The sequence below is a fragment of the Lentzea nigeriaca genome, from assembly GCF_016907955.1.
GTDB classification, from domain to species: Bacteria; Actinomycetota; Actinomycetes; order Mycobacteriales; family Pseudonocardiaceae; genus Lentzea; species Lentzea nigeriaca.
Genome location: NZ_JAFBCX010000002.1, coordinates 903927 through 955219, shown reverse-complemented (window position 1 = coordinate 955219; position 51293 = coordinate 903927). Strand labels below are relative to the sequence as shown.

Below are 51293 nucleotides of genomic sequence, written 5' to 3'. Positions count from 1 at the left end.
TGGTCGACGTCATCTGGGCACTGCTGCGTGACGGCCGGGAGTTTCATCGCTCACCACTCACAGCCCAGATCACTTGACCTGATCATTGAAACTCCCGGATGATGCGGCCCAGTTCCTGTTGCGCTGCTTCGGCTTGCTCGGCTGTCACGTCCTCGTGCCCGAAGCGCGCTCGCTGGTAGAGGTTCCTGAGCACCGTCGCGTCGACGCCGAGCTTCTCGGTGAACTCGGTGGGCGTCTGGTGCGGCTCGCGCGGCTCGGCCTCCTCGAGCGCGAGCCAGGCGGCGATCACGGCGTCCCGCGGTGGCCGTTGCGGGTGGTTCGTGAACTCCTGCAACGCCTTCTCGACGCGCTGGATCGCCGGCACGGACGCACCGATTTCGAAGTCCTCGATCTCCACACCGCGCACGCCGCGGCGGCGGCGCCAGTGGGGCAGCCGAAGCGCGAGGACGAGTCCTACGAGTCCGAACAGGACCAGGCCGGTGAGGAGCAGCAGGTACACCGTGAACGGCGCGGCGATCAGCGCCGGCAGCTCCTGCGGGATCGGCACTTCCAGCGTCTGCTGGCCGTGCTGCGGCGGCGGCCGGTCCTCCAGGCGGTTGACGAGCGTGACCGGCGACGAACCGCTGGCCGCGACGACGACGATCAGCAACGCCGCCACCGCCACCCCGGCCCGCAACCACCTCATGCGGATCAGCCTTACACGGTTCGGCACCGTTCGGATGATCCTTTGGCCAACTCGCGCGGGTGTGGCCCTGACGCGTCACACCTCCGGCCGCTTCGGGTTGCGGTCGACCTCCGTGCTCGCGTCCCAGGCGCGCCTGAGCACCTCCTGCAGCATCTCCTGGGTGAGCTTTCCGGTAAAGGTGTTCTGCTGCGAAACGTGGTAGCAGCCGAAGATCCGCAGCCCGCCGATCTCGACCTCCACCCCGTGCCCGAACTTGGGACGCTCGGGCCCCAGCAACGGCAGGAAGGCCTGCCACCCGAACGCCCCGAGCACGACCACGGACCGCAGCGACTTCATCAGCCCGAGCTCCTCGCGCAGGAACGGCGAGCACCGATCCCGTTCCTCGGGCGTCGGTTTGTTCTGAGGCGGCGCGCAGCGCACCGGCGAGGCGATCCGGACGCCGTACAGCTCCAAGCCGTCGTCGATCGCCCACGCTTCGGGTTGTGAAGCCAGGCCGACCTCGTACAACGCGCGGTAGAGGAAGTCGCCGGACCTGTCGCCGGTGAACATCCGTCCCGTCCGGTTGGCGCCGTGCGCGGCGGGTGCGAGGCCCACGATGAGCAGCGAGGCGTCGATCGGGCCGAAGCTCGGGACCGGCTTGCCCCAGTAGGTCTGGTCGCGGAACGCGGCGCGTTTCACCGCGGCGACGGACTCGCGCCACGCGACCAGGCGGGGGCACGCTCGGCAGGCCGTAATTCGATCGTCGAGTTCCGTAGTGTTGCTCCTATGTCCGAGGAGAAGACCGAAGAGAAGCCCGAGTCTCCTGCTGATGACCTGGTCACCACCCAGCACAGCATCACCGTCAAGGGCCGCGAGCTGAACTACACCGCCACCGCCGGGCGTGTCGTGCTCAGGGAAGAAGTGCTCAAGGACGGCGTGTTCGAGGGCCACAAGCCCAAGGCAGAGGTGTTCCTGACCGCGTACACGCTCGACGGCGCGGACCCGTTGAAGAGGCCGGTGACGTTCGCGTTCAACGGCGGGCCCGGATCCGCGAGCCTCTGGCTGCACATGGGGCTCCTCGGGCCTCGCCGGGTGCTGAGCGGTGACGTCGGCAACCTGACCCCGCCGCCGTACGGCATCGCGGACAACGAGGAGTCGCTGCTCGCGGAGAGCGACCTCGTGTTCATCGACCCGGTGTCGACCGGCTTCTCCAGGGCCGCGCAGGGCGAGAAGCCCGGCAGTTACCACGGCTACCAGCCAGACATCGACTCCGTCGCCGAGATCATCCGGCTGTGGACGTCGCGCAACGGCAGGTGGATGTCGCCGAAGTTCATCTGCGGTGAGTCGTACGGCACGCTGCGCGCGGCGGGCCTCGCCGAGCACCTGCAGAAGAAGTACGGCATGTACCTCAACGGCCTCATGCTGATCTCCTCGGTGCTGGACTTCGCGACGCTCGAGTTCAACGAGGGCCACGACCTCGGCTACACGCTCTTCCTGCCCACCTACGCGGCCATCGCGCACTACCACGGCCTGCACGGCGACCGCCCGTTGAAGGAGGTCCTGGCCGAGGCGGAGGAGTTCGCGGTCCGCGACTACCCGTACGCCCTGGCACGCGGCAACAGGCTGAGCGACGTGGAACGCGCCGCGACGATCGAGAAGCTGGCGCGGCTCACGGGTCTGTCCGAGGAGTACGTGGACGCGGTCGACCTGCGCATCGAGCACATCCGGTTCTTCACCGAGCTGCTGCGCCGCGACCGCAGGACCGTCGGCCGCATCGACGGCCGCTTCACGGGCTGGGACAAGGACTACGGCCGCGAGGAGATCTCGGCGGACCCGTCCATCGACGCGATCCTCGGCCCGTACTCGGCGACCATGAACCACTACCTGCACGCCGAGCTCGGCTACTCCAACGACCTGCCGTACGAGATCCTCTCGCGCGCCATCGAACAGTGGTCGTACAAGGAGTTCGAGGGCCGCCACGTCACCACCGCGGGCAAGCTCTCGGCGGCGATGCGCGCGAACCCGCACCTGAAGGTCCACGTCGCGTTCGGCTGGTACGACGGCGCCACGCCGTACTTCGCGGCCGAGCACCTCCTCGCGCACCTGCAGATCCCGAAGGAGCTCACCGCGAACATCGAGTCGGCCTACTACCCGGCAGGCCACATGATGTACGTGCACGAGCCCAGCAGGATCCAGCAGTCCGAGGACCTCGCGGCCTTCGTGCGGAACTCGTCCAACACGTGATCCTCGACCTGTCCGACGACACCGTCCTGCACGAGCTGTGGACGGTGCAGCGGCTGGCCTATGCCGTCGAGGCCGAGATCATCGGCTTCGACGGCATCCCGCCGTTGCACGAGTCGCTGCAAGAACTCCGGTCGTGCGGTGAGACGTTCATCGGGCTGCACGACGAGGAAGGCCTTGCCGGCGCGGTGTCCTACCGGCTCGATGGGTCCACTGTGGACATCTGCCGGCTGGTCGTGCACCCGCGGGCGCACCGGCGGGGCATCGCCTCGCGACTGCTCGACGCGCTGCCCGGCGGCCCGCAGACCGTCAGCACGGGTACGAAGAACGAGCCGGCGCTGCGCCTGTACCGCAAGCGCGGGTTCGTGGAGGTCGGCGAACGCGAGGTGGCGCCCGGCGTGTCGCTCACGGACCTCACCAGGGCGCACGGTTGATCATCTTTCTCAACGGGACGTCCAGCTCCAGGCAAGTCACGCATCGCCTCGGAACTGCCGTGGGTGCTGGACACGCCGTTGGGTTCCACCGGGCGGTGGCCGGGATGGCGCAGGCGGTCAGGCCAGTTCCCGGGCCGGGCACCGGCGCGGCGGGCGTTCGACGAGCTGCGGTGGCGCTGAGACTGTCGGACCCTGCCTCTACGGTCGGATCATGACCCCAGAGATGTGGGACCGATTAGGCCCTTTCCGCGACGAGGCGACCGCGCGGGGCATCCCGGCGGAGGACGTCGAGCGCTGGCTCGCCACCGCGCGTCCCTGCGCGACGCTGACACCCGACGGCGACGGGCCGGTCGTGGGCCGGTTCGGCGGTCCGCTCCTGCTTCCGGCCGACGTCCCGGACCCGGCCCACCCCTACGTCGCCACCATCGACTTCGCGGCGCTTCCCGGCGGCATGACGGACCTGCCCCTGCCCTCCGACGGGCACCTGCTGCTCTTCGCCTTCCCCGAGATCGACTACACGGGCGTGGGCAGTGCGGTGTACGTCCCGGCCGGCTCGGCCGTGGTGGAGCGGGACAAGCTCGCCTGGGACGACGTGGGCTGGGAGGAGAACGAGCGGATGATGGAGGCGTTTCCGCAAGGGCCGGTGCGGGCGAGGGCCGATGTGTCGCTGCCCTTCCACAAGTACGTCGAACTGCCCGGTGAGCCGTGGGGCGATGCGTTTCCGGAGCACCCTCGTTCCGAGGAGCTCGTCGAGGTCTGGGAGGACACCCGCGACCAGATCGCTCCCGCGGGGTCGCTGCAGCTCGGCGGATACGCCGACGAGGTGGACATCGAGAACGACCCCGTCGCCTCCGCCGTGAAGTGCGCGGTGGAAGCCGGGTGGGGCGGATCGGGCGACGCCGCGGACTGGGTGCTCCTGGCCGACTGGCAGATGGGCGTGGACGACTACGAGTCCGCCACCGTCCACTGGGTGATCCAGCGCGACGACCTGGCCGCGCGCCGCTTCGACCGCGTGTTCGCCAGCTTCAACGAGAACCCCTGACACGAAGAAAGGGGCCGCACCCCAGCAGGTGCGGCCCCCGACGAACACGATCAGACGACCGCGCGCTCCTCGGCGAAGTGGCACGCCGCGGGGTGGCTCCCGCCCCGCGCCACGAGCTCCGGCACCTCGGTCGCGCAGATGTCCTGCGCCTTCCAGCACCGCGTGCGGAACCGGCAGCCCGACGGCGGGTCGATCGGTGACGGCACGTCGCCCGTCAGGCGGATGACGTCACGCCGGCCGCGCTGGGTCGGGTCCGGCACCGGCACGGCGGACAACAGCGCCTGCGTGTACGGGTGCATCGGGCGCTCGTAGATGTCGTCCTCGGTGCCGATCTCCACGATCTTGCCGAGGTACATCACCGCGACGCGGTTCGACAGGTGCCGCACCACCGACAGGTCGTGGGCGATGAACAGGTAGGACAGGCCCAACTCGGACTGCAGCTCGCCCAGCAGGTTCATCACCTGCGCCTGGATCGACACGTCCAGAGCGGACACCGGCTCGTCGCACACGATCACCTTGGGCTTCAACGCCAACGCACGCGCGATGCCGATGCGCTGGCGCTGACCGCCGGAGAACTGGTGCGGGTACCGGTTGATGTGCTCCGGGTTGAGACCCACGATCTCCAGGAGCTCCTGGACCTTCCGCTGGCGGTCGCCCTTCGGCGCCACCTCGGTGTGGATCTCGTACGGCTCGCCGACGATGTCGCCGACCGTCATGCGCGGGTTCAGCGACGTGTACGGGTCCTGCAGCACGATCTGGATGTCGCGGCGCAGCTTGCGCAGCTCCGCGCCCTTCATGCCGAAGATGTCGCGGCCCTCGAAGCGGGCGACGCCGGACGTCGGCGGCTCCAGGCGCATCAGCACCTGGGCCAGGGTCGACTTGCCGCAGCCGGACTCGCCCACGACGCCGAGGGTCTCGCCCTTGTTCAGGCTGAAAGACACCCCGTCGACGGCCTTGACGTGGCCCACGGTGCGCTTGAACAGCACGCCGACGCGGACCGGGAAGTGCTTGACGAGGTTCTCGACCTCGAGGATTGCCTCAGCCACGAGCGACAACCTCCTCCGCGATGTGGCACCGGCTGGTGCGGCCCATGCCGAGGTTGTGCACGGCAGGGACCTCGGAGACGCACCGGTCGAACGCGCGCGGGCAGCGCGGGTTGAACGGGCAGCCGGGTGGGATGTTGGTCAGCGACGGTGGCAGACCCTTGATCGTCTTGAGCTCCTGGCCCTTGAGGTCCAGGCGCGGCAACGACTCCAGCAACGACTCGGTGTACGGGTGGCCCGGCGCGCGGAACAGCTCGTACACGTCGGCGTGCTCGACGATGCGGCCCGCGTACATGACCGAGATCCGGTCCGCGACGTCGGCGACGACGCCGAGGTCGTGGGTGATCAGGATCATTCCCATTTCGCGTTCCTTCTGGATCTCCGCGAGCAGGTCCATGATCTGGGCCTGCACGGTGACGTCCAGCGCGGTGGTGGGTTCGTCCGCGATCAGCAGCTCCGGGTCGAGCGCCAGCGACATCGCGATCATCGCGCGCTGCCGCATACCGCCGGAGAACTGGTGCGGGTAGTCGGAAACCCGGCCCTTCGCGTTCGGGATCTTGACCTGGTCGAGCAGCTCGATCGCGCGCTTGCGGGCGTCCGCTTTGGACATTCCGCGGCGGACCTTGAGCTGCTCCTCGATCTGGAACCCGACGGTGAACACGGGGTTCAGCGCGGACAACGCGTCCTGGAAGATCATGGCGATGCCCTCGCCACGAACCTGACGCCGCTCCTCCGCCGACCTGGTCAGCAGGTCCTCACCGCGGAACTTGATGGAGCCCTTGGTGATGAACGCGGGCGGCATGTCCAGGATGCCCATGATCGTCTGCGCGGTCACGGACTTGCCGGAGCCGGATTCACCCAGCACCGCAAGGGTTTCGCCCGCCGAGACGTGGTACGAAACGCCGTTGAGCACCTTCGCGACACCGTCGCGGGTGCGGAATTCCACGTGGAGATCCTCGACCTCCAGCAATGGCTGAGTCACGAGATCTCCCTATCGGGACTTGGGGTCGAGTGCGTCACGCACGGCATCGCCGAGCATGACGAAGGCCAGCACGGTGACGGTCACGAAGCCCGCGGGGAACAGCAGCATGTGCGGTGCCGACTGGAAGTAGTCGCGGGACTCCGAGATCATCACGCCCCACGACACGACCGGCGGACGCAGGCCGATGCCGAGGAACGCGAGCGTCGCCTCGGCACCGATGAAGGCGCCCAGTGCGATCGTCGCGTAGACCATCACCGGCGCGATCGTGTTGGGCAGCAGGTGCCGGAACACGATCCGCATCGGGGAGGCGCCGAGACCGCGCGCGGCCTTGACGTAGTCCTGCTGCTTCGCGACCAGCGTCGCGGACCGCATGATGCGCATCGCGACCGGCCACGACAGCACCGCGATCGAGAGCACCACCTGCGTGACGATCCGGACAACGCCGGGGTTCTCCGTCGGCGCGTTGAGCGTGGTCAGGATGACGATCGCGCCGAGCACGAACGGGATGCCGGCGAAGATGTCGGCGAACCGGGACAGCAGGCTGTCGAGCCACGTCTTCGCGTAGCCCGCGACGATGCCGACGATCGAGCCGATCAGCACGGTCAGGACCGTGGCGAAGATGCCCACCAGCAGCGACGCGCGGGCGCCGTGCATCGCGCGGGCGTAGACGTCGTAGCCCTGCAGGTCGTAGCCGAACCACGCGTCACCCGACGGCGGCTGCAGCGACTTGTCGAGGTCGGCGTGGCGCGGGTCGACCGACGTGAACAGCGTCGGCCAGACCGCCATCAGCACGATGACCGCGATGATCACCAGCGACACGATGAACGTGGGCTTGCGACGCAGCTCACCCCACGCGTCGCTCCAGAGCGACCGCGGCTTGCGCTGCTTCTGCGACGAGTCGTCGACGTGGCTGAGCTGGTCGACACCGGCCGCCGCGGCCGCTTCGAGTCCGGAACCGCCGGACACGGATCCTGGGTCACTCATAGCGAATCCTCGGGTCGAGAACGGCGTACAGGAGGTCGACGAGCAGGCTCGCCAGCAGGTAGACCAGCACCAGCAGGGTCACGATGCCCGTGACCATGACGCCTTCCTTCTCCTGGATGCCGCGGAAGATCAGGCCACCGATGCCGTTGATGTTGAACACGCCCTCGGTGACGATGGCACCACCCATGAGGCTACCGAGGTCGGTGCCGAGGAAGGTGATCACCGGGATCAACGAGTTGCGCAGCAGGTGGATGCCGACGACGCGGGTCTGCGGCTGTCCCTTCGCGATGGCCGTGCGCACGTAGTCGGAGCGCCGGTTCTCGACGATGCTCGTGCGGGTCAGACGCGCCACGTAGGCCATGGAGAGGCTGCCGAGCACGAAGCCGGGCAGGATCAGCTCGCCGATCGTCGGATCGGAGCTCACCGAGGTGTCCATGAAGTCGAAGCCCTGCGGGCCGAGGTAGAGCCGCAGCACGAAACCGGTGACGAACACCGGCAGCGAGATCAGGAACAGGGTCGAGACCAGGACCAGGTTGTCCAGGAAGCCCTGCTTGCGCAGACCGGTGAGGATGCCGGCGGTGATGCCGATGATGGCCTCGATGACAAGGGCGATGATGCCCAGCTTGAGGGTGATCGGCCACGACGTGCCGATCTGCTCACCGACGGACACGCCGTTGAAGGTGGTGCCGAAGTCCCCGGTGAGCAGGTTGCCGAGGTACTTGAAGTACTGGATCAGCAACGGGTCGTTGAGGTTGAGCTTCTGGCTCATCTCGGCGATGTACGCCGGGTCGCACGGCCGCTGGCCGCACTTGCCCGAGAAGGGGTCCTGGGGGATCGCCCAGACCAGGGCGTAGATCAGAAAAGTGGTCCCGAGGAAGACCGGTATCAGCTGCAGCAGACGGCGCAGCACATAGCGACCCATGAGGTCGGCTCCTTGCGTGGTGGGGGGCGCCCGATCCTGAAAACCGCTCCGGCCCCACGCCCGTGAACGCTCGACGGACGCAGGGCCGGACGGTCAATCAGAACTCAGGTTGTGCGGCTGTCAGGCCTTGACACGGAACGACTCGAGCACGGCCTGGCGCTTGAACGACATCTTGGCAGCGGTCAGGTTCTTCGAACGACCGCCGATGCCCTTCTCGTTCCAGGTCGGCATGGACGGCAGGTCCTTGGCGATGAGGTCCTCGGCCTGCTGGTAGAGCTTGATCGCCTCGTCCTCGTTCGCGGTCTCGTCCGCCTTCTTCAGCAGCTTGTCGACCTCGGGGTTCGAGTAGTCCGAGTCGTTGGACGACCCACCCGTGCGGTACAGCGGGTTGAGGAAGTTCTCGATCGACGGGTAGTCGGCCGACCAGTCCGAACGGCTCATGCCGGTCAGCTGCTTGCCGTCGACGATCTGCCGGAACGCACCGAAGTTGGTGGCGCCGACGAACTCGCACTCGATGCCCAGGGCCTGCTTGATGCTGTTGCACGCGGCCTCGAGCGGCTCCTTGCGGCCACCGTCCTGGTTGGACTGGATGGTGAGCTTGCCGGTGAAGCCGGACTCCTTCAGCAGCTCCTTGGCCTTCTCCGGGTTGTACTTGCAGTACTCACCGCAGGTGTCGGGGCGGTAGCCCTTGATGCCGGGCGAGACGAAGCTGGTGGACGGCACGTACGAGCCGGCCAGCACGGTCTTGGTGATCTGCTCCCGGTTGATGGCCATCGAGACGGCCTGGCGCAGCTTCAGGTTCTTGAACGCCGGGATGTACTGGGGGAACGCGATCGCGCTCTGGCCCAGCAGGTTCGCGGTCACGACCTGCTCGCCCAGGTCGGCCTTGTACTTCTCGCCGACCTTGGCCGACGGGGGCAGGGCCTCCATGAAGTCCAGCTTGCCCGCGACCAGGTCCTGGTACGCGGTCTCCTGGGAGGAGTAGATCTTGTAGTCCAGGGTCTTGAAGTGGACCTTGTCCTCGCCCTTGTAGTCGTCGAAGCGCTCCATCTTGATCAGCGCGTTCGGCGTGCGGGAGACGAACTTGAGCGGGCCGTTGCCGATCGGCTTGGCCTCGGCCGCCTTCGGGTCAGCGAAGAACGAGTCGGCCATCGGCGAGAACGGCGTGTAGCCGATCATCGTGGTGAAGACCGAGGTCGGGCCGTTCAGGGTGACCTTGAACTCGTAGTCGCTGACGACCTCGAGGCCGGACATCTTGTCCTTGGCCGGCTTGGCCTTCTCGTCCTCCGGGTGGACGTCCGAGAAGCCCTCGATCACGGAGAAGAACGAGGCAGCCTGCTGGGCGTTCGGCGCGTACGCGGCCCAGTTCCAGGCGTCGACGAAGTTCTTCGCCTTCACCTCGGTGCCGTCGTGGAACTTCCAGCCCTGCTTGATCTTGATGTTGTAGACCTTGGCGTCGGTCGTCTTGATCGACTCGGCCATCAAGTTGTAGGGCGCGCCGTCTTCCGCCTTGTAGCCGACCAGACGCGAGAACAGGGAGTCGGTGACCTTGCCACCGCCCGCCTCGGTCGTGTTGGCCGGGAACAGCGTGCTCTTGGGCTCGGTGCCGTAGATGGACACCGTGCCGTCCGGGTTCTCCTTGCCACCGGCAGTGGAACCACCACCACCGCCGCCGCATGCGCTAAGCGTCATGGCCAGCGCGACTGGCAGAGCCACCCACGCAACCCGTGATCGCGACATCAGTCTCTCCCGCCTTTCCCCGGCGTCGCCGCAGTTATTGCGTGCGCACGCCTCCCCGGGAGGTCTCGTCCACCTCCCAAAACGTGAGAGGACGTTAACCGGGGTGTCCAGGAGTACGCGCATCGAAAGCGGTCACAAACTCGTCACGATCACCTCAAGTCGACCTTAATTCGGCCCTAGACCAGGGCAAACGCGATGCCGTCGAGGATGTCGTGCTCGCTGCACACGAGCGTGCGAATACCCGCGCGATTCGAGAGCTCCTCGGCAATCGCACGTAGAACGATGGCTCCACCGCAGATCACGTCCACCCGCCCCGGATGCATGGGGCCGAGCGAGGCGCGCTCATCATGAGTCATCGACAGGATACGGTCGGTGATTTCTCGTACATTGTCAAGTGTGATCCTGCTGAGGTGAATAACGTCGCTGTTGTACACCTCCAGCCCTTGGACCAGGGCTGACAACGTTGTGACGGTCCCGGCGACCCCAATCCACGTCTTCGCCTTCTCGACAGGCACGACTTCGAACGCTTCTTTGACGGCCGCGCGCGCAAACGCATCCGCTTCCGCGATTTCGCTCTTACCGGGCGGATCGGAGTGGATGAACCGCTCGGTCAGTCGCACGCATCCGATGTCCATCGACCGCGCGGCCTCGACCTCCAGCCCGCCGCCGAGGACGAACTCGGTCGAACCTCCACCCAAATCGGTGACGAGGAAGGGTCCCTCGTCCGGGTCAAGATCGGCCACCGCACCGAGGTAGGAGAGCCTCGCCTCCTCGTCCCCGGTGATCACCTCCGCCGGCGCGCCGAGGATCTCCTCGGTCATGCCGAAGAACTCGTCGCGGTTGCTCGCGTCACGCGTGGCGCTCGTGGCGACCATGCGGGCCACTTCGACGCCCTTGCGCTGCATCGTGCGCGCGTAGTCGAGGAGCGCTTGTTTCGTCCGTTCGATCGCGTCGGGGTGCAGCCGCCCGGTCGCGTCCACGCCCTGCCCGAGCCGGACGATCTTCATCTCGCGGTGCACGTCCCGCAGCCACGCGGTGCCGTCGTCGCGCTTCGTCACGTCCGCGACGAGCAGTCGGATCGAGTTGGTCCCGCAGTCGATCGCCGCAACCCGCGACATGATCACCCCTACTTCAGCGTCCGATACTCCTCGGCAAGCATGGCGTACACGTAGAGGTCGCCCCACTCCCCCTTCAAGATCCCGAAGTCCCTGAAGTGGGCTTCCCGGCGCATGCCCAGGCGTTCCATCAGCCGCCACGACGGCTCGTTGCGCGGGTCACACTGGGCGATGATCCGGTGCAGGCCGAGTCGTTCGAAGCCGAGCTTCAGCATCGCGCCGGCGGCCTCGGTGGCAAGGCCCTTGCCCTGGAACTCGGGGTTGAAGCCGTAGCCGATCTCGCCCTGGCGGTCGGTCTCGCTCAGCCACTTGAGGACGACGTCCCCGACGACCCTGCGCGCCCGCGGCCAGTAGACGGCGAGCGCCAGCCGTTGTCCCTCCTCGGTCAGCTCGTCCTCGGTCATGCGCCTGGCGAGCAGCTCCTGGCACGCCGCCCGGTCGGGGACCTCGGTGAAGAGGTAGCGCTGGACGTCCGGGCGGACGCGGTAGTCGAAGAAGTCGTCCAGGTCGCGCTCTTCGAAGGGACGGAGAAGGAGGCGGTCGGTCTTCAGCGGGTAGTCGGGACGCACGCACACACTCCGATTCCTCGCCTTCGCCGAGATACGTGGCCATCACGCCCAGCACCAGGTTCTCCAGTTCCTCGTCGCCCTCGGCGAACGACGCCAGGAAGTCGCCGACGAGGTAGATCACGCGTGCTCGTCGATGCCGAGGAAGAACCTGCCGCGGTCGAGCTCACCGAGCGCGCGACGCGCCGCACAGCGGTGTCGACCGTCCTGCCGGGGTACCGGCCCGCGCTTCGGAGCGCTTTTGGCGTGAATCGCGCGGTCACGGCGCTTTCACGAGGTGAAGGAACGCCGTCCACGCCTGCTCCGACACGGGAAGGTGGGTGGCGGGAGCCTTGCTGTCGCGGATGCCGATGCCGTGGCCGACCTCGACGCAATCGCTCGCTTCAGGGCTGTAGCTGCTCTTACGCCACGCGGACATACGGCACGCCTCCTCAGGCAAGCATGGTGGTGATCAGCCTCCTCGATTCTTCCGCATCCAAGGCATCCCGATCCAACGACTTCAGCACTTCGGCGTAGCTCGCGAGCGATCCCTTGTCCTCAAGGAAGAGTCCGGAGTTCTGGCTCTCGATGAAGACGACCGGCTCGTACTTCTCATAACTGAGCTGCGTGAACGAGCCCGACATTCCTGCGTGCGCGCCGATCGCGATCGGAACGATCCGGAAGGTGATGTAGCGGCGCATCAACATCAGCTGGATATGGTTCAGCTGCGACCGCATCACGTCCGGACCACCGACAGGCAACCGAAGCGCCTGCTCGTGCACGAAGAAGACGAACTCACGGCCAGGCGCCAGAATCGACTGCCGATCCAGCTTCGTCCGGATCAACGCATCGATGTCCGCGGGCTTGATCTTGGCCGACTTCTCGCTGGCCGCGCGGATGTATCCGGCGATCTGCAGGTGGCCTGGCACGAGGTTCATCGACCACACGGTGATTTTGCTGGCGAGGCGTTCCTGACTGATCAGCGAGTGCACCTGGTCTGGTACTCCGTCCTCCGGGAACAGCAGCCAGCCCTTCTCCCGCGACTCGCGGAACAAGGCGACCAGCCGCTCGACTTCGGCAGCGGGCGTGCGGCAGTACGACAGCAGCCGCACGAGATCCAGCTCGGTGACGCCGCCCTTGCCCTGCACCAGATCGGAGACCTTGGCTTCCTGCCAGTCCAACAGCTCGGCCAGCGCCCGCTGGGTCAGACCGCTTTGCTCGATGGCGTTCCGGACTCCGTTGCCGAACTCCCGGCCCACCACGCTTGAGTTGCGCTTCGGCATGGAAAGGAAGCTAGGAGACGAAAGCCCTTTGGCTCCAACGTTTCTGCTCGAATCGCCCCGAACGAAGTACGACTTGGAAACGTTCCAACGCGACACGCCGGACTAGCTCGGCGTACTCGTTACCAGGCTGCTGCTCGGCGTGGAGCTGCTCGACGCCGGCTTCGCCGAGCTGGTGGTGCCGGCCGTGGACGACGACTTCTCGGTCGACGAGGTGGACGACGACTGCGAGGTGCCGGACGACGTCTGCTGCGGCGGTGTGGACGGGTCGGTCTGCGGCGGGTTCGACGGCCCGGACGAGGGCGGCGTCGACGGGGGCGTCGAAGGCGGGCAGGACGTCGACGGGGTCGACGACGAAGGCGCGGTGGACGACGAAGGCGGCGTCGACGAGGTCGAGGTCGGCGTCGGGCAGTTCGGCGTCGAGGACGGCGGGGTCGAGGACGGCGGCGTGGAGGACGCGGGCGGGTTCGACGTGCCCGAGTTGTCCGGGGGCCTCGTGGCGGGCTCGGTGCCGGGGAGGGTCGGCTTCGGGTTCTGCACGTTGTTGCCGTTGTCCGGCAGCGTGGGCAGGGTGTCGACGTTCTCGCTGTACTGCTTGGCCCACTTGAGGACCGTCTCCACGTACGTCGTGGAGTTGTTGTAGCGGAAGACGGCCGCGGCGCGGTCGCGCTGCTTGGTCATGTCGCCGCCGCCCGCGCAGAGGTAGCGGCCGGCGCCTAGGGCGGCGTCGTAGACGTTGTTCGGGTTGACGTTGCCGTCGTCGTTGCCGTCGGCGCCGTAGCTCGCCCAGGTGCCGGGGATGAACTGCATCGGGCCCACCGCGCGGTCCCAGGCGCTGTCGCCGTCGAGGCGGCCGGCGTCGGTGTCGCGGATGGCCGCCACGCCGGGGGCGCCGTTCAGGACGGGGCCGAGGATCTTCGGGTTGGCGTCGCCGACGGCGTTCACGCGGCCGTTGTTGGCGTGGTTGGACTCGACCTTGCCGATGCCCGCGAGCAGCGCCCAGTCGAGCTTGCAGCCTGGGACGAGATCGCCCATCTTGTCCGCGGCGCGGAAGTAGGCCTCCAGCACGACGCCGGGGATGCCGTAGTCGCCGGGGAAGTCGTCGATCACGCCGGGGTCGTTGTCGACGGGGTCGTCGAGCTTGCCGTCCTCGAGGTCGGCGAGCAGGGCCGCGCTCAGCTCCTCGGAGAGCGGCAGGCGGCCGGACGCGCCGAGGTCGGCCGAGGCGTAGCGCAGGGCTCCGTAGACGTCGGCCGGGCCGAGCGCGACAGCGAGGTCGTTGTGCTTCGACAGGTTGACCCAGTCGACGAGCTTCGTGCCGACGATCAAGGCGGGAGCGAGCATCGCAGCCAGCGCGGCAACGGCGAAACCCCTTTTCCTGGGGGTCAACGCCACCGGACCGCGCAGTTTGGCCATTGCCACGAATACTCACCTCTCGTGCGTCATCGCGGCGCGCCGTCCGGAAGTTACGGCGAGCGCCCCCTCGCTGACCCGTTCCACCCTGCCCGAACTCCAGGCCCAGGTGTACCCAAGACGGAGTGAAGCCTACGTTCGGTTCCTTTGACTGTTAACCGACGCAGTCACCAGTTGGCCAGAGCTCCTGCTCCTTCAAGATTGCCAAAGCCTCGTCCCCCATGGGATTGACCCCAGGGCCCTTCGCGAGGGCATGAGCGACGTGCACGTGAAGGCACTTGACCCTGCCCGGCATGCCGCCCGCGGTGACTTGAGTGCCCAGCGACTCGATGGCGTCGCGCTCCGCGAGGTACGACTCGTGCGCGCGCAGGTAGGCCGCCGCGAGCTCCTCGTCGGTCTCCAGGCGCTCGGTCTGCTCCTTCATCAACCCGCCGCTCTCCAGCGTGCTGACAAGGGAGTTCAGCTTCGGGCAGGTCAGGTAGTAGAGCGTCGGGAACGGCGTCCCGTCGGGCAGCCGCGGGGCCGTCTGGACGACGTTCGGGTGCCCGCTGGGGCACCGCGAGGCGATCGCACGTGTCCCGCGCGGCGTGCGGCCGAGCTGCTTGGCGACCATTTCCAGGTCAGCAGCACTTACTTGTGCGTCACCGATTCCCACAGTTCCTCGTACCAAGCCCTTTGTGCCGCGGGCTTGCCCGACGGCCTCTCCGATTCCGTGTTGCGGTTCTCGTCGCCCGGCAGCTGCACGATGTAGGGCGTCTCGCCCGGCCGCACCCAGTGCAGCCGTTTTCGTGCCTCGATCTCCACGTACGCCGGGTCGTTCAACTGCGCCTTGCGCTGCTCCAGCGCCGCGACCTGCTCGCGCAGCTTCTGCTGAGCGGCACCCACGTCGCGCAACTCGTCACGCTGCGAGAGATAGGTGCGCAGCGGAACCGCGATGCTCAACGCCAGCGCGCACAGCACCATCGCGAACATCGCGGCCCGCCGCGTACCGGTCATGCCGAACGCGCCACCCGTGCCGTCACTGCGCCGCGAAGGCGCCTTGGGACGCGGTGGCTTTCGAGCGCGCGCGGGCCGCGCCTCCCGCTCTTCGCGGGGGCGGCGGGGACGACGCGCGCGCTCGGCCATGCCCGAAGCCTCTCAGCTCTCCGGCGTGTAGCGCGGGAACGCCAGCTCACCGGCGTAGCGCGCCGCCTCACCGAGCGACTCCTCGATGCGCAGCAGCTGGTTGTACTTCGCGGTGCGCTCACCACGGGCCGGGGCACCGGTCTTGATCTGGCCGGCACCGGTCGCGACGGCGAGGTCGGCGATGGTCGTGTCCTCGGTCTCGCCGGAACGGTGCGACATCATCGACTTGTAGCCGTAGGAGGTGGCCAGCGAGACCGCGTCCAGCGTCTCGGAGAGCGTGCCGATCTGGTTGACCTTCACCAGCAGCGCGTTGGCGGCGCGGCGGGAGATGCCCTCCTCCAGGCGCTCCGGGTTGGTGACGAACAGGTCGTCGCCGACGATCTGGACCTTCTCGCCCAGCTCGGCGGTCATCTGCACCCAGCCGTCCCAGTCGTCCTCGGACAGCGGGTCCTCGATCGACACCAGCGGGTAGTCGCGCACCAGCTCGGAGTAGTAGCCGATCATCTGCTCGGCGGAGCGCTTCGACTTCTCGAAGGTGTAGGCACCGTCGTCGAAGAACTCGGTGGCGGCCACGTCGAGCGCGAGCGCGACGTCGCGGCCGGCCCGGTAGCCTGCCTTCTCGATGGCCTCGAGGATCAGGTCGAGCGCGTCGCGGTTGCTGGACAGGGACGGCGCGAAGCCACCCTCGTCGCCCAGGCCGGTCGCGAGGCCCTTGCTCTTCAGCACGGACTTGAGCGCGTGGTAGACCTCCGCGCCCCAGCGCAGACCCTCGCGGAACGTCTCCGCGCCGATCGGCGCGATCATGAACTCCTGGATGTCCACGTCGGTGTCGGCGTGCGCGCCACCGTTGAGGATGTTCAGCATCGGAACCGGCAGCACGTGCGCGTTCGGACCACCGACGTACCGGAACAGCTCCAGCCCGCTGCTCGTCGCCGCCGCCTTCGCCACCGCGAGGCTGACGCCGAGGATCGCGTTGGCACCCAGGCGGGACTTGTCCGGCGTGCCGTCCAGGTCGACGAGCTTCTGGTCCACCACGCGCTGCTCGACGGCCTCGATGCCGACCAGCTCGGGCCCGATCTCGTCGAGCACGGCGGTGACCGCACGCTCGACGCCCTTGCCCAGGTACCGCTTGGCGTCGCCGTCCCGCAGCTCCACCGCCTCGTGCTCACCGGTCGACGCGCCCGACGGAACGGCCGCGCGCTCCAGCGTGCCGTCGTCCAGTGCCACCTCGACCTCGACGGTGGGGTTGCCGCGCGAGTCCAGGATCTCGCGTGCTCCGACCTGCTCGATGACCGCCACTTGCGCTCCCTGTTTCTCCTGCGTCTCGTCTCGCGACGAGCCTACTTGGGCCAGGTGACCGGCTGGGGCTCGACACCTGAGGATCACAGCGGGGCCGCCGGCGCCGGTCGTCTGAATCGTGCCAGACGGCTTCGGCGCACCACATACCCGATCGGTCAGCGTCACGGTCACGTACTCCAGCGTTCCTTCGACCGGCCGCATAGCCGCCCTCAATGCGTGCGGAGCGGCAGGTGCTTCACGCCGTTCTGGAAGTTGGACCGCAGGCGGCTGGCCTCACCGTCGAGCCGAAGCATGCCCGGCAGGTCCAGGACAGCGTCGAAAATCGCGCGCATCTGGGTCCTCGCCAGCTGCGCACCGAGACAGAAGTGCGGCCCGTGCCCGAAGCTCAGATGATCAGCCTCGCGCCTGCCGACGTCGAACTTCATCGGTTCTGTGAAGACGAGCTCATCCCGGTTGGCGGACGAGAACCAGACGACGACCTTGTCCCCTGCCTTGATCGGCTGCCCGGAAAGTTCGGTGTCCTGAACGGCCGTGCGCCGGAAGTGCATCACCGGCGTCCACCACCGCAGCATCTCCTCGACGGCGGTCGGCAGCAGCGAGCGGTCGTTCCGCAACCGCTCGTACTGGTCGGGATGGTCGAGCAGCGCGATCATGCCGCCGGGAATGCCGTTGCGCAGGGTCTCGTTGCCCGCCACCGAGAACAACCAGAAGAGGTTCTCGAACTCCTCGATCGAGATGTCCTCCTGCATGAGGTTGCTCAGCACGTCGTCGCCAGGGTGCGCGCGCTTGTACGAACCCAACGCGTGCGCATACGCGTAGAGGTCGGGCATGCCGTCCCGAGCGCGTGGATCGCGGCCGTCGTCAGGCCGAAGTTGGAGCGCCTCCAAGGCCATGTCGGTCATGCCTGCCGTCGAACTGGACGACAGCGCGTACTCCGCGTCCTGGAAACCGATCACGCGGTTGCTCCAGTCGTAGAGCAACGCGCGGTCCTGCCGCGGCACCCCGAAGACATCGGCCAACGTCAGCAACGGCAGGTCTGCGACGTCGGCGGCGAAGTCGCCGGACAGGTTGGCGACGATCTCGCGGGCGTTCGCGCGGATCCCCTCTTCCAGCCGAGCTACCGCGCGGGGCGTGAAAGCCCTGGTCAGCATGCGGCGCAACCGGGTGTGCTCAGGCGGGTCCTGGTTGAGCATCATGCGTCGGACGTACTTGAGGTCGTCTGGCGCGGGGTCGCGGATCTGCGTGGCGCCGCGGTGGGACGAGAACACGCCGGGCGAACGCAACACGGTCCGGACGTCCTCGTACCGGAAGACCGCCCAGAATGATCCGGCACAGAGGTCGTCGATGCGCACGACGTTCTTTTCGCGCAGCCGGGTGAGTGCGTCGTGCGGGACACCCGAGGTATACGTGTCCGGGTCGACGATCAGCTCGGCATCGGCTACATGTCCTTCTGGCCGCATAGAACGGGATTCTGACGTGCTTCATGTCGAACGTGGTGGAAACGGGCCGCTGCTCGTGTTGCTGCACGGCCTCGGCGCGACCGGCGAGGTGTGGAAGGACGTCGTCGACGGCTGGCCCGGCAGCTGGCTCGTGCCGGATCTGCCTGGTCACGGCCGGTCGGCCCCGATCGAGCGCTACTCGTTCGGCTCGTTCGCGGCCGCCGTCGCCGAGGTCATCCCGCGCGAGACGGTCACGATCGTCGGGCACTCGCTGGGTGGCGTCGTCGGGCTGGCGCTGGCGAGCGGGTGGTTCGGCGTCGACGTGACCAGGTGCATCGGTGTGGGCATCAAGGTCCAGTGGACCGACGAGGAGCTCGCGAAGACCGCGGCGCTCGCCGCGAAACCGGGCAAGGTCTTCGCCACCAAGGAAGAAGCCGTCGAGCGGGCGTCGAAGATGGCGGGCGTGCCGCTGGAGCACGGCGTGTCCGAAGTGGACGGCGGCTGGACTCCGAGCCTGGACATGAAGGCCTTCGGCGTCGGCAGGCCTGACATGCCCGGCCTGATCATGGCGTCGCAGGCGCAGATCGTGCTGGCAGCGGGAGAGAACGACCCGATGAGCCCTCAGGAGCACCTGAAGGAGCTGGTGCCCGAGCCGGTGGTGTTCCCAGGCGCGGGCCACAACGTGCACGTCGAGTCGCCCTCGTCCCTCTCCCCGCTGCTGGCTCAGGTCGCGACGTAACCACCGTCGGCGTGGAGCACCGCGCCGGTGACGTAGCTGGACTTGTCGGAGGCGAGGAACAGCACGGCCTCCGCGATCTCCTCCGGCTCGCCGGCGCGGCCGAGCGGTGTGCTGTTGCTGAACCCGTCGAACATCTCGCCCACCGAGGTGACGGCCATCTCCGTGCGGATCGGGCCGGGTGCGACGGAGTTGACGCGGATGCCTGCCGCGCCGAACTCCACCGCCCACGAACGGGTCAGCGCGTCCATCGCGGCCTTGGAGGCGTTGTAGACGGAGCCAACCGGGGTGCCGACGACCGCGGCGATCGACGAGACGTTGACGATCGAGCCCTTGCCCTTGGCCACCATCGCCGGGGCGAGGGCCGCGGTGAGGAAGTAGGTGCCGCGCACGTTGACGTCGAACACCCGCTCGTAGTCCTCGAGCGACTGCTCAGGCGTCGTCGAGAACGGGAAGATGCCCGCGTTGTTCACGAGCACGTCCACGTCGCCGACCTCCGCGGCGAGCCTGCGGACGTCGTCGATGCTCGCGATGTCCGAGACGATGAAGTGGCCCGTTCCGCCGGCCTTCTCGATGAGCTCGACGGTCTCCTTGCCGAGCTCGGCGCGACGGCCGGTGAAGTAGACCGTCGCGCCTTCCTCGGCGAGCTTCACCGCGATCGCGCGGCCGATTCCCGACGTGGCACCGGTGACGAGCGCCTTCTTGTTCTCCAAAGTTCGCATGCCTACGAATCTGGCCCCGCCAGATCATTTCGGCATAAATTCCAGATATATGCCCAGTTCAGGTCGCGATGGCACCGCCGTCCGCGGTCACGATCGACCCGGTGAGGAAGCTCGACCGGGGCGAGGCCAGGAACAGCACGGCCTCCGCGATCTCCTCCGGCTCGGCCGCGCGGCCGAGCGGGGTCGGCGCCACGATGCGCTCGATGGCGTCGCCGAGATTCTCCTCGACCTTCTCCGTGCGGGTGAGGCCGGGCGCGACGGAGTTGACCCGGATGCCGTTGCCACCGAACTCGACGGCCCAGCTCAGCGTCAACGAGTCCAGCGCGGCCTTCGACGCGCCGTAGACAGACATGATCGGCGTGCCCGTCCGCGCGGTCACGGACGAGATGTTGATGATGCTGCCGCCGCCCTTCGCGATCATCTTCGGCAGCAGCGCGGCGGTGAGCAAGTACGGCCCGCGCACGTTGACGTTGAAGACCTGCTCGTAGGTCTCGACGTCCTGCTCGAGCGTCGGCCCGAACGGGAAGATGCCCGCGTTGTTGACCAGCACGTCGACCTCGCCGACCTCGTCGGCGAGCCTGCGTACGTCGTCGAGGTCGCCGAGGTCCGCGACGATGTGCTGCGTGCCGCCGACCGCGCGCCGCCCCGTGGTGATGACGGTCGCGCCCGCCTCGGTCAGTTTCCGAGCCACCGCACGGCCGATGCCGGAGGTAGCGCCGGTGACGAGTGCTCGTTGTCCCTGCAGTTCCATGGCCATGACGGTTCCGCCGACCCGTCGTCAGACCGTAAACGCGGAGTGAATCAGCTGGTCAGCACCGGTGAGCGGATGCCGAAGTAGATGCGCACGAACTGCGGCAGCCGATAGCGGCCGAGCACGAGCGGTTCGATCAGGTGAACGTCCGCGAGCGACTCCAGCACCATCTCGATCGCACCGGGTTCGGCCCCCGACATCTCCGCGGCCTCGTGGATGTCGATCACGTCGGTGTCCCGCCGGGCGAAGCACGCGAGCACGTGGCGTTCGTCGTCGGACAGGTCCTGCTCCGCCCTGATCAACGGGGCGAGCGTCGCGGCGCAGTCGACGGGGACCGCGTTGCCGAGCCTGGTCTCCCGCTCCATCTGCTCCAGCAGCATCCCGATCGTCCAGTGCTGCCGCGCGCGGAGCTTGCCGCCGATCACGCGGATGGGGTTCGGCAGCCGCGAAACACGCCCGAGCAGCACCTCGGCGTTCTCGGGTTCCGCGTCGAACCGCTCCGCCCCGAGGACCTTGCGGAAGAACTCCCGCGCCGCCTGCTCGGTCAGCCCGGCGATCTTCACCCACGTCACCCCCGGCAGCTCGTTCAACTGCCGGACGCTCGTGAGGACCAGCGCCGAACCGGGCGTGACGAGATCCTTGACCGACGCCGCGTCCCGCACGTCGTCGATGACGATCAGGAACCGCTTGCCGCGCGCCTTCTCCCGCCAGAGCGCGGCCTTGTCGCCGCTGGGGTTCTCGACGCCGACCGCGCGCAGCAGTTCGTTGGCGACGTCCTGGGAGCGCACGAAGATCTGGCCGTCCGGAAACCGCTTCTTCGCCAGGTGCCCGATCCTCGTGGCCAGCGCGGTCTTGCCGCTGCCGCGCATCCCGGTGATGCCCACCGTGCCGGGCAGCACGTCGAGAATCCGCGCGATCTCGGCGTCACGGCCGGTGAAGTCGGCGAGGTCCGGCGGCAGCTGCTCGGGCCGGTGAGGCAGGCGGAGGTCGCCCTTGAGGATCTGCGCGTGCACCTTGCGCAGCTCGGGCCCCGGTTCGATGCCGAGCTCCTCGTTCAGCAGAGCGCGCGCCTGATGGAAGTGGTCCAACGCCTCCGCCTGCCTGCCCTCCCGGAAGAGCGCGTACATCAACAGCGCCCGAGGCCGCTCGCGAAGTGGATACGCCGCAACGTGTTTCTGCAACTCCAGGACGTTCAGCTCCCGTTCCAGCCAGTCCTCGCGAGCCTTGAGCCGGTACTCGCCGAGCCGCACCCGATGCGCGTCGAAGTACGAACCTTGGAGCCCCTCCAAGGGCTCGCCGCGGCAGTCGTCGACGATCTCGGCCCTGACCGTGTACCCGCCGTCCTTGGACTTGAGGTCCAGCTCCGGCAGGGCCTTGCGAATCTTGTACATGTAAGTCCTGAGCGCCATGACCGCACTCGGCGTCGGGTCGTCCCAGACCATGCCGATCAGCTGCTCGTTGCTCAGCCGGATGCCGTTGTTCAGCAGCAACGCCGCCAGCACCGCGCGTTGCTGGCGCGGCCCCAGTTCGATCTCCTCGTCGTCTCGCCAGGCTCGTACCGGACCCATCAGTGAGAAGCGCAGGCTCATGCAACAGCACAACGCCCGCGAGCATTCCCCGCTTCCCGCGATGAAGAGCCCCTTCATCCACTCCAGGTGCAGGGTCCCGGCAAAGTCGGCAGGTGACCGCCGGGCCTGCACTGATGGCGTTTGCAAGTACCACCAACTCAAGATCAACCTGCGTCTTTCTACTACCAACCGGCCCGCGGGGCGCCGTACGGCCGCGCCAGCGACCAAGCCGATTCGCAGGACATCGAACCAGTTGGGTGCAGTCAGCGGCGATTTGATCAAGAGTTGGTGGTACTTGCAGGCGCCCTGCCAGGCAGGACGACTTTGCCGGAGCCCTGGACCTGTGGTGGATGAAGGTTCCGTTCATCCACCACAGGGCTGCGCATGCGTTGACACAGGAGGCGGCCGACCTCGTCCGCGAAGCAACGGGCGCCTCGGTGCAGAAGTACGAATTCGCCTCGACCCCGCCGGACTCGAGTGGCGGTCGCAGCTGGCACACCAGACCCGTGAACTTCCCGAGCCGCAACGATGCCTGGACGCGGTCCGAACTGCGTACGGCGAGGTTCTCGGCTGGTAGGCCCGTCGCGTCACGGCTGCGTCGGCAACGGCCGTGGCTCGATCACCTGCTTCATCACGATCGTCGACGTCAGCCCGCGCACCCCAGGCAGCTTCGCCAACGTCTCCTCGTACAACCGCTGGTACGACGCCAGATCAGCGGTGACCACCCGCAGCAGGTAGTCGGGGCTGCCGAACAACCGCTGCGCCTCCACCACGTTCGGCACCTCGGCCAGCGCGCGGTCGAAGTCGGCCATCGTGTCCAGCCTCAGCTTGGCGAAGACCAGCGCCTCGAACCCGAACCCGAGTGCGGCGGCGTCCACGACAGCGCGGTAGCCGCGGATCACGCCCGCCCGTTCCAGGTCGCGCAACCGGCGCTGGCAGCGGGAGATGCTCAGCTGCACCCGGTCGGCCAGCTCGGTGATGGTCAGCCGGCCGTCCGCCTGCACCTCGGCAAGAATTTTGCGGTCCAGAGCGTCCATGCCTGGATTCTCGCGCTCCGACGGCCTCCGAGCAGCAAAGAAGGCAAACACTTTCTCCGCCGACTCTCCTAGCTTTGCGGGTATGAACCCGTTACGTCAGCTCACCCTGGATCAGCTGAGGCGACGCACGAGCATGAAGTGGCGGTACTACCCCGAGGACGTGCTGCCGGTGTGGGTCGCCGAGATGGACGTCCCGCTCGCCGAACCGGTCGCGCGGGCCATCACCGACGCGGTGGCGATCGGCGACACCGGCTACCCCAGCGGAACGGCCTACGCGGAGGCGCTCGCCGAGTTCGCCACCAAGCGCTGGGACTGGACACCGGCGGTGGAACGCACCGCGATCGTGCCGGACGTGATGCTCGGCGTCGTCGAGATGTTCCGCCTGGTCTCACACCGGGACGCGCCCGTCGTGGTCAACTGCCCGGTGTATCCGCCCTTCTACCAGTTCATCGAGTCGCTGGGGCGGACCGTCGTCGAGGCGCCGCTCAGCGAGACCTGGCGGATCGACTTCGAGGCGTTGCGACAGGCGTTCACGAGGGCCGGTGAGGGCGCGGTCTACCTGCTGTGCAGCCCGCACAACCCGACCGGCACCGTGCACACCGAGGCTGAGCTCGCGGAAGTCGCAGCACTCGCACGCCAGCACGGTGTGCGGGTGGTGGCCGACGAGATCCACGCGCCGCTCACGACCGCGGAGTTCGTGCCGTACCTGAGCGTTGCGGACGACGGGCTGTCGTTGATGTCGGCCTCGAAGGCCTGGAACCTCGCCGGGCTCAAGGCCGCGCTGGCGATCGCCGGGCCCGCGGCCGCCGACGATCTCGCGCGACTGCCGGAGGAGGTGAGCCACGGGCCCAGCCATGTCGGCATCCTCGCCCACACCGCGGCGTACCGGGACTGCGGCGACTGGCTGGACGCGTTGCTCAACGGGCTCGACGAGAACCGGCGGCTGCTCGCGGATCTGCTGGCCGAGCACCTCCCGGCTGTTCGGTACGCGCCTGCTCAGGGCACCTACCTCGCCTGGCTGGACTGCCGTGAACTGGGTCTCGGCGACGATCCCGGCAAGGTCTTCCTACAGCGGGGCAGGGTCGCGCTCAACTCCGGGATTCCGTTCGGCACCGGCGGCGAGGGGTTCGTGCGGATGAACCTCGCCACCTCGCCGGAGATCATCACCGAGGCGGTCCGCAGGATGGCGTCGGTGCTGTAGAGCGGAACGAGACCTCGTGCCGCGCGGCACCGGCTGGTAGTGCTGGTGCCGTGCGGATCAAACCCGGCTTCGCGGCGGGCACTGTGCTGGTGTGGGCCTCCGGTTATCCGGTCGGCGCGCTCGCCGTGGCCGTGGCTCCGCCGTTCCTGATGACGACCATCCGCTTCGCCCTCGCGGCAACGCTCATGGCTCTCGTGGCGCTGGTGACGAGCGCAAACTGGCCTCGTGGCCGGGCGCTCGCGCACACGTGCGTGGCTGGGTTGCTGGTGCAGGCGTGCCAGTTCTCCGGCGTCTACCTCGGGCTGCGGCTGGGGGTGCCGGCGTCGGTCACGGCGTTGGTGATCTCGTGCACGCCGGTGCTCACGGCCGTCGTGGCTGCTTACGTCTTCCGTGTCCGAATTGGACTGAAGCAGGTCGCGGGCCTGGGGCTCGGGGTCGCCGCCGTGCTGGCCGCGTTGTGGGACCGGCTGGGATCGTTCGGATCCGGCGCGGTGTTCACCGTGCTGGGCATGCTGGGGTTCGTCGCGGGTGGCGTCTACCAGCAGAAGTTCTGCCGGGACACGGACTTCCGCAGCGGCAACGCCGTGCAGCACGCCGTGTCGGTGCCCGTGGTCGGGCTGCTGGCGCTGACCGAGAGCGCCGGGGTCACGGACTGGCGGCAGTTCTGGCTGACCGTCACGTTCCTGGTGCTGGTGAACTCGATGGGCGGGGCGTCACTGTTCCTGGTCGGCGTGCGCAACGGGGGTGCGGCGGCGATGACGACGCTGTCCTCTGTGGTGCCATCGGTCACGGCGTTGATCGCCTGGCCGTTGCTGGGGCAGGTACCGACGGCCGGGGTGATGGCCGGGCTGGTGCTCGGGTTCGGGGCCTGCTGGCTCGGGACGGCCACCCCAAAGAGTTCTGTCGCCCGGACGGCAGTCGAAGAACGCACGATCGGTGGGTAACGTTGATCGAATGACGGACAGCACCTTCGAAGCGTTCCGGAAGGCGGAGGCGTTGCTCGCACAGCGTCGGCCTCTCGACGCGCTGCGCGAACTACAGCAGGTGCTGGACGAGGCCGGGGAGGCGCCGTCCGTGCAGCTGCTCGCCGGCCGGGCCTATCTCGGATCCGCGCAGCTGGGCCGGGCTGAGACGGCGTTTCGGAAGGTGCTCGACCTGGATCCGAGCGACCACTACGCGCGGTTCGCGCTCGGCAAGACGCTGCAGCGGCTCGGGCGCCTCGCCGAGGCGCTCGCCCAGTTGCGGATGGCGGTCGCGATGAACCCGTCACCTGAATACCAGGAAGCGCTCGGCGAGGTCAAAGCCCGGATGGCTCTGGGGAACTGATCACCGGAAGAGGGTGTCGCCCCAGAACCCTCCCTCCTTCACTCCCGGCGGCACCGCGAAGTGCCCAGAGCTCGTGTGCTCGACGTACTCCATCATCTCGTCCTTAGTGGACAGAGCCTGCTGCATCGGCACGTACTGCTTGCGCGAGTCGCGGTTGAACGCCACGAAGAACAGGCCCGCGTCGAGGTGGCCGAGGCCGTCGGAGCCGTCGGTGAAGTTGTAGCCGCGGCGCAGGATCCTCGCCCCGTTCAACGACTCCGGCGACGCGAGCCGGATGTGCGAGACCTCGCCGATCAGCGGAACCCCACCGGCGCCCCTGACGTGCAGGTCGGGCTCGTCGAACTCCTTCTGCTGCCCGAGCGGCGCGCCCTCGCCCTTGGTGCGGCCGATGATCTGCTCCTGCTCGGAGAGCGACGTGCGGTCCCAGATCTCGATGTGCATGCGGATCCGGCGCGTCACCAGGTACGTGCCGCCGACGAGCCAGTCCGGCCCGTCCTCCTTCGTGACCCAGACGTGCTCCTTGAGCAGCTCGGTGTCCTCGGCCTTGATGTTACGCGTGCCGTCCTTGAACCCGAACATGTTGCGCGGCGTCGCCTGCGAGCGCGTGGTCGACGACGTTCGGCCGAACCCGAGCTGCGACCAGCGGACCGCGACCCGGCCGAAGCCGATGCGGACCAGGTTGCGGATCGCGTGCACGGCGACCTGCGGGTCGTTCGCGCAGGCCTGGATGCAGATGTCGCCGTTGCTGCGCGCGGGATCCAGGTCGTCCTGCGGGAAGCGCGGCAGGTCGATCAGCCCGGCCGGCCGCTTGTCCTTCAGTCCGAACCTGTCGTCGAACAACGACGGCCCGAAGCCGATCGTGATCGTCAGCGCGGACGCGGGCAGGTCGAGCGCCTCGCCGGTGTCCTTGGGCGGCGCCTCGGCGTTGCCACCGACCGCACCGTTCTCCGCGGCTTCCTGACCTGCGGTCATCCGTTCCGCGGCCACCGTCCACTGCTTGAGCAGGTCGATCAGCTCGTCCCGGCTGGTCGTCTTCACGTCCAGCGCCACGAAGTGCATGTGGTCCTGCGCGGGCGTGATGATGCCCGCCTGCACGTCACCCCGGAACGGCACCTTGGCCGCGGCGACGTTCTCGACCTCGGGAGACTCCTTGGTCGCGAGCACCCCTGCCGTGGCGCCGGCACCCGCGAGCGCCACTCCCGCCCCCGCGTAGCCCAGCAGCCTCCGCCGCGAAAACCCGCTCACTTGGCCGACACCACTTCCGCGACCTTGCTGACCGGCTCGCCGAGCGCGTCGACGGCCTCTGCCAGCGCCTTGACCTCGTCCTTCGACAGCTCGGTGTAGAGCTTGAAGCCGTCGCCCTTGCGGTGCTTCTCGAGCGCCTCGTCGAGCGCCTTGAACTTCACGTCCAAAGTGGACGCGAGAGCCTTGTCCTTCTGCTCCACCACCGGCCGGAGCGCGGCGATCGCGGCCTGCGAACCGTCCACATTGGCCCGGAAGTCCCACAGGTCGGTGTGCGAGTAGCGGTCCTCCTCACCGGTGATCTTGCCGGTGGCGACCTCGTCGAGCAGCTCCTTGGCGCCGTTGGCCAGCTGCACCGGCGTCAGCTCGACCGCCTTCGCCTTGGCGACGATCTCCTTGACGTCGACGAGGAGCTGGTCCGCGATCTTCTCGGAGTCGGCCTGCAGCCCGGACTCCCACAGGTCCTTCTCGAGGCGGTGGTAACCGGTGAACGCCATGCCCTCCGCGATGACGTCCTCACGGCCGTCGATCTTGGGGTCGAGGTCGCCGAAGCTCTCCGCGACAGGCTCGATGCGCTCCCAGTAGATCCGCGACACGGGGAAGAGCGCCTTGGCGTCGTCGACCTTCTTGGCCTTGACGGCGTTGACGAACTCCTCGGTCTTCACCAGCAGCTGGTCGGCCTGCGAGTTGACGTAGCGCTGGTAGCTCTTGGTCGCCTCGGCCAGCAAGGCGTCGCCCTCGGTCGACTTCTTGCTGTCGCCCTTGACCGTGAAGTCGCCGCGGATGCCGTCACCCTTCATGCCGGGCTTGCAGGCGGTCTGGAACTTGCCGGCCTCCGTCACCTCGACGATCAGCTTGCGGCTGAGCCCAGGCCCGATGTTCTCGACCTCGCCGAGGATCCGGTCCCCCTCCGCGTAGAGGTAGAACTCGGTCACCTTGGTGCCCTTGTTGGCCACCTCGAACGTGACGGTGCCGGTGCTCGCCTCGGTCTTGGCGACCTTGCACGCGTCGTCGCTCGCCTCTACCGGGATGGCACCACTCGCAGTGTTCGTGGTGTTGCCGCTACACGCCGCCAGCACCGCGAGCGAGCCGAGAATCACTACTGCCTTGCGCACGGTCACTACTCCATTGATCAGTTGGGAACGGCGGCGCGGCGGCGCGGCCGGACGAGGAACACGGACAGGACAACCCCCACGTAGGCGACCCACGCGATGGCCTGCAGCACCGACGTGCGCTGCGAGTAGTTGAAGAACCCCTTGAGCAGCGCGCCGTACCAGGAGTCCTCCGGCACGGTGTCGCTGATGTCGAACGCGAGCGTGTCGAGCCCCGGCAGGATGGCGGCCTCCTGCAGGTCGTGAATGCCGTAGCTGAGCACCCCGGCCGCCACGAACACGAGCAGCGCACCCGTGACCGTGAAGAACTTCCCGAGGTCGAACCGGATCGCCCCCTGGTACAGCAGCGCCGCGATCACCACGGCCACCGCGATCCCGGCCAGGAACCCGAGCAGCGGCTCCGTGGTCCCCCCACCGGCAGCCTGCACGCTGGAATAGAAGAAGACGGCGGTCTCGAGCCCCTCCCGCCCAACGGACAAAAGGGACACAACGATGATCGCGAGCGGCCCGATCTTGAGCGCCTCGTCCATTTTCCCGCGCAGGTCGGCCGCGATCGTCTTGGCCGCCTTGCGCATCCAGAAGATCATTCCGGTGACGAACGCGACGGCGATGATCGACATGGTCCCGCCGAACGCTTCCTGCTGCTCGAACGACATCCCGGCAGCACTGAAGGTGATGATCGCCCCAGCCGCTACGGAGAGTGCCACGGCGGTCGCAACGCCGACCCAAACCCACTTGAGCGCGTACCTTCTGTCCGTTTTCACGAGGAATGCGATCAGGATGCTCACCACGAGCGCGGCCTCGAGGCCTTCCCGCAGCCCGATCAAGCCATTGCTGAACAACATCCCCACGCCTCCGTGAATTAGGTCGGCCTTATTTAAGGTAAGCCTCACCTGAATGTCCAGCCGCCATCGGTGCCGGTTTCATCACTTGTTCACCCGTTCGCCGCCTCCGCGAAGCACGTAGCCTGGGTTCCGTGGTCCCGCCACCGCCGACGAAGGCCCCAGCCCGCCGCCCCAACTACGGCAACATCTTCGGCCGCTTGGTCCTGGTGCTGCTGCTGATCGTCGTAGTGGCCGCAGCCGCGTGGGGCCTGGGCGCCCTGAACCGCCGCGACGCGGCCCCACTGGGCCCACCCCCGTTCCTGGTCCCGATCCAGGAGGTGGAACCAGGCGCCGCCGCCCCCGGCACCGCCTCGACCCCGGGCAACACGGACAACACAGCCGCCAACCCGCTGACCGAGTGGGCAACCCGCGTGGCGTCGAAAACCGACATCCCGGTCCGCGCCCTACAGGCCTACGCCGCCGCCGACCTGGCCATGCAACGCGAGGCCCCCGCCTGCCGCATCTCGTGGTCGACCCTGGCCGGCATCGGCCGAGTCGAATCCCGCCACGGCAGCATCAACGGCTCCCGCCTCCAGGAAAACGGCCTCCCGACCCGCCCGATCATCGGCGTCCCCCTCGACGGCTCCCCAGGAGTCCGAGCCGTCCGCGACACCGACGGCGGCCGCCTGGACGGCGACACGTCCTGGGACCGAGCCGTGGGCCCGATGCAGTTCATCCCAGGCACCTGGAACCGCTGGGCGAAGCGCGCAGCAGCCGACGGCCTCCCCCCAGACCCGCAGAACATCGACGACGCGGCCCTCACCGCCGCGCGCTACCTCTGCGCAGGCGGCTCCCGGGACCTGGGCACGGGCCAGGGCTGGTGGGCAGCGGTGATGGCCTACAACAACTCCGTGGAGTACGGCCAAAGCGTGTTCAGCGGCGCCGACGCCTACGCACGGGCAAGCGTCACCCAGTAGCCGCCACCCCCAGCCCCTTGCACATGTTGGCGGTAGTTAGCGACGTCTCGATCATGCGTTGGTAGTACTTGCACACGCCATCAAGCCCCTGCCGAAGGCGCGGAGGACGTGGACAAGACCTCAGCAGGGGAAGCCGGCAACTCCAGACTCACCACAACGACCCGATCACCAGCCCGCTGAGACCCCTCAGACCGCCCATGCGGCCCAGACTCCCCCTTCTCACAGGGAGGCTGAACAGGCGGCGTAACAACAGGCGGCAGAGGGTCCTCAGACCGAGGCGTGGAGCTGGGCGGAGCCTGCCCAGAAGAACTAGCAGGCGAAGAACTCCCAGTAGCCGTGGCAACAGGCGGCGCAGGAGGCTCGGCCACCGAAGTCGACGTGGTAACCACCGGCGGCGCGGAAGTGTCCGAAGTGGACCCGCCACCACCAGGATCCGCGGGCACCTCATTCCGAGCATCAACAGCACGCTTCGCACCACCAGCCCGAACGGTCTCGGTGACAGTGGACACCGCAACCCGAGTCAGCGTGGCCGGCCGAGCAGCCCGAGCCTCCCGAGCAGCCCCCTCCACCACCACGGTCTCGGTGACGGTGGACAACGAGGTCGCAGTCTCGAACGGCTCTGTCCACCACTGCGACGTGGGCCGGGACGGCGGCGGCACGGCGAGCGGCGCCTCGTCCGGCGACCCGGTCAGCGCGATCAACGCGAACATGCCGCCGAGTGCCAGGAACGGCACGACGACCACGGCTCCGATGCATCCGCGACCGCTGCGCGGCTCTTGACGGTGACTCATCTGGGGCACCCCCGAACGGTGACAACTGTTCCACGTGGTTGATCGTCCACATGGAACAGTCCGTCACAGTTCTTTAGTCACACGATGGGGTGTTCAAGCCAGCGGCGGCAACTCCGGAGCGTGAGCAGCTGGCGAAGACGAGAGGCTTTCCAGGGCCAGCGAAACGGCCTTCTCCAGCTGCGGGTCGCGCCCGGAAACGCGGTCGGACGGCGTCATGACCACCTCGATGTCCGGGTCGACGCCGTAGTTCTCCACGGCCCATCCGTGACCCTTGAACCACGATGCATACCTCGGTTGGGTGACCATGGTGCCGTCGACGAGCGTGTAGAGCATGTCGATGCCGATGACGCCGCCCCACGTCCGGACGCCGACGACCGGTCCGATGCCGAGCTCCTTGATGGCCACGTTGACGATGTCGCCGTCGGAACCCGCGTACTCGTCGGCCACCGCCACGACCGGGCCGCGCGGCGCGTCCTGCGGGTATGGCTCGGACGCCGTGTAGCCGCGCGCGACCGACCAGCCGATGACCTTGCGGCCCAGCTTCTCGATCACCAGCTGCGAGGTGTGGCCACCGCCGTTCTCGCGGACGTCCAGCACGAGGGCCTCGCGCGCAAGCTCCACGCGCAGGTCGCGGTGCAGCTGAGCCCAGCCGGCGCCCATCATGTCCGGCACGTGCAGGTAGCCCACGCGGCCGCCGGACAGCGCGTGTGTGAACGCACGGCGGTTCGCCACCCAGTCGTGATAGCGCAGTGGCTCCTCATCGGCCAACGGCACGACCACGACCCGACGCAGCTCGCCACCACCAGCAGGGCGCACGGTCAGCTCCACGGGCTTACCGGCGGTCCCCACCAACAACGCGCCGGGCCCGGCGATACCGACCGGACGGCCGTCCACGGCCACGATGGCGTCACCCGCGCGCACGGCCACGCCAGGCGCGGCCAGCGGTGAACGGGCGTGCGGGTCGGACGTCTCGCCGGGGATCACGCGCGCGACGGTCCAGGAACCGTCGACCAGAGCGAGGTCGGCCCCGAGCAGGCCCTGGCGGCGGGACGCGGGCACGCGCGGCGACTCGCCCCAGACGTAGGCGTGCGAGGTGCCGAGCTCTCCCTGCACCTCCCACAGCAGGTCGACCAGGTCGTCGTGGCTGCCCACCTGGGCCACCAGCGGCCGGTAGCGGTCGAGCTCGCCCTGCCAGTCGACGCCGCCCATGTCGGTGCGCCAGAAGTGGTCGCGCATGAGCCTGCCGTTCTCGGCGTACATCTGCGCCCACTCGGCGGCCGGGTCGATCACGACCCGCACGCGCGCCAGGTCGATGTCGACGTAGTCGGGCGAGTCCTCGTCGACCTTGCTGTCGGACGGCACGACCCGCAGGTCGCCGCGGTCCTCGATGACCATCCGCTTGCCGTCGCCGGACACCGCAAACGCTTCCGCGCTGTCCGCCAGGCACTCCGCCTTCTGCTTCGTGAAGTCGAACCGCTCCAGCACCGTGCGCGGCGGCCGCGCTTCCGGCGAGGCCAGGTTGTCGCCGAGCACCCCGAGCAACGGCCGACGCAGCCACAGCAACCCGCCGCGGGCGGCCTTCAGCGAGACGTAGTCGGCGGCCGCGACGGGCACCGGCACCACGCGGTCGGCGAGGCCTTCGAGGTCGACCTTCGTGGTCGACGGCTTCTCGTCCTCGTCGTCGGAGTCCTTGTCCTCGTCGCCGACCGGACGCCCGCCATGCATCGGGTGGAACGGCGACGGCGTGGTGGCGGCCAACGGCACGAGGTGCGGCCGGCAGCCCGTGGGGAACGACAGGTCGAACACGTGCGCGTCGTACACCGGGTCGAACGTGCGGACCGACAGGAACGCCAGGTACTTGCCGTCCTCGGTGAACGACGGCGCGAAGTCGGAGAACCGCAGCGGCGTCACGTCCACAACGGACAGATCCGAGGCGTTCGCCATCCTGATGTGCCGCAACGGGGTCGGCCCTGGATGCGACCACGCGAGCCACGACGAGTCCGGCGAGAACGCGAGGTGCGTGACGTGCGCGTTGGCACCGGAGACGACCTCGCGCACCTCACCGGAAGCGATGTCCACCAACAACAACCGGCCGTCGTGCGTCGCCACGGCAACGCGCGAGCCGTCCGGCGCGGCGGCCAGCGACATGACGCGGCCGAGCTGCCCGGAGGCGATCCGGCGAGCCGTGTTGCCCGGCTCGACGCCGCCGACGGGCGCGATCTCGAGGGCTTCCTCGCCCTCGACGTCGGTCACCCACACCACGTGGTTGGTCTCGCCGAGCACCTTCGGCAGTCGCGCGCGAACGTCCGAGCGGTCGGACAGCGCGCGCACTGGACCGTCGCGATGCGTCACCCAGTGCACGGAACCGCGCACCTCGACGGCCGAGGCGCGGCCGGTGTGGTCGACGCTGAACGACTCGACGTTGCCGGAAGCCTTGACGTGGTGCCGTTGCAGGCCGGTGCGCGGGCCGCCCAGCTTGATGTCGAGCTTGCGCAGGTCCGACAGGCCTTCGAGCAGCCACAGCTCGCCTGCCTGGTGGAAGATCACCCGCGAGCCGTCGGTGGAAGCGTTGCGCGCGTAGAACTCCCCGGCCGAGTGGCGGCGCAGGTCGGTGCCGTCCGGCAGCACGGAGTACACGCTGCCGACACCGTCGTGGTCGGACAGGAACGCGATCCGCCCGTCGACCCACATCGGGTTCGTCAGCGACGACTTCAGGTCGCCGAGGATCCGGGAGAACTCACCGGTGCCCTCGAGGTCCACCCACAGCTTGCCGGCGGTGCCACCGCGGTACCGCTTCCACCACGCCGGTTCCTGCATGTAGCTGGACGACGTGACGACCTGGCCGTCCGGGCCGAACGAGACGTCGTTGACCCACCCGTACGGCAGCAGCTCCGGCGGTCCGCCGTCCAGCGGAACCGCGAGCGCCTGCTTGCGGTGGCGCGACATCTGGCCGGTGGTCGACACGGCGAGCACCCGCCCGTCCGGCAGCCAGCCGGACACGGCCGTACGGGCCACGCCCCAGTGCGTCAACCGGCGTGCGGGTCCACCGTCCACAGGCGCCACCCGGACCTCCGGTGCGCCGTCGATCCAGCTGGCCCAGGCCAACTGTGTGCCGTCGGGGGAAAACCGGGGTGTACGGGCGGGCACCTGATCGGCGGACGCCCGCCAGGCCCTTCCTCCGTCGACGGGCGCGAGCCACACGTCGTCCTCGGCCACGAACGTCACCAAGTCACCGCGCAGGTGCGGGTACCGCAGGTAAGTCACGAGATCGACGTTAGCCCACGTTCACCGTTTCAGGCTGGCCAAAATCGCCGCCAGTCCTCTGCCGTGAGCGAATCCAGACCTTCGGCCCGTGCCTTGGCCTCCGCCTCGCGGACGTTCGCGGCGAAACGGCGGCACACCTGGCGAAGCTCCGTCTCCGGATCCTCACCCGCGAGCTTCGCCAGCGCGGTCACGGCGAACAACGCCGTGCCCGTGTCGTCGCCCTCCGGCAGCAGGTCGACGGGGAAGCCCGCGCGTTTGGTGCGCTGCACCAGTTTCGCGGCCAGCGCGACCGCGGGCTGACCGAGCGCGACACCGTCCACACTGGACTCACGCCGCTTCTCGACCTGCTTCAGCTCCTCCCACCGGTGCTCCTGCGAGGTCGCGTCGTGCACGGCCGGATCGTGGCCCTCGAAGACGTGCGGGTGCCGGCCGACGAGCTTCGCCACCAGGTCGGACGCGACCGCGTCGATGTCGAACGGGTCACCTGGGTCCTCGGCCGCGACCCGCGAATGGAACAGCACCTGGAGCAGCACATCGCCGAGCTCCTCGCGCATCGCCGCGCGGTCGCCGTCCTCGATGGCCTCCAGCAGCTCGAAGGTCTCCTCGAGCAGGTACTGGCGCAACGACAGGTGGTCCTGCTCGGCGTCCCACGGACAGCCGCCGGGAGAACGCAGCCGGTGCATGACGGCGGCCGCGTCGAGCAGCGCGGCTCCCATCGGCTCCGGCGTCGTGATCACGTGGGCGTCCGGGCGCAGAGACAGTTCTGCCGGCTCGGTCGTGATCACCACTGCGCCGTCGGGGACCTCGGCGGGCGCGGGCCCGTCGACACCGAGGGACGACCAGAACTCCAACGGCACGCCCTCGCCCGCGTAGACGGCCTTGGCGGACCGCAACGCGGGCAGGGCGGCAGCCGGCAGCACGGCGTCGAGCCGCTCGCTGAGGACGATGACGGTGATCAAGACTTGTTCTGCGGCTTCGGGGCCAGGATGAAACCGTTCGTGCCGCGCTCGGAGGTCGGGATGACCCTCATCGCGACCGGGTCCCACAAGCCGTAGCGCGGGCTGACCGTCACGGGCACGTCCGAGGTGAGGAACAGGGCCATGCGCAGGCCGAAGTCGGCGGTCACCTTCGAGGTGCCGTCGGTGTCCGGCGCGGAGGCGACCATGCCGCGCTTCTTCACCTGCGCGACGACCCAGTTCGAGTTCGCGCCCTGCAGGCCGAACGCGACCACGGAGCCCTCCTGCGCGCCGAACACCGGTGTGGTCAGCAGTTCCGCCGCCTGCTCGGAGGCACGGAGCTTGACGTCGGACGACGCGGTCGGCTGCCCGGAGCTGTCCGGTGGCGCGGCCTGCAGGTGCTCCTTCATCTTGGCGGGGTCAGCTGCGATCTCCTTCGCCGCCGCCTCCGCCTCCTTGCGGTCCTTCGCGTAGAAGAAGTCGATCTCGATGTTGAGCTTGTTCACGAACCGCTTGCCGAGCTCGACCCGCAGCAGCACGTCGTGCACCCAGTCACGCACGGTCTCCCGCGTGTGGTAGACCTGCGGCTCCCGCACGAGCGTGTCGACGCCGCCCGCCCGGTCGATCACCTTCTCGATCGCGTCCTCGCCGACCGACACGCCCTCGCGTTCCGCGGCGATGCGCACCAGTTTGCGGGTGAGCTCCTCGGTGACGATGTCCCGCGAGGTGAGGTCGAGCTTGCCCTGTTCGAGCTGCTGCCGCGCGTTCGGCTTCTCCTTGAGCATCGCGTTGACGCGCTGCTGCACGGTGTCCAGCGAGATCGACTCGCTGCCGACGATCACCGCGACGCCGGGCTGGTTCGGGCCGGTGCCACACCCGGTGGCGGCCAGCAGCGCCACGGCAACACCGACCAGCGAGAAACGCTTCAGAACAGTGCTCACGAGGACCTACCTTCTCACGCCGTCGTGACCGGGGTCACGGGAGTCCCCGCGAGTGAGTCGAGGAACGCACCGCACCAGTCGAGCAACTCCTGGTCGCGCAGCTGCGGTGCGCCCATCCGGCCGCCCGCCGCCCCCTCCGTCGGCCTAGGCACCGTCACGGTGCCCATGGCCTGCTTGTAGACGGCCTTCGGGAACAGCCGGCGCATCCTGACCAGCTGTGAGTCGCGCAGTTCGACCTTCGCGAACCGCAGGTTCTGCCCCATCGCGATCACCTCGGTGACGCCGTGGCGGCGGCAGATGTGCCGCAGCCTCGCCACCCCCAGCAGGCGTTCGACCGGCTCCGGAGGCGTGCCGTAGCGGTCCTTGAGCTCGTCCCACACGGCCTGCAGCGCGGCTTCGTCGGAGGCCGCCGCGATCTTGCGGTAGGCCTCCAGCCGGAGCCGTTCGCCGGGCACGTACTCGTGCGGGATGTGCGCGTCGACGGGCAGGTCGACCCTGACCTCGGCGAGCTCTTCCTCCTCGACGCCGTCCGCGCCCGCGTGCTTGCGGAACGCCTCGACGGCCTCGCCGACGAGCCGCACGTACAGGTCGAAGCCGACGCCCGCGATGTGACCGGACTGCTCGGCGCCGAGGATGTTGCCCGCGCCGCGGATCTCCAGGTCCTTCATCGCGACGGCCATGCCGGCGCCCAGCTCGGTGTTCTGCGCGATCGTGGCGAGCCGGTCGTGCGCGGTCTCGGTCAGCGGCGTCTCGGCCGGGTACAGGAAGTACGCGTACCCGCGCTCACGGCCACGGCCGACCCGTCCGCGCAGCTGGTGCAGCTGGGCGAGGCCGAGCAGGTCGCCGCGCTCGACGATCAACGTGTTGGCGTTGGAGATGTCGAGGCCCGTCTCGACGATCGTTGTGCAGACGAGGACGTCGAACTCGCGCTCCCAGAAACCCTGGATGATCTTCTCCAGGCGATCTTCGTTCATCTGGCCGTGCGCGGTGACGACCCGTGCTTCCGGCACGAGCTCGCGGATCCGGCGTGCGGCCTTCTCGATCGACGAGACCCTGTTGTGCACGAAGAAGACCTGGCCGTCGCGCAACAGCTCGCGGCGGATCGCGGCGGCGACCTGCTTGTCGTCGTACGCGCCGACGTAGGTGAGGATCGGGTGCCGTTCCTCCGGCGGGGTCAGGATCGTCGACATCTCGCGGATGCCGGCGAGCGACATCTCCAGCGTGCGCGGGATCGGCGTCGCGGACATCGTCAGCACGTCGACGTGCGTGCGCAGCGCCTTGATGTGCTCCTTGTGCTCCACACCGAACCGCTGCTCCTCGTCGACGATCACGAGGCCCAGGTCCTTGTAACGCACGGTCTTCTGCAGGAGCCGGTGCGTGCCGATGACGATGTCGACCTCACCGTGCGCGAGGCCCGCGATGGTCTGCTCGGACTCCTGCGCGTCGGTGAAGCGGCTCAGCCCCTTGATGTTCACCGGGAACTGGCGCATGCGCTCGGAGAACGTGTTGAGGTGCTGCTGGGCCAGCAGCGTCGTCGGCACCAGCACGGCGACCTGCTTGCCGTCCTGCACGGCCTTGAACGCCGCGCGGACCGCGATCTCCGTCTTGCCGTAGCCGACGTCACCGCAGATGACGCGGTCCATCGGCACACCGCGTTCCATGTCGGCCTTGACCTCGTCGATCGCGGCCATCTGGTCCTGCGTCTCGGTGAACGCGAACGCGTCCTCCAGCTCGCGCTGCCACGGCGTGTCACTCGCGAACGCGTGGCCGGGAGCTGACTGCCGGGCAGCGTAGAGCTGCACGAGCTCGGCCGCGATCTGCTTGACCGCCTTGCGCGCCTTGGACTTCGTGTTCTTCCAGTCGCTGCCGCCGAGCTTGTTGAGCGACGGCAGCTCACCGCCGACGTACCTGCTGACCTCGTCGAGCTGGTCGGTCGGGACGAACAGCCGGTCGCCGGGATGACCGCGTTTGCTGCTCGCGTACTCGAGCACGAGGTACTCGCGGGTGGCAGACGCACCCGCAGTGTCCTTGGTCGTGCGCTGCACCATCTCGACGTACTTGCCGATGCCGTGCTGCTCGTGCACCACGAAGTCGCCCGCCTTGAGCGCCAACGGGTCCACCGCGTTGCGCCGCCGCGACGGCATCCTGCGCATGTCCTTTGTGGACGTTCCACCGCGACCGCCGGTCAGGTCGGTCTCGGTGAGCACGACCAGCGCGAGGTCCGGCAGCACGAAGCCGTCCTCGAGCGCACCGCGGACGACGGTGACGGTGCCGGCTTTCGGTGCCTCGTCGAGGCTTTCGACGCAGACCGCGGAGACGTCGGCTTCCTTGAGCCGCTCGACGGCGCGCTGCGCGGTACCGGCACCGGGGACGACCAGCACGGCCGCGCCACCGGTCGCGGTGTGCGCCTTGAGGTCGGCGAACGCGCGCTCGACGTCGCCCTGGTAGGCCTCGACCGGCTTCACGTCGAGGTGCACGACGTCCGGCGCGTCGGTGGTGAGCTGGGTGAGCGTCCACCACGGGCGGTCGTTGGCGCGCGCCCGCTCCGCGATCTCGCTGATGCTCTGGTAGGCGCTGCGACCGAGGTCGATCGGCGCCTTGCCACCGGCGGCCGCGGCCATCCAGGAGGCTTCGAGGAACTCCTGGCCGGTGCGCACCAGGTCGGCGGCCCTCGCCCGGATCTTCTCCGGGTCGTTGAGCAGCACGTGGGTGCCCGGCTCGACCACTTCGGTGAGCAGCTGGAGCTCACCGGGGCAGAGCGCGGGGATGAGCGCCTCCATGCCCTCCACCGCGATGCCGCCCGAGATCTTCTCCAGCATCTCGGCGAGATGAGCGTCCGACTGGTGCTCCTCCGCGAGGTCGGCAGCGCGCTGCTTCACGTCGTCGGTCAGCAGCAGCTCGCGGCACGGCGGCGCGACGAACTCGATGACCTCGTCCGGCAGCGACCGCTGGTCCTGCACCGAGAACGGCCGGATCTCGCTGACCTCGTCGCCCCAGAACTCGACGCGGAACGGGTGCTCCGCGGTGGGCGGGAAGATGTCGAGGATGCCGCCGCGGGTCGCGTACTCGCCGCGCTTCTCGACCATGTCGACGCGCGTGTAGGCGTTCTCCGCGAGCCGCGTGATCAGCTCGGCGAAGTCCTGCTCCTCGCCCACCTTGAGGTGAACGGGCTTGAGCTCGCCGAGGTCCGGCGCCATCGGCTGGATGAGGCTGCGGACCGTCGTGACGAGAACCCTGATCGGGTTGCCTTCGGGGTGCTTGAGCCTGCGCAGCACCTGCAGGCGCGCGCCCACGGTGTCGGCGCGCGGCGAGAGCCGTTCGTGCGGCAGCGTCTCCCAGCTGGGGAAGAACGCGACCTTGTCGGCGCCGATCAGGTCCTTGAGGACGTTGGTCAGTTCTTCCGCCTCGCGACCGGTGGCGGTCACGGCGAGGACGGGCCTGGCGGTGGACAGCGCCGCGGCCACGAGCGGGCGGGCGGCCAGCGGGCCGTCCAGCTCCAGCTCGGGCACACCGGCGGAGTCGATCAACGTGCGGAGGGCTTTGTCGGGCAGGACACCATCGAGCAGGCCGAGCAGCGGCATGTGAGAAACCCCGTCGAGTACGGAACGCCAGACAGACCCCTGCCTGGGACGAGGGGTCTCATCCCCACCTTAGCTCGTGCGGCGAACCGTTATCGGGTGGCTTCCGGCAGCCCGGCCGTGAGGTCGACCTCGACCAGCTGACCTGGGAATCCGAGCTGCGCCACCCCGAGCAGCGTGCTCGCGGTGGTGAACGCGGGCCCCAGCGCCGAACCGGTGAGCAGCCGCCAGACCTCGGCCAACGCCTCGCGGTCGGAGCTCACCACGTACACGACGGTCCGCACCACGTGCCGGGGTTCCGCACCGGCCGCGGCCAGGGCGGTGAGGGCGTTCGACACGACCTGGCCGACCTGCGCGGCGAGATCGCCCTCGCCGACGAGCTCACCGCCGGGGCCGATCGGGCACTGCCCAGCCAGGTAGGCGGTGCGGCCCGTCTCCACGATCGTGACGTGGTGGTAGCCGGGCGGTGCGTGCAGCTCGGCCGGGTTGACGCGGGTGATCTCCACGCGCTGACCGTGCCACGGCGAAAACGGGTGGCTCCAGCGAATATCGGCCAGTCACCCTGTGCGGTGCGGAAATGAGAGAGATCAGGGCTGACTACGACGATCAGTCCATCGTGGTCTACCAGGCGTATTCGCCGCAGATCGCGTCACCGGCCGTGGCGGCTCAGCGGTTCGTGCCGCCGTTCAAGATGGAGCGGATGACGTGGATCAAGCCGTCGTTCCTCTGGATGATGTACCGCTGCGGATACGCCCGGAAGGAAGGCCAGGAACGCGTCCTGGCCGTGCGGATCACCCGAGAGGGCTTCGACTGGGCGGTCGCGAACGCCGTCGAGAGCAACATCTCCGGCAAGCCCGCCGTGCGCGTGCAGTGGGATCCGGAGCGCGGGCTTCGGCACGAGGCGTTGCCGCACCGGTCGATCCAGATCGGCCTCACGCGTGAGGCCGTTCAGAAGTACGTGCACGAGTGGACCGTGAGCATCACCGACGTGACGGACCTTGCGCGCGAGGTGCACGCGGCGGTGCGCGCTGGTGATGACGACAAGGCGCGCGCGTTGCTGCCGGTTGAGCGGCCTTACGGAACCACCACGGCACAAAAAGCATAGTTAGGACATGCGCGCACTCGTTGCTGGGTTGGTGCTGGTGGTCGCGGCCTGTGCCACGCCGGAACCAGGCGGCAACGCGCCGTCGAAGGCACCCGTGCCCCAAGGCCTGAAGATCGACGAGATCGCCGGAGGCTTCGAGCACGCCTGGGACATCGGCTTCCTCCCGGACGGCTCGATGCTCGTCACCGAACGCCCTGCCCGGATGAAGCTCGTCAAGAACGGCAAGGTCACCCCGGTCGACGTCGACCTCTCCGACGTCCAGGTGCGCGGCGAGGGTGGCCTGATGGGCATGGTCGTGCACCCCGACGGCCGGCGCTTCACCGCCTGCTACAACACCGCCAAGGACGTGCGGCTCGTGACGTTCCGCCTCGACGGCACCAAGGCCACCAAGGTCAAGGACCTCCTCACCGGCATGCCGAGCAACCCGAGCGGCAGGCACTCCGGGTGCCGGCCGACCCTCGCGCCGGACGGGACGATGTTCGTGGCGACGGGCGACATCGCGCAGGGCCGCAACCCGCAGGACAGGACCAGCCTCGGCGGCAAGGTGCTGCGGATCGACCCCGAGACCGGCGAGGGCGCGAAGGACAACCCGTTCGCGAGCTCGGCCAACGCCAACGAGCGCCGGATCTACACCTACGGCCACCGCAACGTGCAGGGCGTGGTGTTCCGGCCGAACACCGACCAGGTGTTCTCCAGCGAGCACGGACCGGACGTCGACGACGAGGTCAACCTGCTCAAGGCGGGCGCCAACTACGGGTGGGACCCGTCCAAGGGCGGCACGCAGGGTGGCTACGACGAGGACGTGCCGATGACGGACCTGCAGCGGTTCCCGGACGCGGTGCCGGCCGTGTGGTCGTCCGGGTCGCCCACCGAGGCGATCTGCCAGGCCGCGTTCTGGCAGGGCAAGCTCGCGATCACGGCGCTGAAGGGCTCGAAGCTGATGCTCTTCACGCTCGACGACGCGGGCAAGGTGCAGAACGTCAGCATCCCCGAGCAGCTGAACGACAAGTACGGACGGCTGCGCGCCGCCCGCACCGGGCCGGACGGGGCGCTCTACATCACGACGTCCAACGGCACGAACGACAAGCTGCTGAAGCTCACAGGAGCCGGGTGAGCCCCCGGACGAACGCCTGCTGCTCGTCGCCCAGCCCCGCGAAGTAGGCGACGTCGGCGTCCTCGACGTCCTTCATGGCCTTGGCCACCAGCGCCCTGCCGTCGTCGGTCAGCGACAGCAGCCGCGCACGGGAGTCCGCCGGATCGACCTCCCGCGAGATCAGCGCACGGTCAGCGAGCTTGCGCAGGACCTGCGAGGTCATCATCGGGTCGGTGCCCGCGTGCTCGGCCAGGCGCTGCTGCGAGGGCGCGCCGCTGTGGTTGACCAGCCACCACAACGACGCGAGCAGCACGAACTGGACGTGCGTGAGGTCGTGCGGGGCCAGCGCCGCCCGCATGGCCCGCTGCCACGCGAGCGTCACCCGCCACAACAGGAAGCCCGGCGAATCGTCCGGGCCGGAGAACCGCGTCACGACGCCAATTTCACCAGCGCCTCGACCGCGTCCGGCAAGTCGGCCGTCACGACGGGCCCGAGGGCTTGTGCGGCAGGCCCCTCGATGACCACCGAGTGCGTGACCCGGACGCCCTCGGCCAGCCGCTCGACGCGGTGGCTGAACCGCAGCAGAGCGCCTGGCACCGCCGTCTCGTCCACGAAGCCGACGCCGTCCTCCACGGACGTCAGCGTGAACTGGATCGGCCCCTGCCCCTTGACCACCATCGTGCCGCTCGACCCCTCGGCGAATGGACCGGACAGCGTCACGGACTCCAGACCCTCGTCCCACTCCGTCCACCTGGAGACATCGCTCCACAGCTCCCACACCGCCGCCACGCCGGCCGGACCTTCGACGCTGTGCTCGAACTCGTAATTTGCCATGCGTGCATATTATATGCGCGCTTACTAATGCGCAACGGGCAGCTCACGAGCGGCTGCGCAGACGGGGCTTGTGCTCCATCGCCGAGAGGCCCTTCCAGGCGAGGTTGACCAGGTGGGCGGCCACCTCGTCCTTCTTCGGCCTGCGCACCTCGAGCCACCACTGCCCGGTCAGCGCCACCATCCCGACCAGCGCCTGCGCGTACAGCGCGGCGAGCTTGCGGTCGTAGCCCTGCCGGGCGAAGTGCAGCCCGAGGATGTGCTCGACCTGCGAGGCGATGTCGTTCAGCAACGACGAGAACGTGCCGGAAGACGACGCGACGGGCGAGTCGCGCACCAGGATGCGGAACCCGTCCGTCGAGTCGTCGATGTAGTCCAGCAGCGCGCAGGCTGCCCGTTCCAGCAGCTCGCGCGGGTGACTGCTGCCGTCGAGCGCCTCGACGATCTGGTCCATCAGGCGCTGCATCTCGCGGTCCACCACGACGGCGTAGATGCCTTCCTTGCCGCCGAAGTGCTCGTAGACAACGGGCTTCGAGACGCCGGCGCGGTGCGCGATCTCCTCGATCGAGGTGGCCTCGAAGCCCTTCTCGGCGAACAGGGCGCGGGAGACGTCCAGGAGCTGCTCTCGGCGTTCCTTGCCCGTCATCCTGACCCTGGTCACCCGAGTCAGCGTACGTTGGTCACTTTTTCACGGTGATCCTGGCCAGCCGCTGCTCGCTCGGCCAGCGCACGTTCCACGCCCAGCCGAACTTCTCGAACAGCCAGATCAGCCGGGCCGAGGTGTCGATCTGACCGCGCTTCACGCCGTGCCGCGCGGAGGTCGGGTCGGCGTGGTGCAGGTTGTGCCACGACTCGCCGAAGCTGAGGATCGCCAACGCCCAGACGTTCGCGGAACGGTCGCGCGCGGCGAACGGGCGGTCGCCGACCATGTGGCAGATGGAGTTGACCGACCACGTGACGTGGTGCAGGAACGCGACGCGGACGAGGCCCGCCCAGAAGAACGCCGTGACGCCGCCCCAGAACGACCACGTGATCAAGCCGCCGAGCACGGCGGGCGCGAGCAGCGAGATGGTCGTCCACAGCCAGAAGAGCTTGTCGATCTTGACGAGGTCCTCGTCCGCCATCAGGTCGGGCGCGAACCGCTTGTGGTTGGTCTTGTCGCGGTCGAAGAGCCACCCCATGTGGGCGTGCCAGAAGCCCTTGGCGATCGCGGCGGGGCCGGTTCCGAAGAGCCACGGCGAGTGCGGGTCGCCCTCGCGGTCGGAGAACGCGTGGTGCCGGCGGTGGTCGGCCACCCAGTCGATGACCGGGCCCTGCAACGCCATCGAGCCCGCGATCGCCAGCGCGATCTTCAGGCCCCGCTTGGCCTTGAAGGAGCCGTGCGTGAAGTACCGGTGGTAACCGATCGTCACGCCGAGGCCGGAGAGGTAGTAGAAGGCGACGAAGAGGGCCAAGTCGACCCAGCCGAGGCCCCACCCCCACGCGAAGGGGACGGCCGCGAGCAGTGCGAGGAAGGGAACGATGACGAACACGTAGACGCCGAGTTGTTCGGCATGTCCGCGTTGCCCGTCGATCAACGGCTTGGGGCCCTGGTCGGTGGACCGGTCCATCGTCGTGGTCATACGGATACCTCTGGGGGGTTGAGGGGCTTACCTACGCAACCGTAACTTACGGAAGCGTAAGTTGGGCCCACCTGCTTCGCCAGACCTCGCCTGGAAACTCAGAGCCTGTTCCGGAATCGAGACCCGGACCCGGCATCATCGAGAGATGGCCAGACGCAAGATCATCCGGATCACCGTGACCTCGCTCCTCGTGCTGCTCGTGCTGGTCACGGTCGCTCTGGGCGGGATCGGCTGGTACTACAGCGGCGAACTGCTCGAACCGGAGGAAGTGCCGCAGCGCTACCCGGAGACCGCGCTCGGCGTGGACGACAAGAACGTCGTGCTCGCCGAATCCAAGCTCACGCTGCAACGGGGCACCTTCGGCATCGTCTGGCCTGGCGGCGCCGCGAAGGTCGGCGACGTCGCGACGACCAAGGACGGGCGCGTCGAACGTCCGCTGCTGGACGGCACCGCACCGCCTGAGGGCACCAAGGTCCGCATCGAGACCGACGTCTACGAAGGCAACCCCAGAACCACGCTGGGTCTGGTGTACAGCGAGGTCAGGGTGCCTGCCGAGCTCGGGGAGATGCCCGCGTGGCTCGTCCCCGCGTCGAGCAACGACACGTGGGTGATCACCGTGCACGGGCGGGGCGCCTCCCGCGAAGAAGCCCTGCGCGTGGTTCCTCAGCTGCATAGTGCGGGATTGCCCGTTTTGCTGATCACCTACCGCAACGACGCAGGAGCGCCCGCCTCACCGGACGGCCTCTACCACCTCGGCGACACCGAATGGCACGACGTCGAGGCCGCGATCAAGTACGCGCAAAGCCAGGGCGCGCGCAAGGTCGTGCTCTACGGCTGGTCGATGGGCGGCGCGATCGTCGGCCAGACGCTGGCCCGGTCCAGCCTCGCGGCGGCGGTCAGCGGCGTAGTGCTCGACTCCCCCGTCACCAACTGGACGCAGACGCTGAACCTGCAGGCGGAGAACCGCGGCGTGCCGACCTGGCTCACGCCGGTCGCCGAGCTGGTGTCGGGCTGGCGGGCCGGCATCGACTTCGACCGGTTCGACCTCGTCCGCAGCCCGCCCGCGCTGAAGCCGCCGACTCTGCTCTTCCACGGCACCGCCGACGGCACCGTGCCGACCCAGTCGTCACGTGACCTGGCGACCGCGGCGAGGAGTCTCGGGTGGCCGCTGCAGTACGTCGAGATCCCCGGCGCGGACCACACGTCGGGGTGGAATGTGGCGACCGACACGTACCGGGACGCGCTCGCGGACTTCCTGACCAGGTCAATCGGCGCCCAGCCGTGATCTTGAACTGAGCCGGATGAGTGGTGGTTGGACAAGAGGAGGACCACTCGTGACAACATGTGCGCAGGACGGGTGCGCGCCCGCCCGTTCCGCCATGGTGTAAAGGCAGCACCTCGGATTTTGGTTCCGATGGTCCAGGTTCGAATCCTGGTGGCGGAGCAAACCCCTGGGCACGGGGTGTCTTGTGCGGTCTTTGGGAGGTGCGAAGCTGCCCGAGGAAACGGTCGACGAGCAGGGCAACGTGGGCCACCGCCACCACGAGATGTCCGACGCGTGGCTGGTGGGCCGCGCGAGCGAGCTTGTCGCCGTGGCCCAGAGCAGTCACCTCGCCGCACAGCTCGACGCGGCGTCCGAGATCGACCACATCCTCGCCGAGGCGCAGGGCCGTGGTGAGCCCCGCATCGTCGCGCAGCTGCTCAGAGCCGCGGCCGTGGTCCGGCTGGTGACGCCTGGGCTCGTCGACATGTCCGACCCCCAGCTCGACGAGATGCTCAGCCACTGCCGCCGCCACGGCCTGATCGTGCTGGAGGCGGACGCACGGGCGCTGCGCGGCCGCCGGTTCCTGCTGGGCAACGCCGAGGACAAGGCGCTGACCGAGATCGCGGCGGCGCTCGCGATGATGCTCGACGAGGAACCAGAGACCGACCCCGTCTTCGACAAGCGGATCTGGGACCAGCTGCTCGCCACGACGCTGCAGGACATCGCACTCGTGCTGACCCAGCTCGGCGTTTACGAGATGGCGGACGACGTGCTGGCGGGCGCGAACAACGCGTTGCGCGAGAGCGGCCAGCCGCACCAGATCTACGTGCACCTCGTGAACAGGGCCCGGCTGCGGATCGGCTGGGGCCTGCGGCTCGAACGGGTGAACCTGTTCGACGCCGCGCACGAGCAGTTCAAGGTCGCCTCCGGGCTCGCAGAGGCCGCCGAGGTGCCGTTCCGGCAGTCGCTGCACCCCGGCCGGCGCGACCTCGACGCCGCCGAGCAGGTGCCGATCCTCGGTGCCGCCCACGCGTTGACCAGCCCCAGCCAGGACCACCTCGACCGGCTCTGGTCGTTACGCGGCCTGTCGATGTACGCGCGGGAACTGATCATCGTCGCGATCGCGCTGGCCAGGTGCCTCGTCGAGGCGAACCGGCTGGACGACGCGCTCAAGGTGCTCGACGACACGCGCACGCAGATGGAGCACGACACCTCGGAGCCGTCGCTGGTGCTGTCGCTGGAGCGGGAGTACGCGCACCTCTCCGGTCCGCACACGACGTCGGCGCTGCAGGCCTACAACGCGGCGCTGGAGTTGGAGCTGTGGCAGATGCGGGAGTCCCGCGTGGCCACGTTGCAGACGCGGCGCGAACACGAACGGCTGACGCGCGCTCACGGTGCGATCGCGCAGCAGGCGTTGCAGGACCCGTTGACAGGGCTGCCCAACCGCCGCGCGCTCGACGACAAGATGAGCGAGCTCATCGCCGGTCAGGTCGACCCGTTCTCCATCGCGCTGGTGGACCTCGACGGCTTCAAGGGCGTCAACGACCGGCATTCACATGCCGAGGGTGATGATGTTCTTCGGGTGATTGCCAGCACACTCCGGCAGGCCCTGCGCGGCGACGACATGGTGGCCCGCTACGGCGGCGACGAGTTCGTGGTGCTGCTGCCGGGTGCCCCTCTGCACGCCGCGGAAGCAGCGCTCGGCAGGGCCGTGGATGCCGTGGCAGGCTTGCCAATCGACCTCTCCAGGGGCGTCACGCTGTCGGTCGGCGTCATCTCGTTGCGCCCGCGCGAAACCGCGAACCAGGCCCTGTCCCGGGCCGACTCGGCGATGTACGTCGCGAAGCGTCAGGGTGGCTGCCAGGTTGCGGCTGTGGCGGGGGAGCCCTCCGCGGAGGCTTAGGCTGGTCCGCGGACTTGGAACCACCCAGCCTGTTAGGGAGAGCATTGATGCTCGAGGGCCCTGTCAGCACGGTCGTGCTCGCCGCCGGGGAAGGCACCCGCATGCGGTCGTCCACGCCGAAGGTGCTGCACCGGATCGCCGGACGTTCACTCGTCGAACACGCGGTGCGCGCGGCGGCGGGCACAGATCCCGACCACCTGGCCGTGGTCGTCGGCCACGGCCGTGAAGCCGTCAGCGAGCATCTGGAAGGTCTGGCCGAGGCGCTCGGCCGCAAGGTCACCGTCGCGGTGCAGGCGGAGCAGAAGGGCACCGGCCACGCGGTCTCGTGCGGCCTGGCCGAGCTGCCGCACGACCTGACCGGCACGGTGATCGTGAGCTACGGCGACGTGCCGCTGCTCGACACCCAGACGTTCAAGGCGCTCCTCGCCGAGCACGCCTCGGCCGGCAACGCGGTGACCGTCCTGACGGCCGTGGTGGAGAACCCCACCGGTTACGGCCGCATCGTGCGCTCCAGTGACGGCACGGTCCAGCGGATCGTGGAGCAGAAGGACGCGTCCGACACCGAGCAGCTGATCACCGAGATCAACTCCGGCGTCTACGCGTTCGACGCCGCCGTCCTGCGCGACGGCCTCTCGCGCCTGTCCACCGACAACGCGCAGGGCGAGCTCTACCTGACCGACGTGCTGGGCATCGCCCGCGGCGACGGCCGTCGCGTGGGCGCGCTGATCGCGTCCGACCCGTGGCTCGTCGAGGGCATCAACGACCGCGTGCAGCTCGCGGCCGTCGGCGCCGAGATGAACCGCAGGATCGTCGAGGGCCTGATGCGCTCCGGCGTCACGTTCGTCGACCCGTCCTCCGCCTGGGTGGACGCGGACGTGCGGATCGGCCAGGACGCCCTGATCGAGCCGAACGTGCAGCTCCGCGCGGGCACGGTCATCGGCGCGGGCGCCGTGGTCGGCCCGGACACCACCCTGTCCAACGTGACCGTCGGCGACGGCGCCTCCGTCGTGCGCACCCACGGCAGCGACTCGGTGATCGGTGCCAAGGCCTCGGTCGGCCCGTTCGCCTACCTGCGCCCCGGCACGTCCCTGGGCGTGAAGGGCAAGATCGGCACGTTCGTCGAGACCAAGAACTCCACGATCGGCGAGGGTTCGAAGGTCCCCCACCTCTCCTACATCGGCGACGCCACGATCGGCGATCACAGCAACATCGGCGCAGCATCGGTAACCGTCAACTACGACGGCGTCAACAAGCACCGCACGATCGTCGGTTCCTACTGCCGGACCGGCTCGGACAACATGTTCGTGGCCCCGGTGACCGTGGGCGACGGCGCCTACACGGGCGCGGGCACCGTCCTGCGCCGCAACGTCCCACCGGGCGCGCTCGCCGTGTCCGGCGGCCCACAGCGCAACCTCGAAGGCTGGGTCCTCAGCCGACGTGAAGGAACCGCCGCGGCTCAGGCAGCGGCAGCAGCCCTCGCTGGCCAGAATGACGAGAAGACAGAGGAGGGCTGACCGTGAACCCCCAGATGCCCGGCACGCCGAAGAAGAATCTGATGCTCTTCGGCGGACGTGCCTACCCGGAGCTGACCGAAGAGGTCGCGAAGCACCTCAACGTCACGGTGACCCCGCAGCAGGCCTACGACTTCGCCAACGGCGAGATCTTCGTCCGCTTCGAGGAGTCCGTGCGCGGCTGCGACGCCTTCGTCATCCAGTCCCACACCAACCCCATCAACCAGTGGCTGATGGAACAGCTGATCATGGTCGACGCCCTGAAGCGCGCCTCGGCCAAGCGCATCACCGTGATCATGCCGTTCTACCCGTACAGCCGCCAGGACAAGAAGCACCGCGGCCGCGAGCCCATCTCCGCCCGCCTGGTGGCCGACCTCTTCAAGACCGCGGGCGCCGACCGCCTCGTCTCGGTCGACCTGCACACCGCCCAGATCCAGGGCTTCTTCGACGGCCCGGTCGACCACCTGTGGGCCATGCCCCTCCTGGCCGACCACATCCGCGGCAAGTACGCGGGCCACGAGATCACCGTCGTCTCCCCCGACTCCGGCCGCACCAAGCTGGCCGAGAAGTGGGCCGACACCCTGGGCGGCGCCCCGATCGCGTTCATCCACAAGACCCGCGACCCGCTCCGCCCCAACGAGGTGGTGTCGAACCGCGTCGTGGGCAAGGTCGAGGGCCGCCTCTGCATCGTGATCGACGACATGGTCGACACCGGCGGCACCATCGCGGGCGCCGTGAAGCAGTTGCTCAGCGAAGGCGCCTCCGACGTGGTGATCGCCGCCACGCACGGCATCCTGTCCGGCCCGGCCACCCAGCGCCTGCAGGACTCCGGCGCCCGCGAGGTCGTGTTCACCGACACGCTGCCGATCCCGGCTGAGAAGCGTTTCCCGCAGATGACGGTCCTCTCCATCGCACCGCTCCTGGCCCGCGTGATCCAGGAAGTGTTCGAGGACGGCTCGGTCACGTCGCTGTTCGACGGCAACGCCTGACCAGCCCTTCCCGCTCTGTAACGCGGGGGCTCCGCGTTTCCCCGGAGGAAACGCGAGGCCCCCGCGTTCCGTCTCTCCCCACCGCACGCCCCCTGCTTCGGCTGCCGCACGCGGGGCCCCCGCGTCCTCTCCTGGAGTACGAAAGCTCCCCGCGTACTGTGCAGCAGACCCCGGTTGGCACCCTGAACGCCCGCTCACCTACACTGGTCGGGTTGCCTCGGCGAGGGCGAGCCTTCATCGGCTCGGCGTGATCGACGCGGTGGCTTGATGCCGCGCGTGTTGACGTCCCGCGCTGCTCGCCGCCGCAGGCCACCACCCCAAAGCTGAACCGCTGAAACTTGTGCACCGCCCCGACGTACAAGGCCAGACTTGTAAGGAGAGCCCCACCGTGTCCGAGGTCCGTCTCGCCGCTGAGCAGCGCACTGAATTCGGCAAGGGCGCCGCCCGCCGTACCCGTCGCGCCGGCAAGATCCCCGCGGTGCTCTACGGCCACGGTTCCGACCCGAAGCACCTGGCCCTGCCGGCGCTCGAGTTCGCCCGTGTTGTCCGCGAGCACGGTCAGAACGCCGTCCTCACCCTCGCCCTCGACGGCGGGAGCGAGCTGGCGCTCACGAAGACCGTCACCACGCACCCCATCAAGAACTACATCGAGCACGTCGACCTGCTGCTCGTCCAGCGCGGCGAGAAGGTCACCGTCGACGTCCCGGTCGTGCTGACCGGTGAGGCCGCCTCCGGCACGCTCGTGACGCAGGACGCCACCACGATCACGGTCGAGGCCGAGGCGCTGCACATCCCGGAGCAGATCGAGTTCTCGATCGAGGGCAAGGAGGCCGGCACCCAGATCCACGCCGGTGACCTGGTTCTGCCGTCCGGCGTCTCGCTGTCCACCGACGCCGAGGCCCTGATCGTCGCCGTGAACGAGGCGCCGTCCGCCTCGCAGCTCGAGGGCGAAGAGGCCGCGCCGGCCGCCGAGGCGACCGAGGAAAGCTGAGCCCCATCACGTCGGGCCGGTCAGACGGCGCGCCACCCCCTCACGAGGGGGGCGGCGCGCCGTTCCCATACCTGCGCCCGACCGAGATCCGGGCCAAGACCTTCCGCCGCAAGCGGCAGGGTTACGACCCGGCTCAGGTGAACGAGTTCATGCTGATCGTCGCCGACGCCCTGGCCGGCCGCATGCGCCTGAACCCGGACCACGTGCGCACCGTCAGGTTCGCCACGGTCCCGAACGGCTACGACCCCCTGAGCGTCGACGGGGTCCTGCACCTCCTCGAGTTCCAGGTGCGCAACGGCATCGTGCCGCCGACAGGCCTGAACACCGGCGAGGACCTCTACGCGCGCAAGCTGCCGAAGACCGGCACCGGCTACGATCGCGCCGAAGTAGACGCCTTCCTCGCCCGCGCCGCGGCCAACCTGGACGGCCGGGGTGCCATGACCTCCACCGAGGTCCGCAACACCCGGTTCAGCACCACGTCCGGCCTGCTGGGCAAGGGGTACCAGGTGCAGGCCGTGGACGCGTTGCTGGACGATCTCGAGCAGGAGTTGCGGTTCCGTGGACGATGACCTCGCCCTCATTGTCGGCCTGGGCAACCCGGGCCCGAAGTACGAGGGCAACCGCCACAACATCGGCTTCCTGGTCCTCGACGAACTGGCCGCCCGCGTCGGCGGCAAGTTCAAGGCCCAC

50 protein-coding genes and 1 tRNA gene (1 of these 51 only partly in view) are annotated in these 51293 nt (G+C 68.6%); 19 read left to right on the top strand and 32 right to left on the bottom strand.

Annotation, left to right across the window (positions count from 1 at the left end; translation table 11 throughout):
* Positions 1-82: 82 nt before the first annotated feature.
* Entirely contained in the window at positions 83-685 is a 603-nt protein-coding gene (locus JOD27_RS11020; protein WP_204761986.1) for a DUF4129 domain-containing protein, read from the bottom strand.
* 75 nt (positions 686-760) lie between these two features.
* Positions 761-1420 carry a uracil-DNA glycosylase gene (locus JOD27_RS11015; protein WP_372441682.1) on the bottom strand — a complete coding sequence of 220 codons (660 nt, stop codon included), beginning with the start codon at positions 1418-1420 and terminating at the stop codon, positions 761-763.
* A gap of 30 nt (positions 1421-1450) precedes the next feature.
* Between JOD27_RS11015 and JOD27_RS11010 the strand changes: the two genes are divergently transcribed.
* The 3 genes from JOD27_RS11010 (at position 1451) to JOD27_RS11000 (ending at position 4381) form a co-directional block, all read left to right on the top strand.
* Positions 1451-2908, top strand: coding sequence for a S10 family peptidase (locus JOD27_RS11010; protein ID WP_204761985.1), 1458 nt, complete (start codon positions 1451-1453; stop codon positions 2906-2908).
* On the top strand, positions 2905-3339 hold the full coding sequence (locus JOD27_RS11005) for a GNAT family N-acetyltransferase (protein WP_204761984.1): 435 nt from the start codon (positions 2905-2907) through the stop codon (positions 3337-3339). The genes JOD27_RS11010 and JOD27_RS11005 overlap by 4 nt, the downstream gene beginning before the upstream one ends.
* 211 nt (positions 3340-3550) lie before the next feature.
* The gene (locus JOD27_RS11000) at positions 3551-4381 is read left to right on the top strand and encodes a DUF1963 domain-containing protein (protein ID WP_204761983.1); all 831 of its coding nucleotides are present in this window, start codon (positions 3551-3553) and stop codon (positions 4379-4381) included.
* 50 nt (positions 4382-4431) lie between these two features.
* On the opposite strand, the gene JOD27_RS10995 is transcribed toward JOD27_RS11000, so the two are convergent.
* The 14 genes from JOD27_RS10995 to JOD27_RS10930 all read right to left on the bottom strand — a co-directional run bounded on the left by JOD27_RS10995 (position 4432) and on the right by JOD27_RS10930 (position 18289).
* The gene (locus tag JOD27_RS10995; RefSeq protein ID WP_204761982.1) at positions 4432-5427 is read right to left on the bottom strand and encodes an ABC transporter ATP-binding protein; all 996 of its coding nucleotides are present in this window, start codon (positions 5425-5427) and stop codon (positions 4432-4434) included.
* Positions 5420-6406: an ABC transporter ATP-binding protein gene (locus tag JOD27_RS10990; RefSeq protein WP_204761981.1), complete on the bottom strand. Its 987-nt coding sequence runs from the start codon at positions 6404-6406 to the stop codon at positions 5420-5422. The genes JOD27_RS10995 and JOD27_RS10990 overlap by 8 nt, the downstream gene beginning before the upstream one ends.
* Before the next feature lie 9 nt (positions 6407-6415).
* On the bottom strand, positions 6416-7390 hold the full coding sequence (locus tag JOD27_RS10985) for an ABC transporter permease (RefSeq protein WP_204761980.1): 975 nt from the start codon (positions 7388-7390) through the stop codon (positions 6416-6418).
* Positions 7383-8312, bottom strand: coding sequence for an ABC transporter permease (locus tag JOD27_RS10980; RefSeq protein WP_204761979.1), 930 nt, complete (start codon positions 8310-8312; stop codon positions 7383-7385). The genes JOD27_RS10985 and JOD27_RS10980 overlap by 8 nt, the downstream gene beginning before the upstream one ends.
* Before the next feature lie 120 nt (positions 8313-8432).
* Positions 8433-10004, bottom strand: coding sequence for a peptide ABC transporter substrate-binding protein (locus tag JOD27_RS10975; protein ID WP_239566688.1), 1572 nt, complete (start codon positions 10002-10004; stop codon positions 8433-8435).
* Positions 10005-10228: 224 nt separating this feature from the next.
* Positions 10229-11170: a Ppx/GppA phosphatase family protein gene (locus tag JOD27_RS10970; protein ID WP_204761977.1), complete on the bottom strand. Its 942-nt coding sequence runs from the start codon at positions 11168-11170 to the stop codon at positions 10229-10231.
* An 8-nt stretch (positions 11171-11178) separates the two neighbouring features.
* Positions 11179-11736 carry a GNAT family N-acetyltransferase gene (locus JOD27_RS10965; protein ID WP_204761976.1) on the bottom strand — a complete coding sequence of 186 codons (558 nt, stop codon included), beginning with the start codon at positions 11734-11736 and terminating at the stop codon, positions 11179-11181.
* 256 nt (positions 11737-11992) lie between these two features.
* Positions 11993-12151, bottom strand: a complete 159-nt coding sequence (locus JOD27_RS10960) for a DUF397 domain-containing protein (RefSeq protein WP_204761975.1) — start codon at positions 12149-12151, stop codon at positions 11993-11995.
* 13 nt (positions 12152-12164) lie between these two features.
* Complete coding sequence (locus JOD27_RS10955; protein WP_204761974.1) at positions 12165-12995, bottom strand: helix-turn-helix domain-containing protein; 831 nt, start codon at positions 12993-12995, stop codon at positions 12165-12167.
* A gap of 102 nt (positions 12996-13097) precedes the next feature.
* Positions 13098-14408 (bottom strand): lytic transglycosylase domain-containing protein, encoded by a 1311-nt coding sequence (locus JOD27_RS10950; protein WP_239566941.1) that lies wholly within the window; start codon positions 14406-14408, stop codon positions 13098-13100.
* A gap of 151 nt (positions 14409-14559) precedes the next feature.
* Complete coding sequence (locus JOD27_RS10945) at positions 14560-15018, bottom strand: DUF501 domain-containing protein (protein WP_204761972.1); 459 nt, start codon at positions 15016-15018, stop codon at positions 14560-14562.
* A 17-nt stretch (positions 15019-15035) separates the two neighbouring features.
* Entirely contained in the window at positions 15036-15530 is a 495-nt protein-coding gene (locus JOD27_RS10940) for an FtsB family cell division protein (protein WP_239566687.1), read from the bottom strand.
* A 12-nt stretch (positions 15531-15542) separates the two neighbouring features.
* On the bottom strand, positions 15543-16829 hold the full coding sequence (eno, locus tag JOD27_RS10935; protein WP_204761971.1) for a phosphopyruvate hydratase: 1287 nt from the start codon (positions 16827-16829) through the stop codon (positions 15543-15545).
* 209 nt (positions 16830-17038) lie between these two features.
* Complete coding sequence (locus tag JOD27_RS10930; protein ID WP_204761970.1) at positions 17039-18289, bottom strand: cytochrome P450; 1251 nt, start codon at positions 18287-18289, stop codon at positions 17039-17041.
* A gap of 16 nt (positions 18290-18305) precedes the next feature.
* Between JOD27_RS10930 and JOD27_RS10925 the strand changes: the two genes are divergently transcribed.
* Positions 18306-19007, top strand: coding sequence for an alpha/beta fold hydrolase (locus JOD27_RS10925; protein WP_307830061.1), 702 nt, complete (start codon positions 18306-18308; stop codon positions 19005-19007).
* On the opposite strand, the gene JOD27_RS10920 is transcribed toward JOD27_RS10925, so the two are convergent.
* The 4 genes from JOD27_RS10920 to JOD27_RS10905 form a co-directional block, all read right to left on the bottom strand.
* On the bottom strand, positions 18992-19726 hold the full coding sequence (locus JOD27_RS10920; RefSeq protein WP_204761968.1) for an SDR family NAD(P)-dependent oxidoreductase: 735 nt from the start codon (positions 19724-19726) through the stop codon (positions 18992-18994). The genes JOD27_RS10925 and JOD27_RS10920 overlap by 16 nt on opposite strands.
* 58 nt (positions 19727-19784) lie before the next feature.
* Entirely contained in the window at positions 19785-20477 is a 693-nt protein-coding gene (locus JOD27_RS10915) for an SDR family NAD(P)-dependent oxidoreductase (RefSeq protein WP_204761967.1), read from the bottom strand.
* Positions 20478-20527: 50 nt separating this feature from the next.
* Positions 20528-22066 carry an AfsR/SARP family transcriptional regulator gene (locus tag JOD27_RS10910; protein ID WP_204761966.1) on the bottom strand — a complete coding sequence of 513 codons (1539 nt, stop codon included), beginning with the start codon at positions 22064-22066 and terminating at the stop codon, positions 20528-20530.
* A gap of 566 nt (positions 22067-22632) precedes the next feature.
* Positions 22633-23082: an Lrp/AsnC family transcriptional regulator gene (locus JOD27_RS10905; RefSeq protein WP_204761965.1), complete on the bottom strand. Its 450-nt coding sequence runs from the start codon at positions 23080-23082 to the stop codon at positions 22633-22635.
* Positions 23083-23164: 82 nt separating this feature from the next.
* Here JOD27_RS10905 and JOD27_RS10900 point away from each other — a divergent pair, with 82 nt between their 5' ends.
* Genes JOD27_RS10900 through JOD27_RS10890 form a run of 3 tightly spaced genes read left to right on the top strand, consistent with a single transcriptional unit; the run spans position 23165 to position 25609 of the window.
* On the top strand, positions 23165-24283 hold the full coding sequence (locus JOD27_RS10900) for a MalY/PatB family protein (RefSeq protein ID WP_204761964.1): 1119 nt from the start codon (positions 23165-23167) through the stop codon (positions 24281-24283).
* A gap of 50 nt (positions 24284-24333) precedes the next feature.
* A complete protein-coding gene (locus tag JOD27_RS46525) occupies positions 24334-25227 on the top strand; it encodes a DMT family transporter (RefSeq protein WP_204761963.1) in 894 nt (297 codons plus the stop codon).
* 10 nt (positions 25228-25237) lie between these two features.
* Positions 25238-25609: a tetratricopeptide repeat protein gene (locus tag JOD27_RS10890; protein WP_204761962.1), complete on the top strand. Its 372-nt coding sequence runs from the start codon at positions 25238-25240 to the stop codon at positions 25607-25609.
* On the opposite strand, the gene efeB is transcribed toward JOD27_RS10890, so the two are convergent.
* From efeB to efeU, 3 genes are read right to left on the bottom strand one after another with little or no spacing between them, the layout of a single operon-like run.
* Complete coding sequence (gene efeB / locus JOD27_RS10885; protein ID WP_204761961.1) at positions 25610-26854, bottom strand: iron uptake transporter deferrochelatase/peroxidase subunit; 1245 nt, start codon at positions 26852-26854, stop codon at positions 25610-25612.
* Complete coding sequence (gene efeO, locus JOD27_RS10880; protein WP_204761960.1) at positions 26851-27972, bottom strand: iron uptake system protein EfeO; 1122 nt, start codon at positions 27970-27972, stop codon at positions 26851-26853. Before efeO ends, efeB begins: the two co-directional genes overlap by 4 nt.
* 11 nt (positions 27973-27983) lie before the next feature.
* A complete protein-coding gene (gene efeU, locus JOD27_RS10875) occupies positions 27984-28808 on the bottom strand; it encodes an iron uptake transporter permease EfeU (RefSeq protein ID WP_204761959.1) in 825 nt (274 codons plus the stop codon).
* 131 nt (positions 28809-28939) lie between these two features.
* Between efeU and JOD27_RS10870 the strand changes: the two genes are divergently transcribed.
* Together JOD27_RS10870 and JOD27_RS10865 are read left to right on the top strand one after the other, a co-directional pair.
* A complete protein-coding gene (locus JOD27_RS10870; RefSeq protein WP_204761958.1) occupies positions 28940-29764 on the top strand; it encodes a lytic transglycosylase domain-containing protein in 825 nt (274 codons plus the stop codon).
* Between the two features lie 582 nt (positions 29765-30346).
* A complete protein-coding gene (locus tag JOD27_RS10865) occupies positions 30347-30544 on the top strand; it encodes a hypothetical protein (protein WP_204761957.1) in 198 nt (65 codons plus the stop codon).
* Positions 30545-30648: 104 nt separating this feature from the next.
* On the opposite strand, the gene JOD27_RS10860 is transcribed toward JOD27_RS10865, so the two are convergent.
* The 5 genes from JOD27_RS10860 to JOD27_RS10840 all read right to left on the bottom strand — a co-directional run bounded on the left by JOD27_RS10860 (position 30649) and on the right by JOD27_RS10840 (position 39800).
* Entirely contained in the window at positions 30649-33819 is a 3171-nt protein-coding gene (locus JOD27_RS10860; RefSeq protein ID WP_204761956.1) for a S41 family peptidase, read from the bottom strand.
* Between the two features lie 29 nt (positions 33820-33848).
* Entirely contained in the window at positions 33849-34778 is a 930-nt protein-coding gene (locus JOD27_RS10855; RefSeq protein WP_204761955.1) for a nucleoside triphosphate pyrophosphohydrolase, read from the bottom strand.
* Positions 34775-35716: a SurA N-terminal domain-containing protein gene (locus tag JOD27_RS10850; RefSeq protein ID WP_204761954.1), complete on the bottom strand. Its 942-nt coding sequence runs from the start codon at positions 35714-35716 to the stop codon at positions 34775-34777. Before JOD27_RS10850 ends, JOD27_RS10855 begins: the two co-directional genes overlap by 4 nt.
* A 14-nt stretch (positions 35717-35730) precedes the next feature.
* Positions 35731-39297, bottom strand: a complete 3567-nt coding sequence (gene mfd / locus JOD27_RS10845) for a transcription-repair coupling factor (protein ID WP_204761953.1) — start codon at positions 39295-39297, stop codon at positions 35731-35733.
* A gap of 89 nt (positions 39298-39386) precedes the next feature.
* Positions 39387-39800 (bottom strand): RidA family protein, encoded by a 414-nt coding sequence (locus JOD27_RS10840; protein WP_204761952.1) that lies wholly within the window; start codon positions 39798-39800, stop codon positions 39387-39389.
* A 71-nt stretch (positions 39801-39871) separates the two neighbouring features.
* On the opposite strand from JOD27_RS10840, the gene JOD27_RS10835 reads away from it, so the two are divergent.
* Both JOD27_RS10835 and JOD27_RS10830 read left to right on the top strand, forming a co-directional pair.
* Complete coding sequence (locus JOD27_RS10835; RefSeq protein ID WP_204761951.1) at positions 39872-40399, top strand: DUF4291 domain-containing protein; 528 nt, start codon at positions 39872-39874, stop codon at positions 40397-40399.
* 7 nt (positions 40400-40406) lie between these two features.
* Complete coding sequence (locus tag JOD27_RS10830; RefSeq protein ID WP_204761950.1) at positions 40407-41513, top strand: PQQ-dependent sugar dehydrogenase; 1107 nt, start codon at positions 40407-40409, stop codon at positions 41511-41513.
* Here JOD27_RS10830 and JOD27_RS10825 read toward each other — a convergent pair.
* From JOD27_RS10825 to JOD27_RS10810, 4 genes are read right to left on the bottom strand one after another with little or no spacing between them, the layout of a single operon-like run.
* Positions 41497-41925 (bottom strand): MarR family winged helix-turn-helix transcriptional regulator, encoded by a 429-nt coding sequence (locus JOD27_RS10825; protein WP_307830060.1) that lies wholly within the window; start codon positions 41923-41925, stop codon positions 41497-41499. The two genes, JOD27_RS10830 and JOD27_RS10825, sit on opposite strands and share 17 nt — an antisense overlap.
* Positions 41922-42326, bottom strand: coding sequence for an SRPBCC family protein (locus JOD27_RS10820; RefSeq protein ID WP_204761949.1), 405 nt, complete (start codon positions 42324-42326; stop codon positions 41922-41924). The genes JOD27_RS10825 and JOD27_RS10820 overlap by 4 nt, the downstream gene beginning before the upstream one ends.
* A gap of 43 nt (positions 42327-42369) precedes the next feature.
* The gene (locus tag JOD27_RS10815) at positions 42370-42969 is read right to left on the bottom strand and encodes a TetR/AcrR family transcriptional regulator (RefSeq protein ID WP_204762081.1); all 600 of its coding nucleotides are present in this window, start codon (positions 42967-42969) and stop codon (positions 42370-42372) included.
* Between the two features lie 34 nt (positions 42970-43003).
* On the bottom strand, positions 43004-43945 hold the full coding sequence (locus tag JOD27_RS10810; RefSeq protein WP_204761948.1) for an acyl-CoA desaturase: 942 nt from the start codon (positions 43943-43945) through the stop codon (positions 43004-43006).
* Between the two features lie 145 nt (positions 43946-44090).
* Between JOD27_RS10810 and JOD27_RS10805 the strand changes: the two genes are divergently transcribed.
* From JOD27_RS10805 to pth, 8 genes are all read left to right on the top strand, one after another.
* Positions 44091-45230: an alpha/beta hydrolase family protein gene (locus JOD27_RS10805; RefSeq protein ID WP_204761947.1), complete on the top strand. Its 1140-nt coding sequence runs from the start codon at positions 44091-44093 to the stop codon at positions 45228-45230.
* An 88-nt stretch (positions 45231-45318) separates the two neighbouring features.
* A tRNA-Gln gene (locus tag JOD27_RS10800) sits at positions 45319-45389 on the top strand.
* Between the two features lie 25 nt (positions 45390-45414).
* The gene (locus tag JOD27_RS10795) at positions 45415-47112 is read left to right on the top strand and encodes a GGDEF domain-containing protein (RefSeq protein WP_307830059.1); all 1698 of its coding nucleotides are present in this window, start codon (positions 45415-45417) and stop codon (positions 47110-47112) included.
* Between the two features lie 47 nt (positions 47113-47159).
* Entirely contained in the window at positions 47160-48626 is a 1467-nt protein-coding gene (glmU, locus tag JOD27_RS10790) for a bifunctional UDP-N-acetylglucosamine diphosphorylase/glucosamine-1-phosphate N-acetyltransferase GlmU (RefSeq protein ID WP_204761946.1), read from the top strand.
* A gap of 14 nt (positions 48627-48640) precedes the next feature.
* Positions 48641-49612: a ribose-phosphate diphosphokinase gene (locus tag JOD27_RS10785; RefSeq protein ID WP_204762079.1), complete on the top strand. Its 972-nt coding sequence runs from the start codon at positions 48641-48643 to the stop codon at positions 49610-49612.
* Positions 49613-50000: 388 nt separating this feature from the next.
* Positions 50001-50603 (top strand): 50S ribosomal protein L25/general stress protein Ctc, encoded by a 603-nt coding sequence (locus tag JOD27_RS10780; protein ID WP_204761945.1) that lies wholly within the window; start codon positions 50001-50003, stop codon positions 50601-50603.
* Between the two features lie 5 nt (positions 50604-50608).
* Complete coding sequence (locus tag JOD27_RS10775; RefSeq protein WP_307830072.1) at positions 50609-51172, top strand: DivIVA domain-containing protein; 564 nt, start codon at positions 50609-50611, stop codon at positions 51170-51172.
* A protein-coding gene (pth, locus tag JOD27_RS10770; protein ID WP_204761944.1) for an aminoacyl-tRNA hydrolase crosses the window boundary here: on the top strand, positions 51162-51293 show its 5' portion. It continues 432 nt past the right edge of the window; 132 of the gene's 564 nt are visible here — the first part of the coding sequence; its start codon is at positions 51162-51164; its stop codon lies beyond the right edge, outside the window. Before JOD27_RS10775 ends, pth begins: the two co-directional genes overlap by 11 nt.

Bases quoted from the DNA above. Each gene is read 5' to 3' on its own strand.
- JOD27_RS10890 (WP_204761962.1), top strand. From the start codon at position 25,238: ATGACGGACAGCACCTTCGAAGCGTTCCGGAAGGCGGAGGCGTTGCTC.
- JOD27_RS10970 (WP_204761977.1), bottom strand. From the start codon at position 11,170: ATGTCGCGGGTTGCGGCGATCGACTGCGGGACCAACTCGATCCGACTG.
- JOD27_RS10815 (WP_204762081.1), bottom strand. From the start codon at position 42,969: ATGACGGGCAAGGAACGCCGAGAGCAGCTCCTGGACGTCTCCCGCGCC.
- mfd (WP_204761953.1), bottom strand. From the start codon at position 39,297: ATGCCGCTGCTCGGCCTGCTCGATGGTGTCCTGCCCGACAAAGCCCTC.
- JOD27_RS11010 (WP_204761985.1), top strand. From the start codon at position 1,451: ATGTCCGAGGAGAAGACCGAAGAGAAGCCCGAGTCTCCTGCTGATGAC.
- JOD27_RS10950 (WP_239566941.1), bottom strand. From the start codon at position 14,408: ATGGCCAAACTGCGCGGTCCGGTGGCGTTGACCCCCAGGAAAAGGGGT.
- JOD27_RS11000 (WP_204761983.1), top strand. From the start codon at position 3,551: ATGACCCCAGAGATGTGGGACCGATTAGGCCCTTTCCGCGACGAGGCG.
- JOD27_RS10975 (WP_239566688.1), bottom strand. From the start codon at position 10,004: ATGACGCTTAGCGCATGCGGCGGCGGTGGTGGTGGTTCCACTGCCGGT.
- JOD27_RS10785 (WP_204762079.1), top strand. From the start codon at position 48,641: ATGCCCGGCACGCCGAAGAAGAATCTGATGCTCTTCGGCGGACGTGCC.
- JOD27_RS11020 (WP_204761986.1), bottom strand. From the start codon at position 685: ATGAGGTGGTTGCGGGCCGGGGTGGCGGTGGCGGCGTTGCTGATCGTC.
- JOD27_RS10905 (WP_204761965.1), bottom strand. From the start codon at position 23,082: ATGGACGCTCTGGACCGCAAAATTCTTGCCGAGGTGCAGGCGGACGGC.
- JOD27_RS10940 (WP_239566687.1), bottom strand. From the start codon at position 15,530: ATGGCCGAGCGCGCGCGTCGTCCCCGCCGCCCCCGCGAAGAGCGGGAG.
- JOD27_RS10955 (WP_204761974.1), bottom strand. From the start codon at position 12,995: ATGCCGAAGCGCAACTCAAGCGTGGTGGGCCGGGAGTTCGGCAACGGA.
- glmU (WP_204761946.1), top strand. From the start codon at position 47,160: ATGCTCGAGGGCCCTGTCAGCACGGTCGTGCTCGCCGCCGGGGAAGGC.
- JOD27_RS10930 (WP_204761970.1), bottom strand. From the start codon at position 18,289: ATGCGGCCAGAAGGACATGTAGCCGATGCCGAGCTGATCGTCGACCCG.
- JOD27_RS10820 (WP_204761949.1), bottom strand. From the start codon at position 42,326: ATGGCAAATTACGAGTTCGAGCACAGCGTCGAAGGTCCGGCCGGCGTG.
- JOD27_RS10810 (WP_204761948.1), bottom strand. From the start codon at position 43,945: ATGACCACGACGATGGACCGGTCCACCGACCAGGGCCCCAAGCCGTTG.
- JOD27_RS10835 (WP_204761951.1), top strand. From the start codon at position 39,872: ATGAGAGAGATCAGGGCTGACTACGACGATCAGTCCATCGTGGTCTAC.
- JOD27_RS10910 (WP_204761966.1), bottom strand. From the start codon at position 22,066: ATGAGCCTGCGCTTCTCACTGATGGGTCCGGTACGAGCCTGGCGAGAC.
- JOD27_RS10900 (WP_204761964.1), top strand. From the start codon at position 23,165: ATGAACCCGTTACGTCAGCTCACCCTGGATCAGCTGAGGCGACGCACG.
- JOD27_RS10945 (WP_204761972.1), bottom strand. From the start codon at position 15,018: ATGGTCGCCAAGCAGCTCGGCCGCACGCCGCGCGGGACACGTGCGATC.
- JOD27_RS10830 (WP_204761950.1), top strand. From the start codon at position 40,407: ATGCGCGCACTCGTTGCTGGGTTGGTGCTGGTGGTCGCGGCCTGTGCC.
- JOD27_RS10980 (WP_204761979.1), bottom strand. From the start codon at position 8,312: ATGGGTCGCTATGTGCTGCGCCGTCTGCTGCAGCTGATACCGGTCTTC.
- efeU (WP_204761959.1), bottom strand. From the start codon at position 28,808: ATGTTGTTCAGCAATGGCTTGATCGGGCTGCGGGAAGGCCTCGAGGCC.
- JOD27_RS10805 (WP_204761947.1), top strand. From the start codon at position 44,091: ATGGCCAGACGCAAGATCATCCGGATCACCGTGACCTCGCTCCTCGTG.
- JOD27_RS10915 (WP_204761967.1), bottom strand. From the start codon at position 20,477: ATGGAACTGCAGGGACAACGAGCACTCGTCACCGGCGCTACCTCCGGC.
- JOD27_RS10920 (WP_204761968.1), bottom strand. From the start codon at position 19,726: ATGCGAACTTTGGAGAACAAGAAGGCGCTCGTCACCGGTGCCACGTCG.
- JOD27_RS10985 (WP_204761980.1), bottom strand. From the start codon at position 7,390: ATGAGTGACCCAGGATCCGTGTCCGGCGGTTCCGGACTCGAAGCGGCC.
- JOD27_RS10960 (WP_204761975.1), bottom strand. From the start codon at position 12,151: ATGTCCGCGTGGCGTAAGAGCAGCTACAGCCCTGAAGCGAGCGATTGC.